The sequence below is a fragment of the Rhodospirillum sp. A1_3_36 genome (genome assembly GCF_047263945.1).
GTDB lineage: Bacteria > Pseudomonadota > Alphaproteobacteria > Rhodospirillales > Rhodospirillaceae > Rhodospirillum.
On the sequence record NZ_JBLAVB010000010.1, the window covers coordinates 113,881 to 162,213 of the forward strand.

The 48,333-nt window shown below is 60.8% G+C and carries 54 protein-coding genes, 1 tRNA gene and 2 pseudogenes (1 of these 57 only partly in view); 14 read left to right on the forward strand and 43 right to left on the reverse strand.

All coding sequences use genetic code 11. The features are described from left to right. From ACLIRY_RS18890 to ACLIRY_RS18900, 3 genes are all read left to right on the forward strand, one after another. Positions 1–629: the 3' portion of an RlmE family RNA methyltransferase gene (locus ACLIRY_RS18890; protein ID WP_413207029.1), read on the forward strand. Its footprint begins 130 nt before the window's first position; the window shows 629 of its 759 coding nt (coding positions 131–759); its start codon lies beyond the left edge, outside the window; it ends in the stop codon at positions 627–629. A gap of 197 nt (positions 630–826) precedes the next feature. Continuing rightward, positions 827–2,290: an IMP dehydrogenase gene (gene guaB, locus ACLIRY_RS18895; protein WP_413206972.1), complete on the forward strand. Its 1,464-nt coding sequence runs from the start codon at positions 827–829 to the stop codon at positions 2,288–2,290. A 167-nt stretch (positions 2,291–2,457) separates the two neighbouring features. Then, positions 2,458–3,771: an RsmB/NOP family class I SAM-dependent RNA methyltransferase gene (locus ACLIRY_RS18900; RefSeq protein ID WP_413206973.1), complete on the forward strand. Its 1,314-nt coding sequence runs from the start codon at positions 2,458–2,460 to the stop codon at positions 3,769–3,771. 663 nt (positions 3,772–4,434) lie between these two features. On the opposite strand, the gene grxD is transcribed toward ACLIRY_RS18900, so the two are convergent. The 10 genes from grxD to glmU form a co-directional block, all read right to left on the reverse strand. Continuing rightward, the gene (grxD, locus tag ACLIRY_RS18905; protein ID WP_413206974.1) at positions 4,435–4,764 is read right to left on the reverse strand and encodes a Grx4 family monothiol glutaredoxin; all 330 of its coding nucleotides are present in this window, start codon (positions 4,762–4,764) and stop codon (positions 4,435–4,437) included. A gap of 135 nt (positions 4,765–4,899) precedes the next feature. After that, the gene (rarD, locus tag ACLIRY_RS18910; protein WP_413206975.1) at positions 4,900–5,808 is read right to left on the reverse strand and encodes an EamA family transporter RarD; all 909 of its coding nucleotides are present in this window, start codon (positions 5,806–5,808) and stop codon (positions 4,900–4,902) included. A gap of 93 nt (positions 5,809–5,901) precedes the next feature. After that, entirely contained in the window at positions 5,902–6,135 is a 234-nt protein-coding gene (locus tag ACLIRY_RS18915) for a BolA family protein (RefSeq protein WP_413206976.1), read from the reverse strand. 50 nt (positions 6,136–6,185) lie between these two features. Beyond that, positions 6,186–8,411: a phosphoribosylformylglycinamidine synthase subunit PurL gene (purL, locus tag ACLIRY_RS18920; RefSeq protein ID WP_413206977.1), complete on the reverse strand. Its 2,226-nt coding sequence runs from the start codon at positions 8,409–8,411 to the stop codon at positions 6,186–6,188. Beyond that, positions 8,408–9,100 (reverse strand): phosphoribosylformylglycinamidine synthase subunit PurQ, encoded by a 693-nt coding sequence (purQ, locus tag ACLIRY_RS18925; RefSeq protein ID WP_413206978.1) that lies wholly within the window; start codon positions 9,098–9,100, stop codon positions 8,408–8,410. Before purQ ends, purL begins: the two co-directional genes overlap by 4 nt. Positions 9,101–9,134: 34 nt before the next feature. Next, a complete protein-coding gene (gene purS, locus ACLIRY_RS18930; protein ID WP_413206979.1) occupies positions 9,135–9,374 on the reverse strand; it encodes a phosphoribosylformylglycinamidine synthase subunit PurS in 240 nt (79 codons plus the stop codon). 115 nt (positions 9,375–9,489) lie between these two features. Next, positions 9,490–10,257 carry a phosphoribosylaminoimidazolesuccinocarboxamide synthase gene (gene purC, locus ACLIRY_RS18935; protein ID WP_413206980.1) on the reverse strand — a complete coding sequence of 256 codons (768 nt, stop codon included), beginning with the start codon at positions 10,255–10,257 and terminating at the stop codon, positions 9,490–9,492. A gap of 176 nt (positions 10,258–10,433) precedes the next feature. Next, entirely contained in the window at positions 10,434–11,927 is a 1,494-nt protein-coding gene (locus ACLIRY_RS18940) for a sensor histidine kinase (RefSeq protein ID WP_413206981.1), read from the reverse strand. A gap of 334 nt (positions 11,928–12,261) precedes the next feature. After that, positions 12,262–14,088: a glutamine--fructose-6-phosphate transaminase (isomerizing) gene (glmS, locus tag ACLIRY_RS18945; RefSeq protein WP_413206982.1), complete on the reverse strand. Its 1,827-nt coding sequence runs from the start codon at positions 14,086–14,088 to the stop codon at positions 12,262–12,264. Between the two features lie 16 nt (positions 14,089–14,104). Then, a complete protein-coding gene (gene glmU, locus ACLIRY_RS18950) occupies positions 14,105–15,454 on the reverse strand; it encodes a bifunctional UDP-N-acetylglucosamine diphosphorylase/glucosamine-1-phosphate N-acetyltransferase GlmU (protein WP_413206983.1) in 1,350 nt (449 codons plus the stop codon). 225 nt (positions 15,455–15,679) lie between these two features. On the opposite strand from glmU, the gene ACLIRY_RS18955 reads away from it, so the two are divergent. Both ACLIRY_RS18955 and ACLIRY_RS18960 read left to right on the forward strand, forming a co-directional pair. Next, complete coding sequence (locus ACLIRY_RS18955) at positions 15,680–16,423, forward strand: HAD-IA family hydrolase (protein WP_413206984.1); 744 nt, start codon at positions 15,680–15,682, stop codon at positions 16,421–16,423. A 60-nt stretch (positions 16,424–16,483) separates the two neighbouring features. After that, a tRNA-Val gene (locus ACLIRY_RS18960) sits at positions 16,484–16,558 on the forward strand. Between the two features lie 167 nt (positions 16,559–16,725). Here the strand turns inward: ACLIRY_RS18960 and ACLIRY_RS18965 are convergent. The 4 genes from ACLIRY_RS18965 to ACLIRY_RS18980 form a co-directional block, all read right to left on the reverse strand. Further along, positions 16,726–16,923 (reverse strand): helix-turn-helix transcriptional regulator, encoded by a 198-nt coding sequence (locus ACLIRY_RS18965; RefSeq protein ID WP_413206985.1) that lies wholly within the window; start codon positions 16,921–16,923, stop codon positions 16,726–16,728. An 80-nt stretch (positions 16,924–17,003) separates the two neighbouring features. Beyond that, entirely contained in the window at positions 17,004–17,180 is a 177-nt protein-coding gene (locus tag ACLIRY_RS18970; RefSeq protein WP_413206986.1) for a helix-turn-helix transcriptional regulator, read from the reverse strand. Positions 17,181–17,332: 152 nt separating this feature from the next. Beyond that, positions 17,333–17,644 (reverse strand): hypothetical protein, encoded by a 312-nt coding sequence (locus tag ACLIRY_RS18975; RefSeq protein ID WP_413206987.1) that lies wholly within the window; start codon positions 17,642–17,644, stop codon positions 17,333–17,335. After that, positions 17,641–17,949, reverse strand: coding sequence for a hypothetical protein (locus ACLIRY_RS18980; RefSeq protein ID WP_413206988.1), 309 nt, complete (start codon positions 17,947–17,949; stop codon positions 17,641–17,643). Before ACLIRY_RS18980 ends, ACLIRY_RS18975 begins: the two co-directional genes overlap by 4 nt. Before the next feature lie 576 nt (positions 17,950–18,525). Between ACLIRY_RS18980 and ACLIRY_RS18985 the strand changes: the two genes are divergently transcribed. Both ACLIRY_RS18985 and ACLIRY_RS18990 read left to right on the forward strand, forming a co-directional pair. Continuing rightward, positions 18,526–18,873, forward strand: a complete 348-nt coding sequence (locus tag ACLIRY_RS18985; RefSeq protein WP_413206989.1) for a type II toxin-antitoxin system RelE/ParE family toxin — start codon at positions 18,526–18,528, stop codon at positions 18,871–18,873. A 2-nt stretch (positions 18,874–18,875) separates the two neighbouring features. Beyond that, the gene (locus ACLIRY_RS18990) at positions 18,876–19,169 is read left to right on the forward strand and encodes a helix-turn-helix domain-containing protein (RefSeq protein ID WP_413206990.1); all 294 of its coding nucleotides are present in this window, start codon (positions 18,876–18,878) and stop codon (positions 19,167–19,169) included. Between the two features lie 1,223 nt (positions 19,170–20,392). On the opposite strand, the gene ACLIRY_RS18995 is transcribed toward ACLIRY_RS18990, so the two are convergent. The 16 genes from ACLIRY_RS18995 to ACLIRY_RS19070 form a co-directional block, all read right to left on the reverse strand. Next, positions 20,393–20,782: a hypothetical protein gene (locus ACLIRY_RS18995; protein ID WP_413206991.1), complete on the reverse strand. Its 390-nt coding sequence runs from the start codon at positions 20,780–20,782 to the stop codon at positions 20,393–20,395. A gap of 166 nt (positions 20,783–20,948) precedes the next feature. After that, complete coding sequence (locus ACLIRY_RS19000) at positions 20,949–21,440, reverse strand: HK97 gp10 family phage protein (protein WP_413207030.1); 492 nt, start codon at positions 21,438–21,440, stop codon at positions 20,949–20,951. A 44-nt stretch (positions 21,441–21,484) separates the two neighbouring features. Then, entirely contained in the window at positions 21,485–21,787 is a 303-nt protein-coding gene (locus ACLIRY_RS19005) for a hypothetical protein (RefSeq protein ID WP_413206992.1), read from the reverse strand. A gap of 10 nt (positions 21,788–21,797) precedes the next feature. Beyond that, positions 21,798–22,145, reverse strand: coding sequence for a hypothetical protein (locus ACLIRY_RS19010; RefSeq protein WP_413206993.1), 348 nt, complete (start codon positions 22,143–22,145; stop codon positions 21,798–21,800). After that, positions 22,135–22,563: a hypothetical protein gene (locus ACLIRY_RS19015; RefSeq protein ID WP_413206994.1), complete on the reverse strand. Its 429-nt coding sequence runs from the start codon at positions 22,561–22,563 to the stop codon at positions 22,135–22,137. Before ACLIRY_RS19015 ends, ACLIRY_RS19010 begins: the two co-directional genes overlap by 11 nt. A 263-nt stretch (positions 22,564–22,826) precedes the next feature. Further along, positions 22,827–24,197 (reverse strand): tape measure protein, encoded by a 1,371-nt coding sequence (locus tag ACLIRY_RS19020; RefSeq protein WP_413206995.1) that lies wholly within the window; start codon positions 24,195–24,197, stop codon positions 22,827–22,829. Between the two features lie 5 nt (positions 24,198–24,202). Beyond that, positions 24,203–24,778, reverse strand: a complete 576-nt coding sequence (locus tag ACLIRY_RS19025) for an ATP-dependent Clp protease proteolytic subunit (RefSeq protein WP_413206996.1) — start codon at positions 24,776–24,778, stop codon at positions 24,203–24,205. Then, positions 24,775–25,113 (reverse strand): hypothetical protein, encoded by a 339-nt coding sequence (locus ACLIRY_RS19030; RefSeq protein ID WP_413206997.1) that lies wholly within the window; start codon positions 25,111–25,113, stop codon positions 24,775–24,777. Before ACLIRY_RS19030 ends, ACLIRY_RS19025 begins: the two co-directional genes overlap by 4 nt. Positions 25,114–25,173: 60 nt before the next feature. Continuing rightward, positions 25,174–25,797, reverse strand: coding sequence for a hypothetical protein (locus tag ACLIRY_RS19035; protein WP_413206998.1), 624 nt, complete (start codon positions 25,795–25,797; stop codon positions 25,174–25,176). 432 nt (positions 25,798–26,229) lie between these two features. Then, positions 26,230–27,327: a DUF2786 domain-containing protein gene (locus tag ACLIRY_RS19040; protein ID WP_413206999.1), complete on the reverse strand. Its 1,098-nt coding sequence runs from the start codon at positions 27,325–27,327 to the stop codon at positions 26,230–26,232. 125 nt (positions 27,328–27,452) lie between these two features. Then, positions 27,453–28,565 (reverse strand): helicase RepA family protein, encoded by a 1,113-nt coding sequence (locus tag ACLIRY_RS19045; protein ID WP_413207000.1) that lies wholly within the window; start codon positions 28,563–28,565, stop codon positions 27,453–27,455. Beyond that, entirely contained in the window at positions 28,562–29,563 is a 1,002-nt protein-coding gene (locus ACLIRY_RS19050; protein ID WP_413207001.1) for a toprim domain-containing protein, read from the reverse strand. Before ACLIRY_RS19050 ends, ACLIRY_RS19045 begins: the two co-directional genes overlap by 4 nt. Beyond that, entirely contained in the window at positions 29,560–29,781 is a 222-nt protein-coding gene (locus ACLIRY_RS19055; protein ID WP_413207002.1) for a helix-turn-helix transcriptional regulator, read from the reverse strand. Before ACLIRY_RS19055 ends, ACLIRY_RS19050 begins: the two co-directional genes overlap by 4 nt. A 412-nt stretch (positions 29,782–30,193) precedes the next feature. Further along, complete coding sequence (locus ACLIRY_RS19060; RefSeq protein WP_413207003.1) at positions 30,194–31,492, reverse strand: tyrosine-type recombinase/integrase; 1,299 nt, start codon at positions 31,490–31,492, stop codon at positions 30,194–30,196. Between the two features lie 292 nt (positions 31,493–31,784). Then, a complete protein-coding gene (locus ACLIRY_RS19065; RefSeq protein ID WP_413207004.1) occupies positions 31,785–32,189 on the reverse strand; it encodes a hypothetical protein in 405 nt (134 codons plus the stop codon). Then, entirely contained in the window at positions 32,186–32,461 is a 276-nt protein-coding gene (locus ACLIRY_RS19070) for a hypothetical protein (protein ID WP_413207005.1), read from the reverse strand. Before ACLIRY_RS19070 ends, ACLIRY_RS19065 begins: the two co-directional genes overlap by 4 nt. A 386-nt stretch (positions 32,462–32,847) precedes the next feature. Between ACLIRY_RS19070 and ACLIRY_RS19075 the strand changes: the two genes are divergently transcribed. The 3 genes from ACLIRY_RS19075 (at position 32,848) to ACLIRY_RS19085 (ending at position 33,709) form a co-directional block, all read left to right on the forward strand. Further along, entirely contained in the window at positions 32,848–33,060 is a 213-nt protein-coding gene (locus ACLIRY_RS19075) for a BrnT family toxin (RefSeq protein ID WP_413207006.1), read from the forward strand. Positions 33,061–33,169: 109 nt separating this feature from the next. Then, positions 33,170–33,472 carry a helix-turn-helix domain-containing protein gene (locus ACLIRY_RS19080; RefSeq protein WP_413207007.1) on the forward strand — a complete coding sequence of 101 codons (303 nt, stop codon included), beginning with the start codon at positions 33,170–33,172 and terminating at the stop codon, positions 33,470–33,472. Positions 33,473–33,481: 9 nt separating this feature from the next. Next, a complete protein-coding gene (locus ACLIRY_RS19085; protein WP_413207008.1) occupies positions 33,482–33,709 on the forward strand; it encodes a hypothetical protein in 228 nt (75 codons plus the stop codon). Positions 33,710–33,713: 4 nt separating this feature from the next. Here ACLIRY_RS19085 and ACLIRY_RS19090 read toward each other — a convergent pair whose 3' ends face one another. The 12 genes and pseudogenes from ACLIRY_RS19090 to ACLIRY_RS19145 form a co-directional block, all read right to left on the reverse strand. Next, positions 33,714–35,375: a terminase large subunit gene (locus tag ACLIRY_RS19090; RefSeq protein ID WP_413207009.1), complete on the reverse strand. Its 1,662-nt coding sequence runs from the start codon at positions 35,373–35,375 to the stop codon at positions 33,714–33,716. Then, positions 35,347–35,757 (reverse strand): phage terminase small subunit P27 family, encoded by a 411-nt coding sequence (locus tag ACLIRY_RS19095; RefSeq protein WP_413207010.1) that lies wholly within the window; start codon positions 35,755–35,757, stop codon positions 35,347–35,349. Before ACLIRY_RS19095 ends, ACLIRY_RS19090 begins: the two co-directional genes overlap by 29 nt. Before the next feature lie 129 nt (positions 35,758–35,886). Then, positions 35,887–36,312, reverse strand: a complete 426-nt coding sequence (locus tag ACLIRY_RS19100; RefSeq protein ID WP_413207011.1) for an HNH endonuclease — start codon at positions 36,310–36,312, stop codon at positions 35,887–35,889. A gap of 3 nt (positions 36,313–36,315) precedes the next feature. Continuing rightward, positions 36,316–36,885 carry a hypothetical protein gene (locus ACLIRY_RS19105; RefSeq protein WP_413207012.1) on the reverse strand — a complete coding sequence of 190 codons (570 nt, stop codon included), beginning with the start codon at positions 36,883–36,885 and terminating at the stop codon, positions 36,316–36,318. A gap of 177 nt (positions 36,886–37,062) precedes the next feature. Beyond that, positions 37,063–37,443 carry a hypothetical protein gene (locus ACLIRY_RS19110; RefSeq protein ID WP_413207013.1) on the reverse strand — a complete coding sequence of 127 codons (381 nt, stop codon included), beginning with the start codon at positions 37,441–37,443 and terminating at the stop codon, positions 37,063–37,065. Between the two features lie 14 nt (positions 37,444–37,457). After that, entirely contained in the window at positions 37,458–39,023 is a 1,566-nt protein-coding gene (locus ACLIRY_RS19115) for a phage major capsid protein (RefSeq protein ID WP_413207014.1), read from the reverse strand. Positions 39,024–39,109: 86 nt separating this feature from the next. Further along, a pseudogene (locus ACLIRY_RS19120) lies at positions 39,110–39,736 on the reverse strand (minor capsid protein); the annotation flags it as partial. Beyond that, positions 39,733–40,113 (reverse strand): hypothetical protein, encoded by a 381-nt coding sequence (locus ACLIRY_RS19125; protein ID WP_413207015.1) that lies wholly within the window; start codon positions 40,111–40,113, stop codon positions 39,733–39,735. The gene ACLIRY_RS19125 and the pseudogene ACLIRY_RS19120, both read right to left, overlap by 4 nt. Beyond that, positions 40,110–40,295, reverse strand: a complete 186-nt coding sequence (locus tag ACLIRY_RS19130) for a hypothetical protein (protein WP_413207031.1) — start codon at positions 40,293–40,295, stop codon at positions 40,110–40,112. Before ACLIRY_RS19130 ends, ACLIRY_RS19125 begins: the two co-directional genes overlap by 4 nt. Positions 40,296–40,311: 16 nt before the next feature. Continuing rightward, positions 40,312–41,316 (reverse strand): phage portal protein, encoded by a 1,005-nt coding sequence (locus ACLIRY_RS19135; RefSeq protein WP_413207016.1) that lies wholly within the window; start codon positions 41,314–41,316, stop codon positions 40,312–40,314. A gap of 105 nt (positions 41,317–41,421) precedes the next feature. After that, positions 41,422–42,519 (reverse strand): helix-turn-helix domain-containing protein, encoded by a 1,098-nt coding sequence (locus tag ACLIRY_RS19140; protein ID WP_413207017.1) that lies wholly within the window; start codon positions 42,517–42,519, stop codon positions 41,422–41,424. A 207-nt stretch (positions 42,520–42,726) separates the two neighbouring features. Next, positions 42,727–44,694 (reverse strand): tyrosine-type recombinase/integrase, encoded by a 1,968-nt coding sequence (locus tag ACLIRY_RS19145; protein ID WP_413207018.1) that lies wholly within the window; start codon positions 44,692–44,694, stop codon positions 42,727–42,729. Positions 44,695–45,164: 470 nt separating this feature from the next. Here ACLIRY_RS19145 and ACLIRY_RS19150 point away from each other — a divergent pair, with 470 nt between their 5' ends. The 4 genes from ACLIRY_RS19150 to ACLIRY_RS19165 all read left to right on the forward strand — a co-directional run bounded on the left by ACLIRY_RS19150 (position 45,165) and on the right by ACLIRY_RS19165 (position 47,164). Beyond that, entirely contained in the window at positions 45,165–45,545 is a 381-nt protein-coding gene (locus tag ACLIRY_RS19150; protein WP_413207019.1) for a hypothetical protein, read from the forward strand. Between the two features lie 120 nt (positions 45,546–45,665). Continuing rightward, a complete protein-coding gene (locus tag ACLIRY_RS19155) occupies positions 45,666–46,670 on the forward strand; it encodes a hypothetical protein (protein WP_413207020.1) in 1,005 nt (334 codons plus the stop codon). Positions 46,671–46,700: 30 nt separating this feature from the next. Further along, a complete protein-coding gene (locus ACLIRY_RS19160; protein WP_413207021.1) occupies positions 46,701–46,877 on the forward strand; it encodes a hypothetical protein in 177 nt (58 codons plus the stop codon). Further along, positions 46,877–47,164 (forward strand): type II toxin-antitoxin system RelE/ParE family toxin, encoded by a 288-nt coding sequence (locus tag ACLIRY_RS19165; RefSeq protein ID WP_413207022.1) that lies wholly within the window; start codon positions 46,877–46,879, stop codon positions 47,162–47,164. Before ACLIRY_RS19160 ends, ACLIRY_RS19165 begins: the two co-directional genes overlap by 1 nt. Before the next feature lie 351 nt (positions 47,165–47,515). Here ACLIRY_RS19165 and ACLIRY_RS19170 read toward each other — a convergent pair. Then, positions 47,516–48,333, reverse strand: a pseudogene (locus tag ACLIRY_RS19170) (IS256 family transposase); the annotation flags it as partial.

Genomic DNA, 48,333 nt, shown 5'->3' on the forward strand with positions numbered 1-48,333 from the left:
CCTCCACCCGCTGGCTGCAACGCCAGTTGAACGACCCCTATGTGCTGGAAGCCAGACGTACGGGGCTGCGCTCCCGCGCGGCTTTCAAGTTGATGGAGCTCGACGACCGCTTCCATTTACTCGGCCCTGGGCGGCGCGTCGTTGACTTGGGTGCGGCCCCTGGCGGTTGGACACAGGTGGCCGTCGAGCGGTGCAAGGCCCTTAAAGAAGGGGGCGGCAAGGTGGTTGGTATCGATATCCTGGAATGGGAAGGCGTGGCCGGGGCCACCTGCATGACCCATGATTTCATGGAGGATGACGCACCGGCCTTATTGAAGGCGGCCCTGGATGGCCCCGTGGATCTGGTGCTGTCGGATATGGCTGCGCCCACGACTGGCCACCGCAAGACGGACCACATGCGGGTTATGGGATTGGCCGAGGCCGCCTGGGATTTTGCCGAGGAGGTTCTGGCTCCGGGTGGGTCGTTTTGCTGCAAGGTGTTCCAGGGGGGCACGGAAGGGGAGCTGCTCAATCGCATGAAGTCCCTGTGCGTGAGCATCAAGCACGCCAAGCCCCCCGCCAGCCGCCAGGAGTCGCCGGAGGTCTATGTGATTGCCCAGGGGTTCAAGGGGCGGCCTGAAGACCGGTAAGCTCAAGCGGTCGCAAGGGAATCATCCAAAGCGAAGGACTCACCAAGAACTTTTCTTGCGGGGCACAGTCTTGTGTGTATGATGTCGCGCTCCCAAGGATCAATAGGTTGCGCGGTGCATCACGTCGGAAGCGTGCGTGCCGCCGGACCGAAAGTCCGGTTTCGACTTTATGGTCCGCCGCTCTAGAGGAGCCCCCCATGGAATTTCCCGAGGCTTTGACCTTCGACGACGTGCTGCTTGTCCCCGCAGCATCAGACGTGTTGCCTGCACAGGTGGATACCCGCACGCGCTTGACAAAGACCATTACCTTGGGGATCCCGCTGGTCTCCTCGGCCATGGATACGGTGACGGAAAGCGAAATGGCCATTGTCATGGCCCAGTGCGGTGGCATTGGTGTCATCCACAAGAACCTGGATATCGTCGCCCAGGCCGAAGAAGTGCGCAAGGTGAAGCGCTATGAATCGGGCATGGTGGTCAATCCCGTGACCATCGAGCCGGACGCCCCCCTCGCCGATGCCTTGGGGCTGATGGCCCGCCATAAGATCAGTGGCATTCCCGTCACCGAAAGCGGAACGGGAACCCTGGTGGGCATCCTGACCAACCGGGATGTGCGCTTCGCCGAGAACACGGCTCAGCCCGTCCGCGACTTTATGACCAAGGAAAACCTGATCACCGTGCGCGAGGGCGTGAGTCAGTCCGAAGCGCGCCGGTTGCTGCATACCAACCGGATCGAAAAGCTGTTGGTGGTGGATGACGCCTACCGCTGTATTGGTCTGGTGACGGTGAAGGATATCGAGAAGGCCCAGACTTACCCCAACGCCTGTAAGGATGAACGGGGGCGTCTGCGGGTGGCTGCGGCCACCGGGGTGGGGGCCGACGGCATCGCCCGGGCCGAGGCTCTGTTGGAGGCGGGCGTGGACGTGGTGGTGATCGACACCGCCCACGGCCATTCCAAAGGGGTCATTGACGCCGTGGCGACGGTGAAGAGGCTGTCCAATCAAGCCCAGGTGATCGCCGGGAATATCGCGACCCCCGAAGGGGCCCTGGCACTGGTCGAGGCGGGCGCCGACGCGGTCAAAGTGGGGATCGGCCCCGGTTCCATTTGCACCACCCGCATCGTGGCGGGCGTGGGGGTGCCTCAGTTCTCTGCCATTACCGAGGTCGCCAAGGCCCTGGAGGCGTCCGGTGTGCCGGCCATCGCCGATGGCGGTATCAAGTATTCTGGTGATTTCGCCAAGGCCATCGCCGGTGGGGCTGAGACGGTTATGGTTGGTAGTCTCCTGGCTGGCACCACCGAAGCTCCGGGCGAGGTCTTCCTTTACCAGGGCCGAAGCTACAAGTCCTACCGGGGCATGGGCTCCCTTGGGGCCATGGCTCGGGGGTCCGCTGACCGTTATTTCCAGGCCGAAGTGACAGATAACTTGAAGCTGGTCCCAGAGGGCATTGAAGGCCAGGTGCCCTACAAGGGTGCTGCGGGAACGATCATTCATCAGCTGATCGGAGGCCTGCGGGCGGCCATGGGCTATACGGGGAACCGTACGATCACTGACATGCGAAAGAAAGCGCAGTTCCGTCGCATCACAGCGTCCGGTTGGCGGGAAAGCCACGTCCACGACGTGACTATCACCAAGGAAGCCCCCAATTATCGCGGTGGTATGTGAGGCCCGGTTTTTCCGGACCTCTTTTCCCCATTTAGATCAAAGTGTCCGCCTTAAATCGAATCCAATTTCAGGCGGACACTTTGATCCAGATTCAACAAGTTGAGCATCGAGTGGACCGGAAAACCGGTGCCCGCTTTTCCGCTCGATGCTCTAAGCGGACAGCATCCATGATTCCCGCAGCACGCCTGCAAGCCGCCATCGATTTGTTGGTGGAAATCAATGCCTCGGACCGGCCCGCCGATGGGGTGGTCAGCGCTTATACCCGCGCCCGGCGCTATATGGGGTCCAAGGATCGTAAGTCGGTGACCGATCGCCTTTGGGCGGCCTTGCGTTCCCGGGCTCGGCTCACCTGGATGGTGGAACGGTTCGGGGGCAAGCCATCGGCGAGAACTCTGATGATCGCCCACCTTCTGCTCGGCGAGGGCCGCTCCGCCCAGGACCTGCGACCCCTGTTTGACACTCGCATGCCCCATGCACCCCAACCCCTCTCCGACCAGGAGCAGGGGTTGATTGATTTGCTCGCGGGCAAGCCCCTGGAGTATCGGGAGATGCCCCGGGAAACCCGGCTGGAGACACCCGAGTGGTTGTTTCCCCGGCTGGAACCGATCTTTGGTGAGGCATTGGACGCCGAATTGGCCGCTCTGCTGGGGGAGGCGCCCCTGGACCTGCGGGTGAACACCCTGAAAGGCGATCGGGAGGCCGCGATAGTCGCTTTGGCCGAAGAAGGGGTCGATGCGGAACCGGGACCCCTGTCCCCTTGGTCCCTGCGGCTGGAGGGGCGGCCCAATATCGCTGCGACCAAAACGTTCCGGGGTGGCTTTGTGGAAGTCCAGGACGAGGGCAGTCAGCTGATCGCTCTGCTATGCGGCGTGGAACCGGGCATGTCCGTTCTTGACCTTTGCGCGGGCGCCGGGGGCAAAACCCTGGCATTGGCCGCAGCGATGGAGAACAAGGGGGGACTGGTTGCGGCGGACGTGAACGAAGGCCGCTTGGAGCGGGCGCAGACCCGCCTGCGTCGGGCCGATGTGCACAATGTCACCCGCAAACCCCTGGGACCCGAGGCCAACAAATGGCTGAAGCGCCGCCGAGGAACCTTCGACCGGGTGTTGGTGGACGCTCCCTGTTCGGGGACGGGCACTTGGCGGCGAAATCCCGACGCCCGGTGGAAGTTGACGCCGGAAATCGTGGAGTCCCTGCTGGTCGAACAGGCCGGGATTCTCGACCGGGCGGCTGGGTTGACAAAGCCAGGAGGGCGGTTGATTTACGCGACCTGTGCGCTTCTGCCTGAAGAAAACGAGGGCCAAGTGGAGGCCTTTCTGTCTCGCCGGGCCGATTACCGTGCCTTGTCTGTGGTCGATCTTTGGCCCGATTTGGGTGTTGGCGACTATCCGGGTGACCCGGAAAAACCCTGGCTGCGCCTGTCGCCTGCACGTCATGGCACGGATGGTTTCTTTGTCGCGGTGCTCGAACGGATCGAATAATGGCCCGCGAAGAAGGCCTTATACCAAACTGACTGGGTCGTGACTCTCTCCGGGGATTCCCCTGGCCGCTGAAATGTGAATCACCATGGCAATCCAGAGGAGACTTGCCATGGGAAATCCAACACCCCTCCGTTCCGAATTTGACGGTCCCGCTCTGCGCCGCTTGGCGAAAGGGTCTCGGGACGCGAATTCCCAGCGACACGGTTCGCATTCTGCTGGCCGATCGAGAGTTCGAAGGCCAGGAATGGATGGGGTTTCTGCTCGCCCGCCGCATTCCCTTCGCCATTCGATTGAGGGAAAACCGGATCGTGCAATTGCCCTGCGGCAAGCAGGTGCAACTCGGATCTTTTTTTCGGAGACCACGCTCGCCCCGGACCATCCGAGCCCGGCTGCCCGAGCGGCAAGGACACCCCGCTCTGGACCTTCACTTTTCCGCCAAGCGGATCAGGGGAAGCGAGGGGATCATCATTATTGCCAGCACCGAACGACGAGACACTGTCGTGTACTGTGGTGGCAAAGTGGCCCAACTTGGCCTCGAAGGCGTTGGTCGACCGCGAGGCTACCAAGCCGTTTTGGCGATACCCCCTGCCTTCCACAGAAAAAGGACCGTTCCTTCCAGAACGGTCCCTTCCCTTATGACGATCGCGGTGCGATCTCGGCCAATCAGGCAGCCTTGACGGGCACACCCTTGTCCTTGAACAGCGTGGCCAACTCGCCGTCGGCCGCCATTTCGCGCACGATGTCGCAACCGCCGACGAATTCACCCTTCACATACAGCTGGGGAATGGTCGGCCAGTTGGAATAGGTTTTGATCCCATTGCGGATTTCATCGTCCTCCAGGACGTTGATCCCCTTGTACTCGACACCGAAGTGGCCCAGCACCTGCACCACAGCGGCGGAAAATCCGCACTGGGGGAACATCGGGGTGCCCTTCATGAACAGAACCACGGGGGTTCCTTCCACTTCGCTTTTGATCCGGTCTTCCACGCTCATCCGTCTTCCTTTCCGTTTGGGACGGGGGAGTAATCTGGCGCCCGCGGCACGAAGCGAACCCAGCAAATGGACTCGATGCCTTGAAACCAGCCTTGATGCGATATGGGACAGGGGACCCCGGCCTGTCAATTGCTATCACGCGCCCTTTTCGCGGCGGTCCGGCCAGAGGTACAAGGCCACCCCGCACCAGATGCACGCAAATGTGGCCAAGGTCGCCGGGTTCAGGCTCTCCTTGAAAACCAGCGTCGCCACCAGAAACTGAATGGTGGGATTGGTGTATTGCAAAATCCCCAAGGTCGACAGACGCATGCGACGTGCCGCGCTTGCGAACAGAAACAAGGGAAACGCCGTCAATGGCCCCAGGGCCATCAGCCACAGGCTCCGTGGCCAGGGGCCATCCAGAAATGCGATCCCCGCGCCAAAGAATTCCATCCCCGCCAGGTAGGTGAGCAGAAACGGCGAAATCAGCAACGTCTCCAGGAACAGACCCGAGAGGGCCGGAACGGGCGCCATCTTCCGCACGAGGCCATAGAGGGAAAACGTGACAGCCAGCACCAGGGAGATCCAGGGGACGCCCCCCAAACCCTCAATGGCGACTGCCACCCCCACGAACGCCAGGGCCAAGGCCAGGGTCTGACGACAGCTCATGGATTCGCCCAAAACGAGACGCCCCAGCAGGACCGTCACCAGGGGGAAAATGTAATACCCAAGGGATCCCTGAAGAGCCTGCCCACTGGTCACCGCATAGATGAAGGTGATCCAGTTCGCCGAAACCAGGACCGTGGAGAGCACCATGGTCCACGCGGTTTTCCGCTGGGCCAGAAAGGCCAAGGTGCGCTTGAACTCCCCCCGAAAGGCCAGAACCAAGCCAACAACCAAGGAGGCCCAAAGAATTCTCTGGGACAGGATCTCCAAGACCGGCACTTCCGACACGGCATTGAAAAACAACGGAGACACACCCCAAATGCCAAAGGCGCCCAGGGCGGACAGGACACCCACCGTGGCGGACTCCTTGGGTGTTCCTGTCTCAGGGGAACGGCTCATGGGGGCGGGTCCTATGACGCCCCCAGTCCTGGAAGCGGCCAAGCAAAGGAAAATCGGGCGTTTCCGCGATTGAAAACGCCCGACTCGAAAACATCAGTCCTTCGGCTTGGTCTGCAGGGCCAGGGCGTGCAACTCGCCCCCCATACGGCCCTGAAGGGCGGCATAGACCATCTGGTGCTGCTGAACACGGGACTTTCCCGTGAAGGCAGAAGACACCACGAGGGCGGCGTAATGGTCGCCATCCCCACGTAGGTCCTCGATGGTCACCTCCGCATCGGGGAAGGCTTCCTTGATGAGAGCTTCGATATCACCGGCTTCCATCGCCATGGAACGGCACTCCTAGAAAGTGGAACAGAGTCGGCGGGGGAGCGGGGAGCTTACCCCGCCATGAAGGTCGGAAGCCACCCCTCATGCGCATTCGCCAGATCCGCAACGGAGGGGCCGGTTTCGCCATTGACCACAAGGGTCTCTCCACCAGTCACACCAACTGGCCGGGCGGTCACGCCCGCAGCCTTGGCCCGGGACAGAAGGACCTCGACGGTCTCAGGCGCACAGGTCAGCAGATAGCGCCCCTGGTCCTCGCCGAACAGGCGCGCCGCATCAGGTGTGCCGTCCAGAGTCAGGGTGCAGCCCAGGGACCCGGCCATGGCCATTTCCGCCGCAGCAGCCAGAAGCCCCCCATCGGACAGGTCATGACAGGCAGACAGAAGACCCTCGCCAATCAGACTGCGGACCAAATCGCCCGTGGCACGCTCTGCAGCCAAGTCGACGGGCGGCGGCGGCCCCTCTTCCCGGCCCAGGATCTCCCGCAGGAACAGGGACTGGCCAAGCCAGCTGCCCTCACTCTCCGCAGCCCCGCCCAACAGGACGAGGGTCTCCCCTTCCCCCTTGAACGCGATCGAGACACTGCTGTCCACGTCATCAAGCACACCCACGGCTCCAATGGCCGGAGTCGGCGGAATGGCCTGACCGTTGGTTTCGTTGTAAAGGGAGACGTTGCCGGAGACGACGGGGAATTCCAGGGCGAGACAAGCCTCGCTGATGCCCTGGCAGGCGCCGACGAACTGCCCCATGATCAACGGCTTTTCCGGATTGCCAAAGTTCATGTTGTCGGTGATGGCCAGGGGACGGGCGCCCACGGCGGTCAGGTTGCGCCACGCCTCGGCGACGGCCTGTTTGCCGCCCTCGACCGGGTCAGCCTTGACGTAACGGGGAGTGCAATCGGTGGTCATGGCCAAGCCCTTGCCCGGCGCATCGTCCAGGCGGATCACCGCAGAGTCCCCACCGGGGCGTTGCAGGGTGTTGCCCATCACCAAATGGTCATACTGCTCCCAGATCCAGCGGCGGCTGGCCATGTCCGGGCACCCGACCAGTTGGATCAGAGCCTTGCTCCAGGACACCGACTCTGCGCCTGACAGGTCCGGATCCGCAGCCTTGGGGGTGGGCTCCCAGGGGCGGTCATATTCGGGGCTGGCCTCGGCCAAAGGATCGATGGGCAGGTCGCCGACCACCTCACCGTCCCAGGTCAGAACCATGCGACCGGTGTCGGTCAGGGTGCCGATGACGGCGAAATCCAGTTCCCACTTGTCGAAGATCGCCTTGGCCATCTCCTCCTTACCGGGCTCGAGCACAATCAACATGCGCTCCTGGCTTTCGGACAGCATCAACTCGTAGGGGGTCATCCCCGCCTCACGCATGGGCACGCTGTCGAGGGCGAGTTCCACGCCCATGCCGCCCTTCGACGCCATCTCGAACGAAGAGGAGGTCAGACCGGCAGCGCCCATATCCTGAATGGCGACGATGGCGTCGGTGGCCATCAGTTCCAGACAGGCTTCGATCAACAGCTTTTCGGTGAACGGGTCGCCCACCTGGACGGTCGGCCGCTTGTCCTCGGATTCCGCGGTGAATTCCGCAGAGGCCATGGTGGCGCCATGGATACCGTCCCGGCCCGTCTTGGAGCCCACATAAACGACCGAATTCCCCAAACCCGCAGCGGCGGAATAGAAGATGCGGTCCTTGGGCGCCACCCCCACGGTCATGGCATTCACCAGGATATTACCATTGAAGCCCGCGTGGAAATTGACTTCGCCGCCCACGGTGGGCACGCCCACGCAGTTGCCATAGCCCCCAATACCGGCCACAACACCGGAAATCAGATGGCGAGTCTTGGGATCAGAGGGCTCACCGAAGCGCAGGGCATTCAGGTTGGCGACGGGCCGCGCGCCCATGGTGAAGACATCGCGGAGAATACCGCCCACACCGGTTGCCGCCCCCTGGTAGGGCTCGATGAAACTGGGGTGGTTGTGGCTTTCCATCTTGAAGATGGCTGTCATTCCTTCGCCGATATCGACGACACCGGCGTTTTCACCCGGCCCCTGGATCACCCAGGGCGCCTTGGTCGGCAAGGTCTTCAGCCACTTCTTGGAGGATTTGTACGAGCAATGTTCCGACCACATGACCGAGAAGATGCCCAGCTCGACGATATTGGGCTCGCGGCCCATGATCTCGAGGACCTTCTTGTATTCATCCGGGGTCAAGCCGTGTTCGGCGACAATCTCCGGGGTGATGGCCGACGAGGGAGTGGTGGTGGCGGCGGTGCTCACGACAGGGCCTCCGTGATGGACTCGAAGAGGGGACGACCACCGGTACCGCCCAGGGCGGGCTCCACCAGATTTTCCGGATGGGGCATCATGCCCAGGACCCGGCGGTTGGCCGACAGGATACCCGCGATATTATCCCGCGATCCGTTGGGGTTGGTTTCCTCGGCCGCCAGACCCCGCTCGTCGCAGTAGCGGAAAGCCACCCGGCCTTCCCCTTCCAGCGCCATCAGGGTTTGCTCGTCGGCGAAGAAATTGCCGTCGTGGTGGGCGACGGGAACACGGACGATCTCGCCCGCCTCATAGGCCGTGGTGAAGGGGCTATCGGCGGTCTCGACCCTCAGGTGCAGATCCCGGCAAATGAAGCGCAGATCCCGGTTGCGCATCAGTGCGCCGGGCAGCAGTCCCGATTCGGCGAGGGTCTGGAATCCGTTGCAGACCCCCAGGACATAGCCACCGGCCTCGGCATGGCGCTTGACCGCGTCCATGATGGGGCTGCGGGCGCCCATGGCGCCGGAGCGCAGGTAGTCACCGTAGGAGAAGCCACCGGGCAGGACCACCAGGTCCAAGCCCTTGGGCAGGTCAGCGTCACCGTGCCAGACCATGGTGGGGGCCGTGCCGCCGACAAGGGTCAGCGCCTTGGCCATGTCCCGCTCCCGGTTGGTGCCGGGGAAGACGACGATCGCGGATTTCATGGCGTATTCCGTCGGTTCAAGGGGAATAGAGGACTTACGACAGCTCGATGGCGTAGTTTTCGATGACCGTATTGGCCAGCAACTTACGGCACATGGCGTCCACGGCGTCGCGGGCCTTGGCCTCGTCGGTTTCGGCCAGTTCGATCTCGATCACTTTGCCCTGTCGGACTTCGCCGACGCCAGTGAAGCCCAAGTGGTCCAGGGACTTCTCGATGGCCTTACCCTGGGGATCCAGGACGCCGGTCTTCAGGGTGATGTGAACCTTCGCCTTCACGGTCGGGTCTCCTTAAGCGCGGACAAAGCCGCGCGGCATGGCCGGGCGGCGGGAAAAAAGGGTTGGGAAACAGAAACAAACCAGACGGGCGGACCCAAGGGCCCGCCCGAACCGGTTACTGCATGGTTTGCGGGCCCTGGATGTCCCGGGGACCGCCTTCCGGAAGGATGCCCAAGCGGCGGGCCACTTCCTGATAGGCTTCCTCGACCCCTCCCAGATCGCGGCGGAAGCGATCCTTATCCAGCTTCTCGCCCGTGTCCTGGTCCCAAAGACGGCAGTTGTCCGGCGAAATCTCGTCGGCCAGGATCAACTGCACATCGCCGTTCTCGTGGTAGACTCGACCGAACTCCAGCTTGAAGTCCACCAGCCGCATGCGCACGCCCAGGAACAGGCCCGACAAATAGTCATTGATCCGCAAGCTCATGCTAAGGATCTCGTCCACTTCCTGGATGCTCGCCCAACCAAAGGCCGTCACATGCTCTTCCGAGACCATGGGGTCATTCAGCTCGTCGTTCTTATAGTAATACTCGACGATGGAGCGGGGTAGCTGGGTGCCTTCGGGAATGGCGAACTTGGTCGAAATCGAGCCCGCAGCGATATTCCGGACCACCACCTCGATGGGGATGATCTCCACTTCGCGGACGAGCTGCTCGCGCATGTTCAGGCGCCGGATGAAATGGTTGGGCACGCCGATTTCGGTCAACCGGGTCATCAGGTATTCGCTGATCCGATTGTTGAGCACGCCCTTGCCGGTGATCGTGCCCTTCTTCTTGTTATTGAAGGCCGTGGCATCGTCCTTGAAGTATTGGACCAGGGTGCCGGGCTCGGGACCTTCGAAAAGGACCTTGGCCTTGCCTTCGTAAATCTGCTTGCGTCGTGCCATGGGGCGGAACTCTGAAGCGCGCCGGAGACGAGATGGCCTGGGCCATCCCCGATCCGGACCGGTGGAGAAAACGGGATCCCCGCGCGGCCCAGTCGCTGGCGCGGCCACATGGGGCGGAGATCTCTCGGAACCGGGCTCTTATAGCAGGAAACCGGGGGCACCTGTAAATCGATTGTTCACCCCTCTCCCCGCCCCTCTGGTCGGGTAAACAGGGGGAAGACCAGGGACCAGTGCACCCCTTCGGGCGCATGCTCCAGTTCCGCTGTCCCATGCAGGGCGCGCGGGACCAGATAGGTCACCATGGTATGACCGAACCCCTTGCGCTCCGGAGGGACAACGGGAGGGCCGTTCCTCTCCCACCAACGCAGCTCCAGCTCCACGCCCTTTCCGTCCTCCCGCATGCGGGTTTCCCAGGAAATCTCCACCCGCCCCTTGGAAACGGACAGGGCACCGTATTTCGCGGCATTGGTGGACAGCTCGTGCAGGGCCAGCCCCACCTGCTGGGTGACCTCCGCTGTCAACATCAGGTCGGGGCCACTCAGTTCCAGGCGGTGATCGTCGCCGGACAGGAAGTGCCCCACCTGCGCCCGGAGCAACTGCGGAAGAGAGGCTCCCCGCCAATCGCTGGAGACCAGCAGATCGTGCGATTCCCCAAGGGACTGAAGGCGCGCGCCAAAACTGACAGTGAAAGCCTCCATGTTATCGGCCGTCACGGCCGTCTGTCGGGCGATTCCCTGGACCACGGCCAACAGGTTCTTCGATCGATGGGTCAGCTCACGCATGAGCACCCGGGTCTGGACCTCCGCTTCCTTGCGATCGGTGATATCCACGGCAACCGACGACAGGCCATTGACCACCCCATCATCATCCCGGAGCGGTTCCGTCCGCAGGTCGTACCATAGGGGATCCTCGCCGGGAGACCGGGCCACACAGACTTCCACGCGGTCCCCGACACCAGCAGCCAGAATCGCCCTTTTGAAAGGGATCGTGACCGCAGCGGTTTCCTCTGACATCGCTTCGGAGTCGGTCTTCCCGATAAAATCCTCGACGGACAGGGGTGGACGGGGGTTGTGGATCCAAGTGAAACGCAGATCTGCGTCCTGCTGGAACACGGTCACCGAAGAGCCCTTCAAAGTGGTCTCGAAGCTCTCCATGACCCGGGCCAGGTCCCTGGTCCGGCGGGCGACTTTGGCCTCCAGGTTTGCCCGGGCCTCCCGCAATTCAAAAACCAGGTGCTCCCGGGTCGCGACCTCGGCCCGCAAGGTTTCGTTGGCCGCACGGAGAGCCCCCGGGCTCGGCAGAGCCAAGAGCTTGGGGATCAGGGAGAAGAGAATGAAGGCGGTCACCAGGGAAATGGCCGCCGTCCCCGCCTTCACGAAGCCTTCGGCCCAATAGAGAGGAACCCAGAGGGTCAGCGCCCCCACCAGATGGGAGACACCACAGGCCAGGATGAAGGCGCAAAACAGGGCCGCCACCCGGATTTGCGATGCCTCCAGATCGCCCCGGCGCCGAACAAATACGGCAATGGCGAAGGGAATGGCAAAATAGGCCAGGGCAATCAAAACGTCGGAAGCGGCATGTAACGCCACCAACGGCCCATCCCAAGAGAGGCATTGCCCATGGGGAAGGAAAGCCCCCGAGTCCAACAAGTCCTCAAAAAAAGGCGTCATGCGGTCCATCCGATCCTTATTCCGCTAACCGAAGTCAGTGACACTCAAAAGCGCCGCGACCAGTCCGCCCAAGTGATGTCCGCGATCAAGGTCGCCTTTGTTTCCTCCTGCCCATAGCGACGGGGGTTTCCACAAAGGAAGCAACTGCAGGGTTTTAAGTTATTCGCCAGTTTACGGGGACTGTCCGCATCCGGATAGATCTTCCGAGCCTTTGCGAGCATCCGTGCAAGATCATGGCGGCGACGCGCGCGACGCATCGCACTTCGGAGGGAGAAGGAGGTTCCCGATCATGGAACAGACGGTCCTGTTTTCACGCGTTAAAAGACGAAAAACCCTATTCCACGGTAACGCTTTTGGCCAGATTGCGGGGTTGATCCACATCCGTGCCCTTGAGGACCGCCGCATGATAGGCCAGCAACTGCACGGGAATGGCGTAGAGGATCGGTGCAACAAAGGGATCAACCACGGGCAAAACCACCCTATGGGCCGCTTGGGTCCCCAGGCGCCGTTGGCCCTCGCTGTCGGAGAAGAAGATCACCTTGCCGCCCCTGGCCACAGCTTCCTGCACGTTCGACGCCGTCTTGTCGAACAGCGCATCTGCGGGGGCGATAACAATCACCGGCACCGTCTCGTCGATCAGGGCGATGGGACCATGCTTCATCTCGCCCGCCGCGTAGCCTTCGGCGTGGATATAGCTGATCTCCTTGAGCTTCAGCGCGCCTTCCAGCGCGATCGGATAAGCTGTCCCCCGTCCCAGGTAGAGGACATCCCGGGCCAGAACCACGTCTTGGGCAATATCACGCAAGGCCGCATCATGTTTGAGCGCTTCGGCACAGCGGGCCGGGACTTCGGTCAACCCCTTGGACAGGCGGGCCTCGGTCTCATGGTCAATGGCGCCCCGGGCCTTGGCCAAAGCGATGCACAGACAGGCCAGGACGACGAGCTGGGTGGTGAAGGCTTTGGTGGAGGCCACGCCGATTTCCGGACCCGCCAATGTTGGCAGCACCGCATCCGATTCCCGGGCCATGGTGCTTTCGGGCGAGTTGACGATGGAGACACAACGCAGCCCCTCCGCCTTGCAATGGCGCAAGGCGGCCAGGGTATCGGCCGTCTCGCCGGACTGGCTGATGAACAGGGCCAGCCCCCCGGCCTCCAGCGGCGGGGCGCGGTAGCGGAATTCGCTGGCCACGTCGATGTCCACGGGCAGCCGGGCGACGCTTTCGATCCAATAGCGGGCCACCATGCCCGCGTAGTAGGAGGTGCCACAGGCGATGATCGTCACCCGGTTCACCGCAGCCAAATCAAAGGGCAGATCCGGCAGGGTGATGGTGCGCTCCGACGGATTGAACATTCCGTTCAGGGTGTCGCCAATCACCTGGGGCTGCTCATAGATCTCCTTGAGCATGAAATGACGATGTTCGCCCTTGCCGATCATGGCACCGGACACGGCGGAGCGATGAATCGGCCGCTCGACTTCCGCCCCGGACAGGTCACGGATCACCACGCCATCCCGATTCAAGACAGCCCAATCACCGTCCTCCAGGTAGGAGATACGCCGGGTCAGGGGGGCCAGCGTCAGGGCATCGGAGCCGAGGTACATTTCGCCCTCGCCATATCCGATGGCCAGCGGACTGCCCTTACGGGCGGCAAAGAGCAGATCGTCCCGCCCGGCGATCAGGATCCCCAGGGCGAAGGCCCCCTCCAACTCGCCCAGGGCTTTGGCGACCGCGGCCTCGGGCTCCAGACCATTTTCCAGGTACTCGGTGATCAGGTGGACCACCGCTTCCGTATCCGTATCCGTCTCGAAAACATGACCCTTGGCGAGCAACTGATCGCGGATCTCGATGAAGTTCTCAATGATACCATTGTGCACCACAGCGACCCGACCACTGGCATGGGGGTGGGCGTTGGTCTCGTTGGGAACGCCATGGGTGGCCCAGCGGGTATGACCGATGCCGATCACCCCTGTCAGGGGATCCTTCTCCAGACGGCTTTCCAGATTGACCAGCTTGCCCTCCGCCCGGCGCCGTTGGATGGCACCGCCATCGAGCAGAGTGGCCACGCCCGTGGAGTCATATCCCCGGTATTCCAGACGGCGCAGCCCATCCATCAAAAGAGGAATGACGTTCCGAACGCCGATGATTCCGATAATTCCACACATGGTATGATCTTTCCGCTTATCTCTTATCCAGGACGCGCGCCATGCGCCGGTGGAGTCTTGTTGCCCAGCCCTCGCGCTGGGTGAGATCTGCCCGGGTGAGGGCCAAAGCATCCGCAGGCACGTCCCGGGTGAGGGTCGACCCGGCGCCGACGAAGGCCCTGTCCCCCACCGTTATGGGCGCCACCAGGGCCGTATTGGACCCGACGAAGGCCCCTGCCCCGATATCCGTGTGATGCTTTTCAAATCCGTCGAAATTGCAGGTGATTGTCCCGGCGCCAATATTGGCCTTGGCCCCTACCCGGGCATCACCGATGAAAGCCAGATGGTTAACCTGGGCCCCGGCTTCCACCCTGGAATTCTTGACCTCAACGAAGGTCCCGACGCGGGCGCCCTCCTGAACATCGGTTCCGGGCCGCAACCGGGCATGGGGTCCCAGGGTCACACCGGACCCCAGGGTGGCCCCCTCCAAATGGCAAAAGCTTTTGATCGTCACCCCATCGGCGACGGTCACCCCCGGCCCAAACGTAACAAAAGGCTCGATCTGGACATCCCGCCCCAGCACCGTATCGGCAGAGAAAAAGACCGTCTCCGGCGCCACCAGAGTCGCCCCGTTCTCCATGGCCTTTCGCCGCAGGAGGTCCTGACAGACCCTCTCGGCCTGGGCCAGTTCCAGGCGAGAGTTCACGCCCAGCATCTCTTGTTCCGCGCCCTCGACCACAACACAGCTCCGTCCGTCGGAGCGGGCCAGACCGACAATATCGGTCAGGTAGTATTCCCCCTTGGCATTGTCATTGCCGACCCGCTCGAGCAGGGGGACCAGCATCTGGGCGTCAATGGCCATGACCCCGGAGTTACACAGGGTGATGGCCCGTTGCACCTCTGTTGCGTCCTTCTGTTCGACGATGGCCTCCAATCCATCCGCACTGGTGACCAGCCGCCCATAACCGGTGGGATCCGCAGGCCGGAAACCCAGAACCACTACCGCCGGGTTCCCGGCACCCTGCCGGGCCGCGACCATGCGGGCCAAGGTCTCTCTGGTAATCAGCGGGGTATCTCCGTAGACCACCAACACCGTGTCTGCATCGCTGCCGTCCAGGGCGTCGCGGGCCTGAAGAACCGCATGTCCGGTGCCCAGACGATCCTCCTGCACCGCCGTGGGATAGGGCGCGACAGCCTGGGCGACGGCGTCCATATCCGGTCCAATGACAACCACCAACCGCTCCAGACCACCGGCCAAGGTCTCCAAGGTCCCGGTCACATGGGCGACCATCGGACGCCCGGCCACGGGATGGAGAACTTTGGGCAGACGGGATTTCATGCGGGTGCCCATTCCGGCAGCGAGCACAACAGCGGCGGTCTTGGTCATCGGTACAGCGGTTCCTGTCAACTGGGTATCCGGAGCGACAGCGCACCGGAAGAAGGCCTCCGAACGGAACGAGGGCGCCAAGGGTTCTGGTTCCGGACCGTGACACATACGCCGCAACGCACAAAATCAAAATTTATTGCGGAGCGTTACAGACCAAAGTGGCCCGACACAAGCCGTCCGGATTTGCGTATTATTCGCACTCTTTCAGCCGAGCAAGGAAAACCGATGACAGGCTCCCCCCGCCATTCCGCCTCTCCTCCCCTCCTCAGGGCGCCCCTTCCTAAAGCAATCGTCTTCGACCTGGACGGCACGTTGGTGCACAGCCTGCCTGGTCTGACCCAGGCGATGAACGTCCTGTTTTCGGAAACGGGACTCCCCCTGCTTTCGGACGCGGAGATCCGAACCATGGTCGGCGATGGCGCCCCCATGCTTTTGGCCCGCGCCCACAAGGCCCGAGGCCTGTACTCCGGCGACCCGATGGATCCGCAACTGGCGCCCCATCTGGCCCGCTTTCTGGAGATCTACAACGCCGATCCCATCACGGGCGCGACTCCCTATCCCGGCGCCAAGGCCTTTCTGAACGCCTTGGCGGCAGGGGGGGTGGCCTTGGGGGTCTGCACCAACAAGCCGGAGGCTCCGGCGCGGGCCATGCTTGCGGGGCTTGGACTGGACGGCCCCCTGAGATCCATCGTCGGCGGCGACACCCTGCCCCACCGCAAACCCGACGCGGCGCCCCTGCTCCATTGCCTGACGGAGCTGGGCGCAACACCGGAAGAGGCCCTGATGGTGGGCGACGCAGGCCCGGACGTGGGCACGGCGCGAGCGGCGGGGACTGCGGTGGTCCTGTTGGCCCATGGCTATTGCCAGGTGCCCCTGGAGAGCCTGAACGCGGACGCGGTGCATGAGGACTTCGCAGCGCTGGCCGGGCGTTTTGGAATAGAATTGGAGGAGGCGTATAATCCCGCTTGACAGCCCCTCCAAGCTGGCCTAGAAAACCGCCCCTGCCCGGACGTTCCCGGGACGCACTCAGGGCGCGTAGCTCAGCGGGAGAGCACTGCCTTCACACGGCAGGGGTCACAGGTTCAATCCCTGTCGCGCCCACCAATAAAATCAAGGGCTTAGCTGGAAACGGCTAGGCCCTTTTGATTTGCGGGTAAGCACGGGGTAAGCAAGCTTCGGAACGAAAAACCCCGCCCCGGGAAATCCCAGGACGGGGCCATGTGCGTCATGCTGATAGCGGCGCGGGCTTTAAGTGGTGCAGCCCGTCCCTCTCATTGGTCGATAAGCCGCTGGATTTGAGAGAGCTTGAAGAATACGGCCCTTGTCCCCTTCCCGATCCTCACCTTGTCCAGGACTCCCTCGTCGGCCCATCTGTAAAGGGTTGTCTTCGAGATTGGGAGGAGATCGAGCACGTCATCGGCGCGCAGAAGCCGTTCGGTGCCTTCTGCGGTATCAATCGCGATCTTCATTTTCATCAGTCCTTTAGGGTTTGGGCGGCCCGATGTCGTTCGTGTTGGTGCAACCTATCCTGAATCTCAGGCCGCGTTGATCACTGCTCAACCATGGCTTTAATTTCTGAGGCCCGGAACCGGATTGTTCGTCCGAAGCGCACGGGCTTGAGAAACCCCTTTTCGATGTACCGATAGATCGTGGTCTTAGACAGGCTGGTGATTTCCATCACCTCAGCAAGCCGCATGAGTCGGTCGTTGATGTTGATAGGTTCCATTTTACCCTCTTGTCAGTGCAGCTTGAGGAAATGATCAACCCAAGCCCCGTTCCTGTCCCAAGAATGCCCGAGGCGGGATCGGGGTCGGTCTGAATCCCGACTGACCCCGATGATCCAAATTTGGATCACGTCCGCACCTCCGTGAAGAAGGTTCAGGCTACCGGGGATTCCCGGCGACCACTCAATAACCCGTCCCAGGCCCCCAGGATGGCCCCTAGCGGCTTATCTGTGACTCGCCCTTGGTCGGGTGCCTCGTAACGGCTACCACCGTCCAGACGGTCAATCGCGGCGGCTAAGTCGCGATCCAGTTTCCCGACCGTGTATGAAAGAAGCCTCATAGTCTCGCCCACGTCGCCCACAGCTAACTCGCCGTGGTTTTCACCCAACAGACGCATGGTATCCCTCAAGCTGCACATGAGGTACCAGACGGCATTCAATTCTTCGATTACTTCCGTCTGGGTCATTGGTTAGGCCTTTCCGTCCTGGGGGAGATCACCGATAACCGTTCCAGGTTCCTGCCTACATCGTTGGCCAAATGGCGCATTGCTCCCGCCAGGAACAAGAAGGCGTCTTGCGTCGTCTCGTTCAGGGCTTCGGTGGAAACGCTTCCCCATGGGCTCCCATCGTGGCGGGCAAGCAACAGGAACAATGCCTCAGCGCCGCCTATCTGGGTGCCCACGTCGTCAAGCTGACTAATGATACTGGGAAGGTCGGACAGGTCAGGCTCCGTGTTGACGGACTCCCGGCGTTCGGTTGGTTTGATGGTCATTTTGATTTGCTCTTGCTATCGGCTTCTCACAGCCTCGCCAGGACACGGCCCTAGCTGCCGGGGGGTGAGAACCTGAGCAAGATACAGGTCGGTGTGCTTTTAAGCATTAGCTCTGGACATGGCGCGCCGCCCCCGGCAATATAGGTGCCGAGTTAGGGCGCTCGCCAAAGCGCACCATCGTGAACCAACCGAGCAAGGCGGTTCACGCTATTTCAGACCTTTCCGGCGCCAACCGGGAGGGTCCTATCCTGCTTCCGGGCTCTCACACCCAACAGACATACAAGCACCTCAATACCCCATCGGTCAATAGCCGATGGGGGTGCATGTGTTTGCGGTCCCCAGAATCGGGGAGCGCAACTAACCCAAGGAAATTGGGTTGGTGCAGATCCTCACCCACCCCACAGGCCATATCTAGATTTGATGCGTCGGCACGCGTGGAAAGGCTTCGCGAAGGGTTCGGAAAGGGTTTCGATACCCTTGGGCTGCTGTTATAGACATGACGGGCCTGGGGTCCGGTTGAGGAAACTGTCCGATACGCATCCTTGCATACAGTAACCCAGAGGGTTATATTCAGACATGACCAGCGGCCCGCTCGTGACCATTGTCGAAACCCGAGCCTTCATCGCCAGGGCTTCGGCTATAATGGCGGATGAGGACCGGGAAGCCCTTAAGTCCATGCTCGCGACAGACCCGGAGTGTGGGGCAGTCATGCGGGGTACCGGCGGCGTCCGCAAAGTCCGGGTGGCGCTTGCCGGTCGGGGAAAGAGTGGTGGCGCACGAGTGGTCTACTACTACCGAAATGGGACTATGCCCCTCTTCCTGTTGGCGATCTTCGCCAAGAACGAGAAAGACAATCTGTCCCAGGCGGAGCGGAACGACTTGGCGGCCCTGGTCCAGGTGTTGGTGAACACATACGGGAACTGATCATGAGCGAGGCATTTAACGCGATCCGCGAAGGACTGGAAGACGCCATTGCCTACGGGCGAGGCGACACCTCTCACGGCCAGGAAAGTCATGCCCAGGCGGACCGCGCCAATGTGGCTGCGATTCGTGCCCGCCTGGGCATGAGCCAGCCCGCATTCGCCGGAGCCATGGCCGTTTCCCTGTCCACCCTCCGAAAATGGGAACAAGGCCAGCGGGTGCCAAGCGGCGCCGCCCGTGTTCTCTTGCGAATTATGGAAAAGGAACCTGATGCCGTCCGGCGGGTGCTGGAGGGGTAGCCTCCCTTGTCCCGTTCGCTGTCCCGGAGTTGGCACCAATGTACTGATTTTCCGTTTCATTCCAGCCGGTTGTGCATATTTCACTTGTCCCACTCGTTGTCCCGCCTTCTGTCTCAGGGGCGGGACGGACTTGAAGGGCTCTACCCATTCAGATCTAGAACGGTCGCATACCTTTGCGAAGGCTTCCGAAAGGGTTCTCGAAGGGTTCCAATACCCTTCTCACCAGAATGAACGGGAAGGTGTCACGATCTCGGTGACACCTTGGTCATGATGATCGTGACGCAGAAGCCTTGTTGGTATCCCAAAGCGGAGGCGACTTTTTCGGAATCCACTGAAAAAGGTTTCCCCCGGAAAGCGGGCCGTCTCCCCTAGCCACGATATGCCCGCTAAGGCCCATAGGATGGCCCAGGAGCGGCCTTCTCCTTTGATGCGCTAGGCTCCGGTTAGGCTTTTGCGGAGATGGCTATCAGGCGGCCAAAAAAATGGCAGTAGAACGCATTGCCGGTTTTCCGGGCAATGAAGGGAAAAGGCTTGGCGGCGGAGACGCCCCCGAAGGGGTATTATTCTTAACTTCTTTAACTTCTTTATACTTTGTCCCGCTGCTGTCCCGCTGTACTAGTCAGTCTTCCTGATTTTCTGTTTCGTAGCAGTCGCTTGCGTCTTTCGTTTGTGTCCCGGATTGATCACACCGGGACAACACCGGGACAACACCGGGACAACGCCGGGACGCATTTTCCGAGGTTTGTGGGGCAAAGTTCTAAGGTCCCTTCGGATTTGAAGGGACCCCCGGCCATGACGCCCGCCTGGATGACAATGAAAAGGGTGTCTGTACTGTGGACACCCTTGGCAGCACTCAACAAGCCACCATCATCAACGAGTCCTGTCCCTCCAAATTCGGGGGGACCTTGCGAGTATCCCAAAACCTCTCACAACAGACCGGCTTATAGTCGGTTAGTTCGGCAACGGAACATTAACCCTTGGAATTCCAGGGGTAAACCGACGCGAATTTGCGTTGGTGGTCCTAGTCATTCCCCAAGACTGCGGCGCGGGCAGTGGCCCGTTGAATCGTGCGCTTGGTGACGCCAGTCTTGTCGGCGGTGTCCGAGGCAAAGGCAGTATTCCCGCGCCCACCTAAACTGGCGCAACTTGCGCCAGTTTCCCGCGCCTCCCAAAGTTCTTTTCGCCGGGCAAGGTGAGACGCCACCTGCGGCGGAATAAGCGGATTACATTTCACATTGAGCGGAAGGGCGGTCCCCAACAACTAAGTAAACTCTGACCGTCCACCCTCTATGCAGACGGCCACGGCCCGCGAGACAAATACCATCTGCAACCGCTCTGGCTTCCGCCGGGGAAGTGTACCCCGTGTGAACATCCATCACATGCCGAAAGACACCAATGTCGTATTCTGTCGCGTGCCCCATACGGACCAGATTGTTGCCAAACGCATGTAGAATATCAATTTCTTGAACAGATTCGGTACTCTGTTTTTCGCTGGAACTGCCAGAGAGACGCTTTCTTTGGGGTGTCGCATTAATCAGAACGGCGACCATGCAAATTACCCCAACGATAGACAAGAAAAAGAGAAATCGATCTTTCGCTGTTTTGGTTTTCATCGTTCTTCCCATCCCTTGTCTTGGTTTTTACTAAACACCTCATGTGGTGCGGTGAATTGCGCCGCTTTGCTCAAACTTTTTTTGGGGCGATTATGGAAAGGCGGCTACCCCACCGGTCTTGTCGCGGATGGCCCGGAGGAATTCACCCCCCTAGGGGAAGCGGCGTTCAGCGGCGTCTTACAACCTTGTCGAGGGCGTTGCGCACTGCGGCGTTAATGCGCTGCTTGGCCCATTCTCTGTTCCCATCCCAGGCCCGCTCAATGAAGCGCAAGGCGGGTAGCGGGGGGATCGTGATGGGATGCTCTAACGTCTGACCGTTCCACTCGGTGATGGTGCCGCCTCGGGTTCCACGTTCGAGCCAATACGCCTTAAAAAACTGCATAAGATCTTTTCTGGCGGAGGGGGAAATCTTTTTCTTCCCGGTGTCCGTCCGGGTAGCAAAAGGGCTGCCCGTGCGGCGGGATTGAATCATTGCCCCCCGTGCGCCCGGCCCTACATAAACCGCAAGCTTGTCGGAAGAGAACTTCGCGGCGACCGACCGTTTCAAATCGCCCTCATCCTCTGGCGCATTGGCAATGATGTCCAGGCGCACGGCCTCGGCGCTGTCGGCGATGGCCTCTTTTACTTCGTCCCTGATCTCGTTCGGCAAGCGTCGCATGAGACGGCGGATCCGTGAGACGCCAGACAGGCCGGATGCACGGCTCACCCTTTGAGGCTTTCAACGGATTTCAGGATCTCGGCGATTGCCTCTTTTTTAGCTTCCAAATCCGATTTGAGTTGTCGCCCCCGCGCGGCTTGCACCGCCAGGTCTTTAAGTTCTCGGTCAATGGTGCGCAATCCACCGTCCATCTCTCGCATCGCGCTTTCAACAATACCCAAGGTCGTGCGGATGTGGCGCCGTCGCTCCTGTCGGTTGGGGGCCGATTGGATCTTATCCGTGATCCCGATCAAGTTGTCTTGAAGTTTGCTGAAAGTCTCGTTCAGCTTAGTAAACGTGTCACTCATCGATAAGTCCTTAGCTTGTGAAAATATCATCCATCTCTTTGGCAATGTCGTCATGAACCCCTGGGAGATACCCTGTCCTCTGAACTTCTTCTATTTTTCGGCAAGCGTTCAAGGTGCGCTTGTATTGCGCCCTTAGATTGGAAACCGTGGCTTTTTCTTTAGCATTGATCTCGGAAAGGCGGCGGCGGGCTTTTAGCCCCCGTACCCCCCGCAAGGCGATTCGCTCATTGGCACATGCATCCCGGAAAGCCTTTGTCATGATCCGCAAGCATTGCTTGGCATCGGCGCGGGCTTTGGCTACATCCACATCCTCCGCTTTCCGAAGGAGGTCCCACTGGTCTTCAAACTCACCAGTCATGAACCATTTCCTTCGCCGGTGTCGGGAAGGGGTCGAGCGGCGGGGGGGCTTCATGGTAGACCCCCATGTCTTCTTGAGCCCGGCGAATGGCAAGGAGGCTATCGACTTTGCCAGGGTAATCCGCAAGCCATCCGACCGTGACCCCATCGGCGGTCAGTCTGGCGGCTTCCATCGATCCGCCAATGCAGATTGATCCCCAAGTTTTTCGCACCTCGCGTTGTTGGACGAGGCAGACCTTTTCCCATTGATCCGGTCGAAGGGCGGTCGGAAAGTTATGTTTCCCAATGGGCGGGGCCAGATGAACGCCATGGGCATAAATATGCTCCCCGACGTCTTCGCCTCGCGTGCGGATCAGGCGAACGCTTGGGCCTTCGTCGTCCCATTCGGCGAGTGTTACCCCCGTATCCTGCCCGGCCATGGGCGAGCGTACAATTTCACCAACCGCCCGCTCTAAGTATTTTCTTATGCGCGTGTAAATTTCCTCTTTTGACAATGCGGATAGAAACAAGTCTTCACAGACATCCCCAACAGAGACAATCCCCCGTGTTGCAATCACCATGCGTAGATCGTCTCTTACCGCAAACTTGCGTGTTACCGCCGTTGGGTTTCCCTTTACGGTGTATTGCAGGGTGTCCGTGACAAGGAAGACTTCATTTTTTGATAGATGAAAATTAACGATGCTCATCGGGTGATTACCTCCAATTCTTTGGAAACTTCTTGGCTCAACTCTGCGTTTTCGTCTCCTTCGATAAAGGGCTTTAATGCGCTGTCCAGTTCTTGAGTGCTGCCCGTGCTTTTAGTTAGAAGATCTTGAGCCGCTGCCATAGCGGTGGAAACCTCGGTCGCATCGGCTCCAGCGGCGGCGGCTTCGTTGATGACTCGCACTTGCTCGTTGTATGTTTGGATGGCCCTTTCCATTGGAGTGAGCAATCCTTGCTGGACGACTCCGAACGCTTCAAGGGCTTTGGTATGGGCTTCTGTCGTCGCCGTGGCGTGGGCCTGTAGGTCAGAATAGTTTGACCAATAGGCATCGAAGACGGGGAGTTCTTGGGCGCTATACTTCAGGTCGGCAAGCTGTTCCCTCAAGTTTCGAAGCGCATCAGGTCCCCGGACCCTCCCGCCTTGAAGCTTTTCTTCAATCGAGGCGATTTGGTCATCGATGGACCGGGGCATTCCCGTGATCGCGTCCAACGCTTTCGAGGCGGATTGAAGCTCATGGGCGATCCCCTTGGACAGGCCAAGACCGTCATCCAGTTTGACTAGAAGGCGATCCCACGAGTTTGAGAGCGCCCCGGAAGCTGCGGCTATGGTCGTAGGCATGGCGGAAAACAAGCGGTCGGCTTCGTTTGAAACCTTAAGGAGCGCCTTGAAGATCCTGTCGGCGGACAGCTCCCCTTCGCTGCCCATTTTCCTAAGTTGGCCAATCGAAACTCCAAGCTCTGCCGCGAGCAATTCGGCCAGCTTTGGCATGTTCTCAAGAATAGATTTTAGTTCGTCGCCTTGTAGCCGTCCGGACGCAAGCGCTTGGCCCAACTGCATCGCGCCTGCGCTCAGTTCCTGCCCCGACGCTCCAGAAACGGCGCCAAGTTTCTGGACGGTTTCGACGAGGCGAATTACTTCGTTGTTCGTCGCGCCAATCTGTTTCGCTGCAATTGAGAACCGGACAAAAGACCCGGCTGTATCTTTCATTGCCACGCCAGTTTTTGAAGACACGGCTGCCAATTGGTCGAATACGGCCTTCGCGCTATTCAAGCTTCCCGTCGAAGCCGCAATCTTTCCAACTGCCTTGTTATATTCGTCTCCAGCTTTGGCAATCTTGGAAATGGCGGCACCCGCAGCCACCGCCGACGCTGTGATGACAAGACCATGCTTGCTAAGGACCCGTTCAACCCCAGCGGCGGCGCGCCCCCACGCGGTGTCATAATCGCGCAGGCGTCGACGAGTGCGACGGTCGAAATCATCAAGACGATCATCAGCGCGGCCAAGTTCGGTGCGCAAGCGCGTTGTGTCGGCTTCAATGCGGAGGAGGATATCTTCAACGTTAGCGGCCATTTTTGTTAGTCCTCCTGGATTTCATCGACCAAACCCCAGACGAACGCTTGCCGCCCGTCGATTGTCAGATTGCCCCCCATGCGGTCGCGCCATGTAGCCACGGTTCCGCCGGTCGCCCTGGCCAGGGTCTCGGCCATTTCTTCGTCTGCCTCTTCGAGAATTCGCGCACGGGTTCGAAGGTCTGTTGCGGTCCAGCGTTCGGGGTGGGTCTTCGCGTCAAACGCGGCGTTGTGAATTGTAAAAAGTGACCGAGGGCGGGCCGTTCGATAGTCGCACGCGGACAGGATCATGAGCGCGGCGCTATGACAGGCGCCCAGAACCTCTACTCCGGCGCTTGAAGTCTTGCGGCGTATCGCTGTGGCGATTTCTTTAGCTTGACCGAGATCCCCGCCAAGGGAATCAATTCTAAGGGACAACGCGGGGAAACGGTGCGCAGTTAAAAGGCGGGTTACTTTATCCGCTTCGATGCCGCCGGGTCGTCCGATTTCGCCGCGCAAGGTCAGTTCCAGGGCGGGCAGGGCACCGGAATTGCGAAGGAGGGACAAGGCGCGATCAAAGCGCGGGCGGCGGGGATCGGTCATCCTTTGGCCCAGACCCATTTTCCGCGTGGGCGGAGCCAATTCAGCAAGAGGCTTCGTTGTAGGTCGTATAGCGCCGTGCGCTGACGAAGTACTTCTTCCGTCACCGGCGGCCCATCGACCCATTCGGGGGGAATTTCGGCCTGGGAAATTTCCGGATCGTCGGCGATCCCCGGATAGAGCGTCTCAATAAACGCAGCCTCAACGGCGGTAGTTTGGGCCAGTGCCCACCCATCCGGGCAAATGGATTTCGCCGTCTGGGGCTCAATGATAGGCAAATCCTCATTTGAACTCATTTTTTTATCCTCAATTTGTGTAATCGGGACCCCGTGGAGCATCGGGGTCCCGATGCACAGCCCGGCTTGTTATGTTCCCGCCGGTGCCGGGCTCTTCGCTCTTCACGCAAGCGCGTTCCGAATTGCTTTTGTTGCGATCTGGATTTCTCTGGCGGATTTCATCTGGCGGGGAGTCGCAAGCCCGCCGTTGCGCTCCGCATGCTCTTGCATTTCCTTGAGAATTTCGGCGGCACCTTCGATTTGCTCCAGGGCTTGGAGGATGATCCCCTCGGCACTTTCTGACACGGGGGCTATGCTTTCCCGGTAGATCGGAGAAAACTTTTTCCGCTCTGCGACCAAATGCGCACGGGCCGTGTGAATCATTCGGTCCACGGCTTCCAGCTCCGTCTCGCGTGCGGCGATTATCTCCGCCTTTTTCGGGGCGTTTGGGTCGAGATAAATGGCTTCTTGCAAACGTTCGACGGCTCCCGTCCGGGCCTCGCGATGCTCGCGGAGGGTGGCTTCCGCAGCCCGCAACGTCGAAGGTTTGGGCGCGGGCTTGGCCATTGCGCGGAGGCTGGAGAGGGCAGTGTCGAGAGGCGGGGACTCAGGGGGTGATTTCTTTTTAACAAACATCGGCGGGTCTCCTTCAAGGAGATAATCCAACGAAAATGTTTGCAGTCGCCACCCCAAGAGTTGCAAGCCTAACTTTTTATTATTTCTGCTAACTGTCGTTTCTTCGGCCAAGAGTTTCCCCGCTTTGTCGTGGGGGCCCATCCCTGAATACTTGAAACTCTCTCGGAAAATTCAGAAAATTCTTCATCCGTTAATTCTGGGGCGGCATCGCATCTGGCTAACCGCCGTTTTGCGTCCCCAAATGCCCCCAGAAGAATCGCCAACCGATTATCGGAGATTCCGGGAACGGCGGCGCGAATATCCGACGCTAAGATGCGGATCTCATCATCCCGCATTGATCGCGCTAGCTCGGCGGGAAGGTCGGCGGGGAGAACTTGCCGTAAGATCGCCCAAGCCTGGGGATCACCGTCTCGCGCACGCTCCACCAGCCGGTCAAGCGCTGCACAGGCAAAAAAACGCCCGGTTCCAATCCATGTTTCGAACTCCATGACTCACTCCAAATTTATCTTTCAGAAAGTTTTATTCGCGGGTGTGAAAATTTGACTACCCCACCGGTCTGCTAGCCATCGGCCCGGAGGAATTTCCCCCCCCCCTCCGGAGGGACCCGACGGTCGATGGGCTTGCACCAACCGCCCGCGCAATGGCCCGGTCGGACCACCCGACGGTGTTTGGGTCGGACAGCATGGCGACGATCCGCGCTCGACGCTCGGTTGCCGTGAGAGGGCGTCCAGAATGGACGGGGGTTTCCGCGTTCGGTCCGTCCTGTGAATTTGCAGGACGGTAGTGTCCATTCTGGACGGTGGCATTCCCTTGCACGACCAGGGTACGGAAGGCGCCCAGGATGGACGGCAGGGCATCGGATGCCGACGCCATGTCATGTGCCTCCGCCGCATATTCCAGACGCACCAGCAAGTCATCCATGGTGACGATGGGCAGTTCGGTTTCCCAAAGCCTCCGAACCAGTTCCCACCGATAAGCAGCGGGGAGGTCTAGTTGCCCATCGCCCCAGCATTCCAAGGCGTGGCAAATTTCGTCGTTGCGGGCCTCCCAGTATTGGGCCTCTTCCCGTGCTTCTCGGATCGTCGTCGGCAGGGGGAGGGCGGCTTCAATGGCGGCGCGGCACTCGGGGGGCGGCTTGCTTTTGAAGTCGTGAGGCGCCCACCCACCCATACGCTGGTGCCAACGTCCGGCAAGCTGGTCGAATTCTTCGGTGGGCTCGTTTGGGCTTTCCAGCCAGGGCAAGGCCGCTTCGTGCAACGTTTGCTCCCTGTCGTTCCGAGCGATGGCCGCTTCCTCGCTCCCGTACTTCTCCAGGACGGCGGCTCGGGCCGCTGCATACCGTTGGCGCTCCGCCTCGCGCATTTTGGTTTGGTGGGCCTTGTAGGATTCATAGGCTTCACGACTTTCCCAGGTGAAGCCGCCCTTGGAATATCCCTTCGGCTTGGGCGGCTGGTACTCGTAGTAACCACCATGTGCGGGGGCGGGCTCGGTGCGGGACGGCGAGACACTGGACGCCACGTCCTTGAAGTCCAACCCCTCCGCCTTGAGCATCTTGTTCGCCATCCGCAGGGCAGACAGGGCCTCCGCGTCATTGTCGGATGACGCCAGCGCCAGCAGCTTGGAAAGTTTATCGTGGTTCATTTTCCGGTCCCTTCAAGGACGCAGCGCGACAGGCGTGACACTCGTGACAGTCCTTAAGGACACTGTCACGTATGTCACGCTACGCCCCCGTGACACTGCGTCACTGTCATGTACTGTCACGGTTGTCACGCCTTCCACATCCAATCGCCGTGGCCCCGGATATATCCCTTGTTATCAAGGGCATCCCAGATCCGTTTCCACTGTGTGCGCTCGGTTGCTTGGCTGCTCGCGTCTGTCACGCTTGCCACTTTCAGGGCTTCACGGAAATCATTCCGCTTACATAACGTAACATTCGGAACATTGGGGTTTTGCGGTTGCCTGACACCTCTTTCCGCAAGAACATTATTGAGAACGTCGATCGCCCGATGCTCTTTTTGAGAGGGCTTCGGCTTCGGATTCACGGATTGATCGGACGCCAGGACAACGCAGCTTGTCACCGGTTTGCCCCGGGTGTTTTGCCCGACCGTCACGGCCTCAAGAGAGAACGCGAACTCGCCCTTGGTCTCCATGTCTCGCTGTTTCGTGACCTTGGCGCAGGACAACCCAAGGCCTTTGTCCCGGGTCACTTCGATTTCCGTATCCGTCGCCGCCCGCAAAAGGCTATGCCCTCGCGCGCCCGCCGCTCGGTCCTTACCGCTATGGTGGACGAACATGACATGCGCGCCGGTCTCAGACCGAATGCGATCCGCATTGCGAACAAGGGCCCCCATGTCCTCGCTCGCGTTCTCGTTGCCCCCCGCGATGACTCGGGACAGGGTGTCCAAAACGATCAGTCGGACGGGCGATTCCGCGAGGCCGGTAAGCTGTTCGATCAGGGGGCCGGTGTCCGCGTCCGGGTCGAGAAGGTCCAGAGAGGCCCCCAACAGGGCAAAGGGAATCCGGCCCGCGATTCGATGGTGTTGCCGGAACGCGGCGAGACGGTTGCGCGCGCCGAAGCCACCCTCCGCAGCAACGTAAACGACGGTGCCCGCGTCAACGGCCTTGTCGCGCCAGGGACGGCCAAGTGCCACATGAAGCGCCAAGTCAAAGGCAAAGAACGTTTTCCCACAGTTGCTTTCGCCGTAGACCACAGAAAGAGCCCCGTCGGCTAAAACATCTTCAACGAAGTCCACTGTTTCAAGGGCTGGCTGTACTTCATCGAACCAGACAAGAGGAAATCGTCCCTTTATTTCAACACCCGGGGGGCGGAATCGCTCGATGCGAGCGCCTCCGCTTTTCAAGGTTTCCTCTGGGGTCATGCGATGGCGCCCCCCCATAGGTCATTAAAATCAGACAAGTGGGCGGGAGGAGTGATTATCGATGCCTCACAGCCATGATTTACCCATCGGCCCGCGCACTCCCGGGCGGCAACCTGCCCGGCTTTTCCGGTGTCAGCGAAAATCGTTAGAGATTGGATCCCCCGGAGAACGGGAAACTTAGCGATACCCCCGGCGGACCCGGCGGCCCATAGGGGCTCCCAGCCAACACCAATGACGGCGAGACCCGTTTCGATGCCCTCGGAGAGCCCCAACCCACGGGTTACGTCATCGTCGCGGTTGAGCCGAATAACGCCAGCGGAACCCAACATCATTTTGTTTGGGCCATCCGCCTTCCCGGCGCCGTCTGGTTTTAGGAAGGTTCGATGGACACCCGCTGGTTCGTTACTAACGACATCGGTCATCCGCGCCAGCATCCCGGGTAGGCGCTCCGCACCCCTGGGGCAACCCGGGTGAAAACGGAGAATGTCGGGGTCCGGCGGAAGAGACAATCCGCGCGAGGCAAGGTATGTCTCAACCAGCGTTCCCTTCACCGGGGATCCCTCTTGCCAGACCCTGCGAGCGGCATCGATCCTGTCCGGGGCTGGAGACGGTTCTCGGGGCTCGCGGACTGGACGGTCCTGCCGGGGCAAGGGGGTGTCCAAATTGGCCCCCAGCCATTCGAGCGCGTCTCGACCAGTCAAGCCCATCTCGCGTCGAATTAGGTCAAGAACTCCCCCGCCGTCACCGGCCTCATGATCGCACCAGACGCCTTTCCGAATATCAACGGAAAGGGATCCATGTCGACCGTACCGCCAATCCCATTTGGTTGAGACCGCTCGGTTCGGGTCTCCAAAGAGGTGCCGCGCCGTTTCGGCCATGTGCTGGCCCAGCCCTTGACTTTCCAGGCACTCGGGGATAACGTTCCGGGTAATGAAGCTTGAGTGATTCCCCCGGATCTCGGTTGCCGCCGAGGCCGGGGTTCTTCGTTTTTGGATCATGCCGCGTCTCCACCAAGAGTATTGGCGCGGGCCTTGATTTTATCCCGGATCCAGGCTTCAAGGTCGCTCTCGAGGTAGAGCACCCGGTTGGAAAATTTGTAATGAACCGGACCTCCTCCGGTGCATGCCAGCTTTCCAAGGGTGTTTGGGGAATATGGAATCCCTCGACCGCTCAGGTAGTCAGACGCTTCAACGCGGCTCAGATACTTCTCGCTCATGGTCCATTCTCCTGACTTGGACAACAAAAAAGGCGCGAGCCTTGCGGCGCGCGCCTGTGGACAGAAGGACGCGCCTATCGGCTCGGCGTAAACGCCAATTCCGTCAGGGCTTCCTCCGAGAACCCACCGTTGACCGGTGGGAGTGTCGCCATTTTTCTCGCGACATGTCGGTTATCCCGCACCTTTAGCGCGTGGATACCAACTTACTAAACACTATATATTGTGCCTCAGGGTGTCGTCAACACCATTTGTGGGACAAGCTTACTCTTCGCTCCCCCGGGGCACCTCGGGCGAAAAAGAAAAGCCTGCCACGGCGGAAACCGGGCAGGCTTTTGACGCAACAATGCAATCTAGTAATAACTATGCCTTAAAGGTCCCCGCCTGTCAATTCATGTCTTTAGAGAGGAAGATTTTACCCGCCTTTTCTATCGATTCGTTCATTCGTCCGCATATCAACCACTTCGCCACCACCTTCTTCCACACCAAAAACCAAGGAAGCCGCCTTCTCCGCGAGCGATTGCCGCCTGTCCTGGCTCCAATGGACATACCGTTGCGACGTAGATAATTGCCGATGACCAAGCGCCGCCATGATCTCCGAAGCGCCCGCCCCGGACATTGCCAGATGGCTGGCGAGTGAATGCCTCAATCCATGCAACCCCAGGCCCACAGGCAAACCAGCAGCCTTGCGAATCCGCCTCCAAGGTTCCGAAAGTGATATCACCCCCGTTCCCTTCATGGCCTTGAACACGTAGTCCCCCGCCCCTCCCAGGGGTTGCCTTGCAATGACCGCTTGCGCCAAGGCGGGAAGACCAATCACCCGCGCCTCACCTGTTTTTCGACCGGACTTATGACCATTGGCGGGCAATGTGATGATTCCCTGTTTCAAGTCCACGTGTTCCCATCGAAGACCAGCGATTTCTCCTCTACGTGCACCGGTCAAGGCGATGACCCTAACGGCATCCGCCACTGCATGACGTACCTCCTTGAGGTTCTCCATGAGGTCGATAGTCTTGAACAATCGGGCATATCCCTCCCTGTCATCGATGATGATCTCTCGTCGACCATCGGGGGCAAGAGATACGCCTTTGCAGGGGTTCGACTCCACGATGCCATTTTTGATGCCCCACACATAAGCGGCAGACAGCAGAGTTACAGCCTTTTTTGCGGTACCTTCGCCGCCAGTCACTCGGGCAACCCCTCGCGCTTTTCCAGACTTCTCCGTTGCCGCCGTAGCCCCATCGCGGATCTTTGCATAAAGCGTATCCACGTCTTTGGGCCTGACCTTGTTCGCCACCTTCGTTCCCATCAAGGGCTTGAGGTGCCGCGAGACTCTGCCTCTGTCTATCCCCTTAGTGGATGGCGCCTTGCGCATAAAGGTCTCGGACTCGAGATACTGGTCGAGCAACCCCCCAATGGTCACGGCCCGCCGCTCCTCCCGTCGCTCTTCAAGAGGATCTCCACCATTGTGGGCCAGCCACAAAACCTTGCGGGCCATATCTCGCGCTTGCTCTGTCGTCAACGCCCCTGGCTTGCCCAGGACCATCCGTTTGGTTTGTCCACTGGCGTTGCGGTATTGGGTCACGAAGGATTTAGCCCCGGTCGGCGTGACGCACAGACCAAACCCTTTTACCTCCGTGTCCCAAAGATAGAGCCTCTTCCCAGAGGAGGCGGGAGCGGCGGATTTGACAACCGGATTGGTCAGCTTGGGCATCGTGGCCCCCCTCTGCTTTCTGCTTACCCAGAACCCGGGTAAGCACCGGGTAAGCAGATTTTGGAAAAAAAGGGTAATCTTGGTAAATGAAAACTGCCCTTAGAGTATCAATTAATCCTCTGTTATGGTACACATTTTCAATGTTTGGAAAGGCGCGGTAAGCGAAAAATGCGCCCGGCAAACATATCCTCACTGCCTTCACACGGCAGGGGTCACAGGTTCAATCCCTGTCGCGCCCACCAATAAAATCAAGGGCTTAGCTGTTTCCAGCTAAGCCCTTTTGATTTGCGAGTCACCACAGAGTCACCACGCGAAAAATGTCTGACCGTGGAATTTCGCCAGGGCCGAACGGGATCCCCTGCCCCGCGAATCCACGGGACGGGCTGGTGATTGTGGTCGGTGAAGATTCCCACCGACTTCCCTCATGGGGGGGGCAGGGCTTCGGAACAAGCGTCCCTCGATATTCTTCCATCCGGTCGGCGTAACCCCCAGCCTTGGCCTTGTACTGGCCTGCCAGATCGGACAAACCCCTAAGGGTCCCTTGTATGTGCTTCTCCACGGCATCCGATGACAACCGGGTGTCGATGTCACCGATCAAGGCCAAGGCGGACGCCAACCCATTGAGGTCCGCCCACAGGACGTTGAAGCCCTCCACGGCTTCGTCCAGGGGATCCCGGGTTCCAAGCTTGGCGCTCATTGGGACGCCTCCATCTTCCCGGCGACGATATTCAGTTCCTCAAGGCATGCGGCATGCTCCGAGAGAATCTGCGTCATCGCCCAGGCCATGAATTCGAAGGCATCGCCCGTGTTGGTCGCCGTGATCAGCGTATCATTCTTGCCGTTGGAAAAGTCGGCGCCATGGCCCAATGCCTGGAAGATGGTGAGCATTCCGCCCAATGGATACGCGAACATGTCCAGGCAATTCACAAGCGGGCGCAGGTCGGGGAGGGGTGTTTGGGTGGTGGTCATGATGGCGGTCTTTCTGTGTTCGGCTTCTCAGGGCCGTGGTGCCAGGGATGGGCCCTGGCGCCGGGAGGCTGAGAACACGCCACAGAGAACGTGCCCGAACGCTTTTCCCCGAAAGGTCTTGTATGGCGTCCGGACTCCCGGCATAGTGATGCCGGTCACGCCCACTTGGCAGTGAGCACGGTCGCTTTCGGTAGTCCGTCTTTGGCGAGACCGACGTACCGCTCTGTGATTGGCAACACAAAGGCTTTGGCGAGCCAGTGTTTGCCGGGGAGTTCTCAGGCTCCGTCCCCACCAAAGCACGCTTTCACCCCGCTGGTAAATAGACCGGTGGGGGTGCTTGTGCGCGTGGTGGCTTGGGTTTTTGCTGTCGCGGATAAAATACGCCATTGGCGTATTTCGCCATTGCCTCAAATACGCCATTGGCGTACATTTTGGGTATGGAAAACGAACCCACCATAGCCTGCGATCCGAACAAGGAAAAAGCCAACCTCCGCAAACACGGGGTTAGCCTGGCCCTGGCGGCGAAGGTCTTAGCGGGCGAAATCATGACCACGATTGATGAACGGTTTGACTACGGAGAAGAGCGGTTCATCACCTAAGGATATATCGATATCCGGCTCTTTGTCCTGGTCTGGGCTTATGCCGGTGACGGTAAAACCATCCGGTCAATTTCCCTTCGGAAAGCAACCAAACAGGAGCAACGGCATTATGGTTGAAAATCGCGAGAAACGGCCACCCCCGCCCGAAGACTTCGACGACAACCCCGATTGGACGGAGGTTTACCCAGATGGCCTTCCCAAGCTGGATATTATCCACAAGCTCAAAGTTGCCAGGGCGAAACTTGGCCTGAGCCAGGACGACGCGGCGGCGCTTCTTCGGGTCCCCGTGGGCTCTATCCGAAATTGGGAACAGAGGCGGCGCGACCCGGACGACGCAGCGAAAACCCTTATCACTCTACTCTATGAGCACCCCCAGGAAATACAGGGGTGGTTGTCCACAGCGGCGGAATAGGAGGCGAGCATGTTCTATGCGTTTGAGGACCCATTCGGAAAACCAACGTGGGTCAATGGTGACAAGGTGTTGCATGTCAAGGTGGACCCAGAGAGCGACCAGTACAGCCGCCTCACCATGTGCGAGGGTGTGGAGGTAGCCGTGAAGGGTGGCCCTGGCGAAGTGGGGAAACGCCTAAACGGCAAATCAGCTACGCCCCCGCCCACAGCGGAACAGTACAGGCGGGCTATCGGCTAGCCCCTCAGATGATCAAGAACCCATCGGGGCGGGCGTCGGCATCGTTGTAGACACTGGCGCCGCTCTCCCCGGCCAGGGCACGACCTACGGCCATGATCATGGCGGCGGCGCCGTCGATCCGCTCCAGTACTCGGGCCTTGGACGGTTTGATGTTCCCCGCCGCGTCCTTGTCCGGGATCACGTTGGACACGCACCAGCGCAACACCGGGTGTCCCCCGTGGCGGATCTTCCCTTGCAGGATCAGGCGTTGCGCCTCCTTCATCGGCGGAGACATGGAGACAAAGCCCTGTTGATGGGTCACAACAGGCAAATCCTCTTCCAGCAACCGGGAAATGGTCCCCGTTGCGTTCCATTTGTCCATTGCGATCTCGCAAACCCGAAATCGCCCGGCAATATCCTTAATCCGCTCTTCCACCATCCCATAATCGACCACAGGCCCCGGGCAAGCGGTTATGAACCCCTGTTCCGCCCAAGCCGGGTAGGGCACCCCGTCAACCTCCTGGCGGCGCCGTATACTGTCCCCAGGCACGAAGAAATGGGGCACCACGGACACACCCTCGTCGCAGTCCTGGAAAGCCACCACAACGGCGGTTAGATCCTCCGTACTGGACAGGTCCACCCCCAGCCAACAAGGGTCCCCCTCCCGTGCCTCCAGGTCCACGGGGAATGCTCCCTTGTCCCACGTACTCATGGGCACCCATCCCGCCAGGGAGCCGTCAATCCATCGATTCAGGTGCAGTTGTTGCCAACCCTCCACCTCATGGGGCAAGTGGGACGCCTTGCGGGCGCTCTTCCGTAGCTCGGCGATGTTGAGGAACCCATCACCGAGGGCCGGGTTAAGGGCCATCCACAGGGCTTCGTTCTGCCAGGGCAATTCCTCCCCTTCCGGCGGCTCCGGCGCCGCGAAGATGATAGGAAGAAAGTTGGGGTCCTCGATCTCTCCCCGGGCCACTTTGTGGGAATAGACCCAGCGGTCCCAGGCAAGGGAGTTCCGCCCCACTCCCGCCGTGGAAATGGTGATGGTCAACGGGTCCTCACGCTTGCCCATGGAGGTTGTCAAAACCCTCCAAAGCTCCCGGCCCTGGGTGGCGGGCCAAGCGTGGATTTCATCGCCGATCAGGAAGGAAATGTTCATCCCGTGCTTGGTGTAGGCCTCGTGGGAAATGGCCTTCAGCACGGAATCGGACTTGGGGTGGTGGATCTCCTTGAGGCTTTCCACGGGCCGGGTGATCCGGGTCAAGGTCTGGTCCGCATCAACGCAACGCAAAGCCGACCGATAGGCGATAGACGCTTGCTCCCGATCAGACGCGGCGGCGATCACCTGTCCCGCCGGGTCCCGCTCTGGCCCAAGCAGATGCAGAAGCCCCAAGGCCGCAATCAAGGTGGTCTTGCCGTTGCCCCGGGGGAGCCACAGGGCCACGTCCGACCACTTCCGAAATCCGGTTTCTGGGTCAACGTCTCCATAGACCTTGAGGATCAAACGCCGTTGCCACTTGGCCAGGACTTCGCCGAAACGCTTCCCGGCAAGCTTCCCCTCTGTAACCTTCAGGCGCCCCACGAAGTCTAAGGAGCGCTTGCCCTTACCCAGGGGGTCGGGGATCTTGCTATCATCAAACAACCAGCCCGGGCGGCACTGCTCAACCGTCCACCAAATCGCCCCATCCATCGTCAGTAGCCTTTTCGCCCGTCCCCATGCGCGCCCGGGCCACGGGGGTTAAACCAAGCTCTCCGGCCAACTGGCGGGCCTGGGTCATGGCTGTGTGAATAACCCTCATGGCGGGATGGGGCCGGGGGACCCCTTCGGCGGATTTGACATACCTCCCTTGGGTGGCGATGTCCCGTTGCCCTTCCCGAATTTGACCAACGGCGAGACAGTAGTTTTCCAGGGTCGCCAGATCCTCGGCGGCCAAGACCCGTCGCCGTGCAAGGCCCGGCATCACTCGGCGCCATTCTTTCTTTGCGTCATCGGGCAACCAGGACGGCGCGGGCGCGGCCTTGGAAAGTCCGCCTTCAATCGCAGCCAATTCAGGTTTCCGCCCCCTCGCCAAGGTCTTTTCCTTCCAAATCAAGATATATTGCGAAATATAATTACCTTCTCCCGCAAGAAAATTTCGTTATTTCGAGAGAAATCTAAAGCGAGACCCCCCGCCGCGCCGTTAGGCCCCCCAAAGAAATAATTACCCCTCCCCCCCTTTGTGCCAGGGATGGAGGGGGTCCAAGGGGTTGCCGTTCACGTCGCATCCCTTGGCCTTGGCCTTGCCCGTTGCGTTCCCGAAGCCGCCATCTTCCCGGGCCGTCTTCCTGGAGTGACAAGGGCGGCACAAGGCTTGGAGATTGCGGTGATCCAGGAACAGGGCGGGATCTCCCTTCCATGGCTTGATGTGGTCCACGATCTCGGAGCGGGAGCCGCACACCACGCACAGGGGTTGGGCCTTAAGGACTTGGCTTCGGAGTGTGCGCCACTCGGGGGAACTGTAGGGCCGAAAGCGTGCGCTTGCGTTGGGGTCCTGGGGCCGGACAGGGGGCGGGCAGTGAGGGCACGACTTACCCACGGGGCGGGCCTTGCCGCAACGGGCGCAAATGGTGGGAGCACGGAGGGCCATGGATCAACACACCCCCGGTATGCGGTAGGGGTCCAGACGGGCCATTGCATCAGAGGGCAGGCCCCCAGGTCCCCAGGACACAGACACGTCACCCACCCCAAGGGACTTCATACCGGGCACGCTCTCCATGCCCCCAAGGCTTTGCTTCAGGATCAACAGGGTTGCCTCTTCCACGTCCCCGGGGATCGGGGAATACCCCGCGTCATAACTCACGGAGATAAGGCCCCGGGGCCAACAGCGGGGGCGAACGGACAGATACCCGCCTTCCTCCAGGGTCCAAGTCACGCTTTCGTCCAAGGGCTCCCCGTCGAGGGTGATTCCCTGGACGGTTTGGATAGGCCAGCGGGAGAGCATCAAAACCGATGTCTCGCCCTCCACATAGACAGTCTCCTTGTAGGAACCCAGTCCCAGGGGGCGCCCCACATAGGATTGAGCCGCCGCGCTCGCCCGGGCTATCAGCTTCCCGAGATAGGTATCATCCACCGGGGTCATGGCCAGCAGTGCGGCAACGTCCGCCTTGGTGGTCTCCAGGTCCAGCAGGTCAACGGGTGGAGCGGTCAGGATCTCGAGCATGGGCATTCCTCGGGTAGAAGGTGCGGGGATGGGGGAAACACCATTTTGGGATTGGAAGGCTCCCCCTGAGCCGTCCCCGCGCGGCTATGGGAATGGGGTCCGGTGGGGCGCACCGTGAAAACACCCCACCGGAGAAGGGACCGGGGAAAGGAGACAAGAAACCCCGGCCCCTATGGCTTAGGGAACCGGCGCCAAGGCAGGGCGGCCCAGGACCACCACGGCGGAGGCGGCCACGCTCGTTCCCCCGTTTTTGGTCAGAACCACCCGAACATAGCGGCCCTCTCCGACGTAGCCGACGCGCTCAACGGTGTTGGCTGTCAGGGTCTCGGAAAGGGTCCCGATCAGGTCCGTGTCCGCCACGTCGGCCCAGGTGGCCCCGTCGTCGGAGTCCTGGATCTTGGCCGTGAAGTCCCCGGCGGAGACAATGGCCCCCGTCTGGACAACGGCCATCACGACCCCAAACCCCAAGGCGTCCACGGTCTCACCGGTCACGGTGGCGGACTGGACGGCGGGGCGAACGCTCTCGAAGGCGCCCACGTTGTTTTTCAGATCACGCATGGGTTTGGCCTCCTTTAGCTGGTTGCCATTTTCAGGGCTTTGACTGCCTCGGATTTCACGGTGCCGCCACCAACGCGACGGCGGGCATGGAAGCGAACGAGTCCGGAAGTCGCCACGGTGAAGGGGTCCCGCAGGATACTCATGCTCACTCGGTCCACGATCCGGTAGGCATCCCCGAAGACGCCAAAGAGGATCGGGAAGGCGTTGGCCTCGATGTCGGGCATTTCGGGGTTTTCGATGACCGGACGGCCCAACAGGGTTGGGGGCTGGCCTTCCGCCAGAGAGTCCCGCCAAAAATATTCGCCCGTCGTGGCGTTTTTCATTTTCCGAACGGAGCCAATGGTAGTCCCATTCAGCATCCAGGCGGCCCGGTTCCGATAATAGGCGGGCATCGCGTACTTGATCGAAATCAGGCCATCACCCTGCAAGGTCGTGGCGTGACCGTTCAGGGTGGAAGACAGGCCAGAGTCCGACATAATGCCCATGGGCTTCTTGGCACCGTCGCCACTGGTGAAGGCGACACCCTCCAGCCGGGCGAATTCCTCCGCCAGATCCATTGAAACCTCGGATTGAACGTTCACCGCGCTGTCTTCAAGAAGCTGTTGCGACACGTCCACATAACAGGCCATTTCGTGGACGGGGATTTCCACCTGTCCATAGGCGGACTCGGTACCGGTGCGGGTCTCGGTTTCGCCAACCCATCGGGCGGTTGGGGTGCTGGTCCGCTTGGGCAGGATGATGGCACCCGACGCGGTGGACGTGACCCGCGCGGCTTGGCGCATCGGGGAGATTTCCACAAGGTTCTTGAGGATCTCCGTTCGGAAGTCGTCGGGGACCAAAAACCCGCCCGCCGTGTCATCGGCGACGCGGAGGGAGCGCAGTTCATCGGCGCCCATGGACTCGCGGCCACGGCGGAGGAAGGCAGTAAAGGCCCGGGTTTCGGCGGGGGGCTGGTTATCATTGCCAGGGGTCAACCCGGTGCGCCCCATGCGGGCTTCCAGCTTGTCGGCGCGGGCGCGCTCTTCTTCCAGATCCTTGGACAGGGTCGCAACCGTCTCCGACAGAGTCGCCACGCGTGTTTCCACGGTGGGGGGCTCGGGGGTCTTCTCCGCACGCTCTTCGGGCGCGCCGTTCTCTTTGGGCATGGTGGCGCCCTCCTTCGTTGATGCCGCACACGCGGCGGGGTTGCCCCGAACCTCAGTAATTCGGGCCTTCGGGTTACTCGCGACGGAGACAACCGAAATTTCAGCAAGCCGGGCCTCGGTGATGATCCGACCACCCCCCATGCGCGGCCTATCGGACAGGCGGGTAAACCCCACGGACAAGGCCAGGGCTCCGGCCTTCGCCAGGGAATGGGCTTCCCGTCCTTCGGTGGTGTCCAGAATGAACCGGCCTTCTAGGATTAGGCCCTCGGGGGTCTCGGACAGGGCTTCGGCCACTCCGCAAGGTCGGGTTTGGTCGTGGTACAAAAGCAGCGGGATCTTGGTGCCCTCCGCCCGGCGCTCCGCGATGGAAACCGAGAAGGACCCGGACGCGAATTCGGTCCCGTGGGCGTCAAGAACCCCGTAGGCGTTGGCCAAGCCCTTGAATGTTCCCGCCGTCCCCGTAAGCGAACTTCCAGGGTCTCCATGGCCGTGGCCCGCTTACCCTTCGTGACCGGGCGAAGGCGGGACCGGCAGCCACCATGAAGCGGGGGCCGGGGGATGTTCCTCGCAGTCGGACGGAAGCGGGCGCCGTTCAGGCTGGAGCAGGTCTTCGATGTTTTCCCATCGCTCACCGCGTCGAATTCCAGGGCCTCGACCACGTCGGAATTGGCCTGAAAGGTGGCAAGGCGGGTGTCGTTCACCGTGCGCCCGGCGGCGGTATCGGCCAATGCCTGGACGCGGTAGCGGGCGGACTCCAAACCAGTAGCGGCGGCTTCCTTCGCGGCCTCTCCCGTGGTGGCGGCTTGGGCGGCCAAGATGGCGGCGGCAATGAGCGCGGCGGAGGCAGTGCCCGCCCACCCCTCATAGTCTCCGGCCTCCGGATGTTCGACCGGGGGGAAATCGGTGCCGCTCTCCTTCCTGGCGTCCCGGATCTCGCTTTCCGCTTCTGCAATGGCCGCTTCTGCGATGGTGGGTAGGCGTGCGGACAGTGCGGCAGACAGTGCGGCGGGCAAGGTTTCGGCGACGGCTTCCAAAGCCGCAATGATATCGGCCACGGTCGCGCCCTCGGTCGCGGCAACGGCATCCCGGGCCACTTCCATAAGGGCTTTGGTCAGGGCGGCGCCTTGCTTATCGATCAGGTCACTCATCGGGCAATCTCCTGCCCTGTGTCGGCCACGGCCCCAAGAAACGCCTTGTTAAACCCACCCTCGACGCGTTCCGCGAGCTTAAGCACCTGCCACAGCTTGGCCCCGTCCACGATCCGGTCCCCCGGATTGCCCGCAGACTCATCAGCGGCCACAATGGCGGCTGTGGTGTAAAGGGTCGCTTCCGCTTCCACCCGGATGCCTTCCGGGAGGTTGAGGCGGTCGGCCTCGCTCATCTGGAGAATGGAGCCGCGAATAGGGGCCTCGGTCATATCCTGGACCCATCGGCCATCCACATAGCCCCCGGTTGTCCGGCGGAGGACCAAGGGGCGCGAAACGGCGTTGACGGCCAAGCGTGCGGAATGGAGCCCTGGGATCATGGTGATACCGGGCAGGTGTCCCCGGTGCCCGGGGTCTCGGTGTTCATCGTCACGCGGAACCCCTCGCCCCCGAGATAGGGAGGGCGGTTTTCCAGGGCGCGGACTTCATTGGGGTTCAACAGGCCATTGGTGACAGCCTGGACATAGGCGGTATAGCGGGCGGCGATGTCGGCACGGATCAGGTCATCAACCGTGAATTCAAAGAAAAATTCCCGCCGTTCTTCCGGGGTTCAACAGGTCCCGCGCGAGGGCTTGAGTCCAACGCGTCAACCAGGGCAGGACCACCAGGGAGAGGAACTGTTGCCCCATGCTTTCGGCGTTGTTGTGGGTCGCCCGTTCCAGCTCTTGCAGCAGGTGAAGGGGAATTCTGAACACCCGGGCGATCTCGGCAATCTGGTGGCGGCGGAGTTCAAGAAACTGCAAATCGACACTGGAGAATTGGAGGGCCGAGAACTTGGCTCCGTTCTCCAGGACCATTGTTCCGCCGCTCTCTCCCCCAGCGTTCGCAAGGCGGATGCTTTCACGCATCCGATCAACGGCGGCTTGGTCAAGCTTGTCTTCGACACTGATCGTCCCCGAAGGTCGTGCGCCCTTAGCAAACAGCCGCCCGGCGTAGCCGTCCATCGCCAGGGAAAGCCCGATAGCGTCCCGGGCTTCGTGGGTCAGGGACAGGGGGTGGATAGGATGTGGGCCGGTCAGGCGCACCCGGAACAGTTCCTCGCGGGGAATCTCCCGGGTGCGCCCATCCCCAGCCGTCGCCTTAAAAACCGGTTCCCCGGTAAAGGCGTCCTGGTCAGTCGTAATGGTCCGGGGCTTGGCCTGGACGATCTCGATAACTTGCCCCCGACCACGGCCCACATGGGCGAAGGCTTCACCGTGCAGCAGGACGGCGGCCATCATGCTTTCCCGCCATTCGGCGGAGGTTGTCCAAGGGTTGGGCAGGTCGTGCACCAGGTGGTAAAGCGGGTGATCCTTGGCCCGCTCCTTGGCCCCATCGGCGCCACGCCGGTACAGGTGCAAGGGCAGTTGCCCAACAGCCTCAGAAAGAATTCGGACGCTCGCCAGGACCACGGGAGAGCGCAAGGCGGTTTCCGGAGAGACGGCGATCCCGGCGGAGGTTTGAGCACCCGCAAGCATTATCGCTTCCAGGGCGGACCAACCGTCCCGTTTCTCAAGTCCGAAGATGCGTTTGATGAAATTCATGTGCTCGCCTTTCCAATCCCGAGAAAACGCTAACATCAATCAAAGAAAATATTAAACAAAAACCGAATTAAATCAATTACATACACGCCAATTTACTACAATCCACTACAGGGCACTACGGTCTATGCTGTTCTTTCCAAAACCTTCCTTTTCCTTCCGGATGACCCCAACGGTGGTTGGGCTTACTCCCACGGCCCTGGCAATGGCCCGATCCGACCACCCACAGGTGTCCAGATTGGACAGCATGGCGAGGATCCGCGCCCGCCGTTCTGTTGCCGTGAGGGGGTGTCCAGAATGGACGGGGCTTCCCGCATTCGATCCGCCCTGTGAATTTGCAGGACGATAGTGTCCATTTTGGACGGCGCCATTCCCCTGCAGAACCAGGGCACGGAAAGCATCCAAGATTGACGGAACGGCATCCGAGGCGGATTTCATGTCGTCCGCGTCCGCCGCATATTCCAGACGCACCAGCAAGTCATCCATGGTGACGATGGGTAGTTCGGTTTCCCAAAGCCTCCGAACCAGTTCCCGCCGATAAGCAGCGGGGAGGTCGAGTTGCTCATCGCCCCAGCACTCCAAGGCGTGGCAAATCTCATTGTCCCGGGCCTCCCAAGAGCGGGCCTCTTCTCGGGCCTCGCGGATCGTCGTCGGCATGGGCAAGGCGGCCTTGATGGCGGCGCGGCATTCGGCGAGGGGCTGGCTTTTGAAGTCGTGGGGTGCCCATCCCCCCATGCGCTGGTGCCAACGTCCGGCAAGGTGGACGAATTCTTCGGTAGGCTCATTTGGGCTTTCTAACCAAGGCAAGACCGCTTCATGCAAGACTTGCTCCCGGTCGTTCCGGGCGATGGCCGCTTCCGCGCTCCCATACTTCTCCAGAACGGCGGCTCGGGCCGGTGCATACCGTTGCCGCTCCGCCTCGCGCATTTTGGCTTGGTTTGCCATGTAGGATTCATAGGCTTCACGGCTTTCCCAGGTGAAGCCGCCCTTGGAATATCCCTTCGGCTTCGGCGGCTCGTTGCTATAGTAGTCACCATAGGTGGGGGTGGCCTGGGGTCGTGATGGCGAAATGCTGGACGCCACGTCCTTGAAGTCGAGCCCTTCAGCCTTGAGCATCTTCTTTGCCATGCGCAGGGCGGAAAGCGCCTCCGCGTCATTGCCCGAGGATGCGAGGGCCAAGAGCTTGCAGAGCTTGTCGGGGTTCATTGGTTGCCTTTGCCTTCCTCGATAAACCCCGACCCCTCCCCGGGGCGGGGGGTATGTATGTATATACATGGGAGACACACTTCCCCCCACTTCCCGCAATAAAATCAATTACTTAGCAATTCACTTCCCGCACACTTCCCGCACTTCCCGCGCCGAAATAAAGCGCACTTCATGCGCCTTTTACGATGGCTTTTTGTGGCTTCCTATCTAACCCAGGGACGGCCCCATAACGATTTTCCCCTCGTTGAAAAGTTCCTCCATGGCTTTCCCGAGGGATTTTTCAGATACTCCCCGGCACTCGGGCATGGTCGCCATGACACGGGGCGCATACCGGCCAGGACTGTTGGGAGCGTCGGTCACGGATCGGCCTTGCTTGTCCAAAGTGGACAGGGCGGCCATGAAGGTTTCTTTGGCCCGCTTCATACGGGCGTTGATTTCGATGCGTTCGACGGCACCACCTTGAATGAGGCGGATGAAGCGGCCACACTCCCACCGGATCTTGACCCCATCGGACTTGGCGGCGCGGGCACCGTAGTTGCCCTTCTTCCGCTCAATCAAGCGGACGTCTGGATCTTCGTCGTCATCATCCTTGGGAATAGTCAGATAGAAGCGAGAGCGCACCGCATTGTTCCAAGCGGTGGACCCCGCGCTTCCAGATCCAGAGTTGAGGCCGGACATGGACGGATGGGCGCAGAGAACCACGGCGCCGTCGATTTCCAGAGCGATCTTGCGCAACATACCCACAAAGGTTCTGGCCTCTGTGCGAACGTTCTCGTTGCCGTCGAACAGGTCGTGCAAACTGTCCATTATGACAATTTGGGCTCCAGATTCCCGAACGGCCCTCCGCACATCCTCGTAAAGTTGTGAGGGGCCTTGAACCTTGCCGTACTTGTCGTGGCGGAGCAACTCCGAGGCTTCTCCCACGCGGGAAACCAAGGTCACGTCCTCAAGGTCTCCAAGCTCAAAGCCTTCCGCCCTGGCGATATCGGCGAGTCGTCGGTGAAGCTCCTCGGACTCGTCTTCGCAATCATGCCCGAGGAGTTCCTGCACCCCGCGCGTGGAACTCCCCTCCTGGACCAGCAGGGTCGCGCAGGTGTGCCGCAGCATGTGGGGATAGAAGTAGATCCCCGAATGCCCGCGCAAGCGTTTGACCAGCCGGTCCACTGTCTTCACCCCGAGCCTGCCGTCGTGGCGCAGACCCGTGAAGAAATAGGGCGTGGTTCGGCCCAGGCGTGCCCGCTCTCGCAGGTAGGCGAGCAGCAAACGGCGGGGGCGCTCCGGCAGGGGGATTTGCCGGTCCTTCCGGCCCTTGCCCCGCCGGACGATCAGGTCAGCGCCCTCGGGGTCGAGGCGGACATCCGCCTCCTTCAGGTTCTCCAGTTCCCCCCGACGGATCCCCGTGAACAGGAAGGTCGCGATGATTGCCACGGCCCGGGCTTTCTCGAAGGGGCCGGTGTAGGGCATGGTCTCCGCCGCCTCCAGCAGGGCCACGGCGTCCCGTTGGGAGAGCGCCTTCGGCAGGGCCTTGGGCAATCTGGGGCGGGAAATGGTTTTGGCCGGGTTCTCCGGCAGGTGGCCGTTTTCCACGCACCAATCCAGGAAGAGGTTGATGGCCTGGAGGTAGTTGCGAACGGTCTTGGCGCTCCATCCCCTGTCCCGGCAGCCGTCGGCGATCCAGTCCTTCACCACATCCCGGGTGATCTCCGGGACCTCGCGGACGAAGGTGTCGCGGAGGAACATGGGGAAGATCCCCCGGAACCAGCGCAGGGTGTCCTTGGTGTTGCCCTTGAAGGCCTGGGTTTCCTGGTAGAAGCGCTCCAACCGATCCTCGATGGGGGCGCGGAGCGTCTCTGGAACGGGGAGTTGGGAAAGCGCCTGGGCCTTGATCCCCTCCGACCGGAGGAAGTCGGCGACCACATGCAGGAAGGCCGTGGCGAGAGCATGGGACCGACGCGGGTCCGACGCGGCCCAGCCGTCGAGCCAGATCCGGACGGTCTCCACCGTCAGGTCTCCGGCCTGGGTGGCGCCGGTTCGCCGGACGAGGATCCCGAAGGTCTCGACAATCCAGCCCCTGGCGCGGGGCGCCAGACGGAAAACGATGGCGCGGGACGCACCGGTCACGCCCGAGGGCACCGTGGGGATCCACGCTTGAAAGCGGTCAAGGAGAACGGACATGGGAGGGAGAGATTACGGGGTGTAACCACCAGAAGCCGGTTTTCACGTGCCCCCATTCGCCACCTCGCCGATTGCCGTGTGCCTCCTAAACCATTTCGCCGATTGAATTTTTGGTTGCGGGGGAGGGAATCGAACCCTCGACCTTCGGGTTATGAGCCCGATGGCGCGGCCATGATCGTCGGGTCGGGTGGGAAACCGGGGCCGGGGGACCAGCCGGTGACCACAAGGCAAGTCTGCCCGAAACCCCGGGAGCGTCAAGCAATCCGACTGGACAAAGGGCGCGAAGGATGGGTTTACGGCGGAAGAAACACCGGATCGGAGGCGGACGGGTTGGTGCTCATGGAGGGGGTTCGCTCCCCTTCGATTTTGACACATCGGCTTCGCGCCAAGGATTTGCCCCTCCGGGTTCCTCCTTGGCGCTCCGCTGGCTCGATGTGTCGTGGAAGGGGGGCTCTTTAACCCCTTTTTCCATGAGCACCTCAACCCTTTCCGCCCTGTCCGACCGGCTGACCCGCCTGATCGAGGACGATCCCAACTCCATCCGCGCCGCCGTGGCACTGGAGGCCTGGGATTACGACGATCCGGAGGAGTTCTTCCGAGACTTTTTGTCCTGCGGCTGCGTTTCCGGCTTCATTCCCTCCCTCGCGTTCTACTCGAGCACCCATGCCTTCTTCGACCGTCACTACGACGAAATCGAGGAACTCCGCGAGGACTGGGAAGACTGCACGGGCGAGCCCATGCGGATCAAGGGAGACCTCAAGAACTTTCTGGCGTGGTACGCCTTCGAGGAGACCGCCTACCGCATGGTCCAGGAGTTCGAGGACGAGGGTTTGGTGGAGGGCATCGCCTGAAGGCCTCCCCGTCCCGGGTGTCGCTCCGGCGACACCCGTTTTCATGGCGGGAAAGTGCTTCACGCATCCCCCATGGCGTGTACGATGGATCCTGGGAAATGCACCGGACGGATCAGCGCCGTGAGCTATCGCGTCGTCAAATGGGTGAAGGGACGGGCCTACCTCTACGACCAGACCTCCTACCGGGTCGGGAGGAAGGTGCGGACAACGAGCCGCTATGTGGGACCCGCGACCGCCGCGACGCACGCGCCCTCTTCCAAGGTCATGGCCTCACCCGGGGAGCGGGCCTCTCCGGTCCAGCGGAAGGTCACGCTCCCCGAGGGCGCATCCGAACCGATGATCGAAGCCGACCTTGGCGCCCTGCGGATCGGACGCGAGCCCCTGAGGAATTGGCACGTCAACGCCATGCGAAGCCTCGACGGGCTGGGAATGGACCTCTCCAAGGTGCCGCCGGTCACGGTCAAGCATGGTCTCTCCGTGAGGGTCCGAAAGGGCCGTTTCGGGGGCGGCTATGTGGTCACCCTGCCGCGCGGTCAGAGGGGCAATCGGAACGCCGTCCGCGACGCCTACGGCAAGGCCCTGGCCGCCACGATGCTGGATGGTCTCCAGGAGCAACGCCCCGACCTCCACCAAGCCCTCGCGCTCCATTTCGACCAGAGCTACCGCGCCACCACCCGAGCCGTGATGGACTATATCGCCAACTCCCGGGACCGAAACAAATGGGCGCTGGTGCTCACCGCCTGGGCTTGGGGCAAGGTCTCCCCTGTATACGCGGACCGGAGTGGCATGCGCAGCCGCTTCATCGCGCCCCGGATGCTCGGGCTCCAGCAATGGGGCGAGCGGAAGGATTGGCGGGCGGACGCCGAGGCGACCTTGGGCGCCGTGCTCCGCAAGGGCTATGGACCCGAACGAACACGCCATTCCGAGGAATGGAAGAAAGCCCGCTTCGCCGAAAGAAACGCGGAAGAAGCCTTCCGGAAGGCTAGGATCGGGAAACGCGGCGCGGCCCGCAAGACGTGGCGCCGTGCCCAGGCCCGCGTCTCCGCCCTGCGTGAACAGGCCTTCGCGCTCGAAACCTTGAATGGCGTTTTCGGGTTGGATGCACAGGAACCCTATTTGGTTTAGAATGGAGTCAATCATCCAAGGAACATGACCATGACTCGACCCCATCCCATCCCTCCGGCACCGGATTTGTCCTATCGGGATTTGACCGATCAGGAGGTCGCCGAAGCCATCAAGGACGTGGATGAAAGCCGGACCGCGTCGGCGGAAGAGGTGCGTCAACGCCTTCTGAATGGCATCGCCAAGCGTCGGGATAAGTCTTCTCACTGATGGTCTGCCGTTTCACCGCCGCCGCCGAAAGCGATTTGGACGCCATCGTCCGCTATATCGGGCAAGACAACCCCGAGCGCGCGGTGTCTTTCGTCAATGAGATCATTGAAGCCTGCCAGCAGCGCGCGGCCTTTCCCCGAATGAGCCGCCGCCGTCTCTCGCCCAAAGGCACCGCATACACCTTTCCATTCCGCAACTACATCGTTATCCACCGTGTTTTGGACGATGGGACGCTTCTGGTGCTCCGCGTGGTCCATGCGGCACGCGACGCGGAACGGTTCCTGTGAATCTCAACTTCCATTGTAGTTTTATATCGTGCGCCTCAAATCCTGAAGAGGGGGGTGAGGAGCAGAGGCACAAGCAGGCATTCGCATGCCTCTCCTTCAGTCTTGAAGCGTTACGAATGCTTCGAAGCGCCGAAGGCTCTCTTCCGTTTCACCGCTGAAAAAATCCCACGTCTCTCCCAATCGCACAAAGCTTGCTGGAGCCCCTCGGTCCGACGCGGTGACTGTCCGGCATTTCGGCATGTCGACGCGCGGGATTGAAATCCCGCGCGGCGGGCCGCGCGCTCGCCGTTAACACTACATTTCAACGGACGCTCGGGGGGAGCAATCTCCGCTCGGGAGCTATAGCCGATTTTTGGTGACGGGCATGATCAGCTTGAAAACCATCGCCAGGGCGGTCTGTGCGACAGACATCCCTTGCTGCGCACGGTACGGTGCCTGACCGTGGCGAACACGCTCTCGATGGGATTGGTGGTTCTGATGTGCACCCAATGCTCTGCCGGAAAATCGTAGAAGGCCAGCAATGCGGCCCGGTCCTTGGTCAGGCAAGTGACCGCCTGGGGATATTTGGCTTCATATTTGGCGGCGAATGTGTCCATGGCCTTTTCCTTTTCGGCTTCGGCGCGACCATCGGCCATCCAGATGGCATGCAGGTCGTCCTTGGCCGCTTTTTGGCGGGCTTTCGGGAGTTTGTTTAGAACGTTGGCCGTTTTGTGCACCCAGCACCGCTGATGGCGGGCCCCGGGAAAGGACGCGTCCAGCGCTTTCCAGAAACCCAACGCGCCATCGCCAACCGCCAGGTTCGGGCCGATCGAGAACCCACGGCCCTTCAGCCCTTCCAGTAGCTCTCGCCAACTTTGGGCGCTTTCTCGGAACCCGGCCTGAAAGCCGACCAGATCCTTCTTGCCCTCTGGAGTGGCTCCGATGATGACCAGAATGCACTGTTTCTCGTCCTCCATCCGACCTTGGAGATAGACGCCATCAGCCCAGATATAGACATACCGCCGAGCCGACAGATCTCGGTTCCGCCACCGCTCCTGCTCGGTTTGCCACTCCGCTTTCAAGCGACCAATGGCCTGGGGGGACAAACCCGACGCATCCTTGCCGAGCAAGGAGTCCAAGGCCTCCTGGAAATCACCGCTCGATAGGCCGCGAAGATAGAGACTGGGCAG

Bases quoted from the DNA above. Each gene is read 5' to 3' on its own strand.
- ACLIRY_RS19080 (WP_413207007.1), top strand. From the start codon at position 33,170: ATGGTTGAAAATCGCGAGAAACGGCCACCCCCGCCCGAAGACTTCGAC.
- ACLIRY_RS19005 (WP_413206992.1), bottom strand. From the start codon at position 21,787: ATGAGTGACACGTTTACTAAGCTGAACGAGACTTTCAGCAAACTTCAA.
- ACLIRY_RS19125 (WP_413207015.1), bottom strand. From the start codon at position 40,113: ATGATCCCAGGGCTCCATTCCGCACGCTTGGCCGTCAACGCCGTTTCG.
- ACLIRY_RS19105 (WP_413207012.1), bottom strand. From the start codon at position 36,885: ATGCTCGAGATCCTGACCGCTCCACCCGTTGACCTGCTGGACCTGGAG.
- grxD (WP_413206974.1), bottom strand. From the start codon at position 4,764: ATGAGCGTGGAAGACCGGATCAAAAGCGAAGTGGAAGGAACCCCCGTG.
- ACLIRY_RS19065 (WP_413207004.1), bottom strand. From the start codon at position 32,189: ATGAGCGCCAAGCTTGGAACCCGGGATCCCCTGGACGAAGCCGTGGAG.
- ACLIRY_RS19070 (WP_413207005.1), bottom strand. From the start codon at position 32,461: ATGACCACCACCCAAACACCCCTCCCCGACCTGCGCCCGCTTGTGAAT.
- ACLIRY_RS18995 (WP_413206991.1), bottom strand. From the start codon at position 20,782: ATGAAAACCAAAACAGCGAAAGATCGATTTCTCTTTTTCTTGTCTATC.
- ACLIRY_RS18980 (WP_413206988.1), bottom strand. From the start codon at position 17,949: ATGACCATCAAACCAACCGAACGCCGGGAGTCCGTCAACACGGAGCCT.
- ACLIRY_RS19110 (WP_413207013.1), bottom strand. From the start codon at position 37,443: ATGCGTGATCTGAAAAACAACGTGGGCGCCTTCGAGAGCGTTCGCCCC.
- ACLIRY_RS18940 (WP_413206981.1), bottom strand. From the start codon at position 11,927: ATGACGCCTTTTTTTGAGGACTTGTTGGACTCGGGGGCTTTCCTTCCC.
- purQ (WP_413206978.1), bottom strand. From the start codon at position 9,100: ATGAAATCCGCGATCGTCGTCTTCCCCGGCACCAACCGGGAGCGGGAC.
- ACLIRY_RS18975 (WP_413206987.1), bottom strand. From the start codon at position 17,644: ATGACCCAGACGGAAGTAATCGAAGAATTGAATGCCGTCTGGTACCTC.
- ACLIRY_RS19015 (WP_413206994.1), bottom strand. From the start codon at position 22,563: ATGGCCGGGCAGGATACGGGGGTAACACTCGCCGAATGGGACGACGAA.
- ACLIRY_RS19040 (WP_413206999.1), bottom strand. From the start codon at position 27,327: ATGAACCACGATAAACTTTCCAAGCTGCTGGCGCTGGCGTCATCCGAC.
- purC (WP_413206980.1), bottom strand. From the start codon at position 10,257: ATGGCACGACGCAAGCAGATTTACGAAGGCAAGGCCAAGGTCCTTTTC.
- ACLIRY_RS18955 (WP_413206984.1), top strand. From the start codon at position 15,680: ATGACAGGCTCCCCCCGCCATTCCGCCTCTCCTCCCCTCCTCAGGGCG.
- ACLIRY_RS19090 (WP_413207009.1), bottom strand. From the start codon at position 35,375: ATGGATGGGGCGATTTGGTGGACGGTTGAGCAGTGCCGCCCGGGCTGG.
- glmS (WP_413206982.1), bottom strand. From the start codon at position 14,088: ATGTGTGGAATTATCGGAATCATCGGCGTTCGGAACGTCATTCCTCTT.
- rarD (WP_413206975.1), bottom strand. From the start codon at position 5,808: ATGAGCCGTTCCCCTGAGACAGGAACACCCAAGGAGTCCGCCACGGTG.
- ACLIRY_RS19085 (WP_413207008.1), top strand. From the start codon at position 33,482: ATGTTCTATGCGTTTGAGGACCCATTCGGAAAACCAACGTGGGTCAAT.
- ACLIRY_RS19100 (WP_413207011.1), bottom strand. From the start codon at position 36,312: ATGGCCCTCCGTGCTCCCACCATTTGCGCCCGTTGCGGCAAGGCCCGC.
- ACLIRY_RS19045 (WP_413207000.1), bottom strand. From the start codon at position 28,565: ATGACCCCAGAGGAAACCTTGAAAAGCGGAGGCGCTCGCATCGAGCGA.
- ACLIRY_RS19150 (WP_413207019.1), top strand. From the start codon at position 45,165: ATGAGCACCTCAACCCTTTCCGCCCTGTCCGACCGGCTGACCCGCCTG.
- ACLIRY_RS19055 (WP_413207002.1), bottom strand. From the start codon at position 29,781: ATGAGCGAGAAGTATCTGAGCCGCGTTGAAGCGTCTGACTACCTGAGC.
- ACLIRY_RS18970 (WP_413206986.1), bottom strand. From the start codon at position 17,180: ATGGAACCTATCAACATCAACGACCGACTCATGCGGCTTGCTGAGGTG.
- ACLIRY_RS18965 (WP_413206985.1), bottom strand. From the start codon at position 16,923: ATGAAGATCGCGATTGATACCGCAGAAGGCACCGAACGGCTTCTGCGC.
- ACLIRY_RS19030 (WP_413206997.1), bottom strand. From the start codon at position 25,113: ATGCTCCACGGGGTCCCGATTACACAAATTGAGGATAAAAAAATGAGT.
- ACLIRY_RS18985 (WP_413206989.1), top strand. From the start codon at position 18,526: ATGACCAGCGGCCCGCTCGTGACCATTGTCGAAACCCGAGCCTTCATC.
- glmU (WP_413206983.1), bottom strand. From the start codon at position 15,454: ATGACCAAGACCGCCGCTGTTGTGCTCGCTGCCGGAATGGGCACCCGC.
- ACLIRY_RS18915 (WP_413206976.1), bottom strand. From the start codon at position 6,135: ATGGCGATGGAAGCCGGTGATATCGAAGCTCTCATCAAGGAAGCCTTC.
- ACLIRY_RS19010 (WP_413206993.1), bottom strand. From the start codon at position 22,145: ATGACTGGTGAGTTTGAAGACCAGTGGGACCTCCTTCGGAAAGCGGAG.
- ACLIRY_RS19025 (WP_413206996.1), bottom strand. From the start codon at position 24,778: ATGACCGATCCCCGCCGCCCGCGCTTTGATCGCGCCTTGTCCCTCCTT.
- ACLIRY_RS19050 (WP_413207001.1), bottom strand. From the start codon at position 29,563: ATGATCCAAAAACGAAGAACCCCGGCCTCGGCGGCAACCGAGATCCGG.
- ACLIRY_RS19020 (WP_413206995.1), bottom strand. From the start codon at position 24,197: ATGGCCGCTAACGTTGAAGATATCCTCCTCCGCATTGAAGCCGACACA.
- ACLIRY_RS19000 (WP_413207030.1), bottom strand. From the start codon at position 21,440: ATGCGACGCTTGCCGAACGAGATCAGGGACGAAGTAAAAGAGGCCATC.
- ACLIRY_RS19140 (WP_413207017.1), bottom strand. From the start codon at position 42,519: ATGAACCCCGACAAGCTCTGCAAGCTCTTGGCCCTCGCATCCTCGGGC.
- ACLIRY_RS19135 (WP_413207016.1), bottom strand. From the start codon at position 41,316: ATGAATTTCATCAAACGCATCTTCGGACTTGAGAAACGGGACGGTTGG.
- ACLIRY_RS18990 (WP_413206990.1), top strand. From the start codon at position 18,876: ATGAGCGAGGCATTTAACGCGATCCGCGAAGGACTGGAAGACGCCATT.
- ACLIRY_RS19160 (WP_413207021.1), top strand. From the start codon at position 46,701: ATGACTCGACCCCATCCCATCCCTCCGGCACCGGATTTGTCCTATCGG.
- guaB (WP_413206972.1), top strand. From the start codon at position 827: ATGGAATTTCCCGAGGCTTTGACCTTCGACGACGTGCTGCTTGTCCCC.
- ACLIRY_RS19145 (WP_413207018.1), bottom strand. From the start codon at position 44,694: ATGTCCGTTCTCCTTGACCGCTTTCAAGCGTGGATCCCCACGGTGCCC.
- ACLIRY_RS18900 (WP_413206973.1), top strand. From the start codon at position 2,458: ATGATTCCCGCAGCACGCCTGCAAGCCGCCATCGATTTGTTGGTGGAA.
- ACLIRY_RS19165 (WP_413207022.1), top strand. From the start codon at position 46,877: ATGGTCTGCCGTTTCACCGCCGCCGCCGAAAGCGATTTGGACGCCATC.
- ACLIRY_RS19060 (WP_413207003.1), bottom strand. From the start codon at position 31,492: ATGCCCAAGCTGACCAATCCGGTTGTCAAATCCGCCGCTCCCGCCTCC.